This is a genomic window from Streptomyces sp. NPDC098789 (assembly GCF_044759975.1).
Classification (GTDB): domain Bacteria; phylum Actinomycetota; class Actinomycetes; order Streptomycetales; family Streptomycetaceae; genus Streptomyces.
Genome location: NZ_JBIWAJ010000007.1, coordinates 222,971 through 280,641, shown reverse-complemented (window position 1 = coordinate 280,641; position 57,671 = coordinate 222,971). Strand labels below are relative to the sequence as shown.

The 57,671-nt window shown below is 72.2% G+C and carries 44 protein-coding genes, 1 tRNA gene and 1 pseudogene (1 of these 46 cut by a window edge); 19 read left to right on the top strand and 27 right to left on the bottom strand.

Annotated elements, in window-relative coordinates; genetic code table 11:
- The first annotated feature begins 109 nt into the window (after positions 1-109).
- Positions 110-1,075 carry an ABC transporter ATP-binding protein gene (locus ACIQWR_RS17655; protein ID WP_404010142.1) on the top strand — a complete coding sequence of 322 codons (966 nt, stop codon included), beginning with the start codon at positions 110-112 and terminating at the stop codon, positions 1,073-1,075.
- A gap of 114 nt (positions 1,076-1,189) precedes the next feature.
- Here ACIQWR_RS17655 and ACIQWR_RS17650 read toward each other — a convergent pair whose 3' ends face one another.
- Positions 1,190-2,299 carry an alpha/beta hydrolase gene (locus ACIQWR_RS17650; protein ID WP_404009984.1) on the bottom strand — a complete coding sequence of 370 codons (1,110 nt, stop codon included), beginning with the start codon at positions 2,297-2,299 and terminating at the stop codon, positions 1,190-1,192.
- A gap of 151 nt (positions 2,300-2,450) precedes the next feature.
- Here ACIQWR_RS17650 and ACIQWR_RS17645 point away from each other — a divergent pair, with 151 nt between their 5' ends.
- The 6 genes from ACIQWR_RS17645 to ACIQWR_RS17620 all read left to right on the top strand — a co-directional run bounded on the left by ACIQWR_RS17645 (position 2,451) and on the right by ACIQWR_RS17620 (position 7,377).
- Positions 2,451-4,301: a phosphatidylglycerol lysyltransferase domain-containing protein gene (locus ACIQWR_RS17645; RefSeq protein WP_404009982.1), complete on the top strand. Its 1,851-nt coding sequence runs from the start codon at positions 2,451-2,453 to the stop codon at positions 4,299-4,301.
- A gap of 92 nt (positions 4,302-4,393) precedes the next feature.
- Complete coding sequence (gene folP, locus ACIQWR_RS17640) at positions 4,394-5,263, top strand: dihydropteroate synthase (protein ID WP_404009979.1); 870 nt, start codon at positions 4,394-4,396, stop codon at positions 5,261-5,263.
- 49 nt (positions 5,264-5,312) lie between these two features.
- Positions 5,313-5,756 (top strand): nuclear transport factor 2 family protein, encoded by a 444-nt coding sequence (locus ACIQWR_RS17635; RefSeq protein WP_404009977.1) that lies wholly within the window; start codon positions 5,313-5,315, stop codon positions 5,754-5,756.
- Positions 5,757-5,884: 128 nt separating this feature from the next.
- The gene (folB, locus tag ACIQWR_RS17630) at positions 5,885-6,244 is read left to right on the top strand and encodes a dihydroneopterin aldolase (protein WP_354380610.1); all 360 of its coding nucleotides are present in this window, start codon (positions 5,885-5,887) and stop codon (positions 6,242-6,244) included.
- Entirely contained in the window at positions 6,241-6,849 is a 609-nt protein-coding gene (folK, locus tag ACIQWR_RS17625; RefSeq protein WP_404009974.1) for a 2-amino-4-hydroxy-6-hydroxymethyldihydropteridine diphosphokinase, read from the top strand. The genes folB and folK overlap by 4 nt, the downstream gene beginning before the upstream one ends.
- Before the next feature lie 48 nt (positions 6,850-6,897).
- Positions 6,898-7,377, top strand: a complete 480-nt coding sequence (locus ACIQWR_RS17620) for a DUF3180 domain-containing protein (protein ID WP_399264959.1) — start codon at positions 6,898-6,900, stop codon at positions 7,375-7,377.
- A 96-nt stretch (positions 7,378-7,473) separates the two neighbouring features.
- On the opposite strand, the gene folE is transcribed toward ACIQWR_RS17620, so the two are convergent.
- The 6 genes from folE to dacB form a co-directional block, all read right to left on the bottom strand.
- On the bottom strand, positions 7,474-8,085 hold the full coding sequence (folE, locus tag ACIQWR_RS17615) for a GTP cyclohydrolase I FolE (protein WP_399264960.1): 612 nt from the start codon (positions 8,083-8,085) through the stop codon (positions 7,474-7,476).
- A gap of 116 nt (positions 8,086-8,201) precedes the next feature.
- On the bottom strand, positions 8,202-10,235 hold the full coding sequence (gene ftsH, locus ACIQWR_RS17610) for an ATP-dependent zinc metalloprotease FtsH (RefSeq protein ID WP_404009969.1): 2,034 nt from the start codon (positions 10,233-10,235) through the stop codon (positions 8,202-8,204).
- 192 nt (positions 10,236-10,427) lie between these two features.
- Entirely contained in the window at positions 10,428-10,988 is a 561-nt protein-coding gene (gene hpt, locus ACIQWR_RS17605) for a hypoxanthine phosphoribosyltransferase (RefSeq protein ID WP_356406650.1), read from the bottom strand.
- 77 nt (positions 10,989-11,065) lie between these two features.
- Positions 11,066-12,151, bottom strand: coding sequence for a tRNA lysidine(34) synthetase TilS (tilS, locus tag ACIQWR_RS17600; protein ID WP_404009966.1), 1,086 nt, complete (start codon positions 12,149-12,151; stop codon positions 11,066-11,068).
- Positions 12,152-12,406: 255 nt separating this feature from the next.
- Positions 12,407-13,534 carry a zinc-dependent metalloprotease gene (locus ACIQWR_RS17595; RefSeq protein ID WP_399264966.1) on the bottom strand — a complete coding sequence of 376 codons (1,128 nt, stop codon included), beginning with the start codon at positions 13,532-13,534 and terminating at the stop codon, positions 12,407-12,409.
- A gap of 221 nt (positions 13,535-13,755) precedes the next feature.
- Positions 13,756-15,180: a D-alanyl-D-alanine carboxypeptidase/D-alanyl-D-alanine-endopeptidase gene (gene dacB, locus ACIQWR_RS17590; protein WP_404009962.1), complete on the bottom strand. Its 1,425-nt coding sequence runs from the start codon at positions 15,178-15,180 to the stop codon at positions 13,756-13,758.
- 157 nt (positions 15,181-15,337) lie between these two features.
- Here dacB and ACIQWR_RS17585 point away from each other — a divergent pair, with 157 nt between their 5' ends.
- Complete coding sequence (locus tag ACIQWR_RS17585) at positions 15,338-15,832, top strand: inorganic diphosphatase (protein WP_330335078.1); 495 nt, start codon at positions 15,338-15,340, stop codon at positions 15,830-15,832.
- Between the two features lie 113 nt (positions 15,833-15,945).
- Positions 15,946-17,598 carry a threonine/serine exporter ThrE family protein gene (locus ACIQWR_RS17580; protein ID WP_404009959.1) on the top strand — a complete coding sequence of 551 codons (1,653 nt, stop codon included), beginning with the start codon at positions 15,946-15,948 and terminating at the stop codon, positions 17,596-17,598.
- A 232-nt stretch (positions 17,599-17,830) separates the two neighbouring features.
- On the opposite strand, the pseudogene ACIQWR_RS17575 reads toward ACIQWR_RS17580, so the two are convergent.
- From ACIQWR_RS17575 to ACIQWR_RS17560, 4 genes and pseudogenes are all read right to left on the bottom strand, one after another.
- Positions 17,831-18,410 (bottom strand): annotated as a pseudogene (locus ACIQWR_RS17575) (VTT domain-containing protein); the annotation flags it as partial.
- A gap of 143 nt (positions 18,411-18,553) precedes the next feature.
- Positions 18,554-19,312 (bottom strand): MerR family transcriptional regulator, encoded by a 759-nt coding sequence (locus ACIQWR_RS17570; RefSeq protein ID WP_404009956.1) that lies wholly within the window; start codon positions 19,310-19,312, stop codon positions 18,554-18,556.
- Between the two features lie 94 nt (positions 19,313-19,406).
- A complete protein-coding gene (locus tag ACIQWR_RS17565; RefSeq protein WP_404009954.1) occupies positions 19,407-20,129 on the bottom strand; it encodes a flavodoxin family protein in 723 nt (240 codons plus the stop codon).
- Positions 20,130-20,184: 55 nt separating this feature from the next.
- Positions 20,185-21,192, bottom strand: a complete 1,008-nt coding sequence (locus ACIQWR_RS17560) for a DUF5937 family protein (RefSeq protein ID WP_404009951.1) — start codon at positions 21,190-21,192, stop codon at positions 20,185-20,187.
- Between the two features lie 122 nt (positions 21,193-21,314).
- Here ACIQWR_RS17560 and ACIQWR_RS17555 point away from each other — a divergent pair, with 122 nt between their 5' ends.
- Complete coding sequence (locus ACIQWR_RS17555) at positions 21,315-22,505, top strand: MFS transporter (RefSeq protein ID WP_404009948.1); 1,191 nt, start codon at positions 21,315-21,317, stop codon at positions 22,503-22,505.
- 7 nt (positions 22,506-22,512) lie between these two features.
- On the opposite strand, the gene ACIQWR_RS17550 is transcribed toward ACIQWR_RS17555, so the two are convergent.
- The 3 genes from ACIQWR_RS17550 to ACIQWR_RS17540 all read right to left on the bottom strand — a co-directional run bounded on the left by ACIQWR_RS17550 (position 22,513) and on the right by ACIQWR_RS17540 (position 25,565).
- Positions 22,513-23,049, bottom strand: a complete 537-nt coding sequence (locus ACIQWR_RS17550) for a DinB family protein (RefSeq protein WP_404009945.1) — start codon at positions 23,047-23,049, stop codon at positions 22,513-22,515.
- A 75-nt stretch (positions 23,050-23,124) separates the two neighbouring features.
- The gene (locus ACIQWR_RS17545) at positions 23,125-24,582 is read right to left on the bottom strand and encodes an aldehyde dehydrogenase family protein (protein ID WP_404009942.1); all 1,458 of its coding nucleotides are present in this window, start codon (positions 24,580-24,582) and stop codon (positions 23,125-23,127) included.
- Positions 24,583-24,653: 71 nt separating this feature from the next.
- Positions 24,654-25,565 carry a helix-turn-helix domain-containing protein gene (locus ACIQWR_RS17540; RefSeq protein WP_399265211.1) on the bottom strand — a complete coding sequence of 304 codons (912 nt, stop codon included), beginning with the start codon at positions 25,563-25,565 and terminating at the stop codon, positions 24,654-24,656.
- Between the two features lie 286 nt (positions 25,566-25,851).
- Here ACIQWR_RS17540 and ACIQWR_RS17535 point away from each other — a divergent pair, with 286 nt between their 5' ends.
- A complete protein-coding gene (locus ACIQWR_RS17535) occupies positions 25,852-26,370 on the top strand; it encodes an ATP-binding protein (RefSeq protein WP_404009939.1) in 519 nt (172 codons plus the stop codon).
- Positions 26,371-26,535: 165 nt separating this feature from the next.
- Here ACIQWR_RS17535 and ACIQWR_RS17530 read toward each other — a convergent pair whose 3' ends face one another.
- Both ACIQWR_RS17530 and ACIQWR_RS17525 read right to left on the bottom strand, forming a co-directional pair.
- Entirely contained in the window at positions 26,536-26,772 is a 237-nt protein-coding gene (locus ACIQWR_RS17530; RefSeq protein ID WP_283461268.1) for a DUF397 domain-containing protein, read from the bottom strand.
- A 103-nt stretch (positions 26,773-26,875) separates the two neighbouring features.
- Positions 26,876-28,939: an FUSC family protein gene (locus tag ACIQWR_RS17525; protein WP_404009936.1), complete on the bottom strand. Its 2,064-nt coding sequence runs from the start codon at positions 28,937-28,939 to the stop codon at positions 26,876-26,878.
- Positions 28,940-29,063: 124 nt separating this feature from the next.
- Here ACIQWR_RS17525 and tatA point away from each other — a divergent pair, with 124 nt between their 5' ends.
- A complete protein-coding gene (gene tatA / locus ACIQWR_RS17520; RefSeq protein ID WP_404009933.1) occupies positions 29,064-29,279 on the top strand; it encodes a Sec-independent protein translocase subunit TatA in 216 nt (71 codons plus the stop codon).
- Between the two features lie 183 nt (positions 29,280-29,462).
- Here tatA and ACIQWR_RS17515 read toward each other — a convergent pair whose 3' ends face one another.
- The gene (locus tag ACIQWR_RS17515) at positions 29,463-30,638 is read right to left on the bottom strand and encodes a DUF2786 domain-containing protein (RefSeq protein WP_404009931.1); all 1,176 of its coding nucleotides are present in this window, start codon (positions 30,636-30,638) and stop codon (positions 29,463-29,465) included.
- Between the two features lie 143 nt (positions 30,639-30,781).
- Here ACIQWR_RS17515 and ACIQWR_RS17510 point away from each other — a divergent pair, with 143 nt between their 5' ends.
- The 6 genes from ACIQWR_RS17510 to ACIQWR_RS17485 all read left to right on the top strand — a co-directional run bounded on the left by ACIQWR_RS17510 (position 30,782) and on the right by ACIQWR_RS17485 (position 38,792).
- Complete coding sequence (locus tag ACIQWR_RS17510) at positions 30,782-31,939, top strand: RNA-guided endonuclease InsQ/TnpB family protein (RefSeq protein WP_404009929.1); 1,158 nt, start codon at positions 30,782-30,784, stop codon at positions 31,937-31,939.
- A 139-nt stretch (positions 31,940-32,078) separates the two neighbouring features.
- Positions 32,079-33,800, top strand: coding sequence for a bifunctional 3'-5' exonuclease/DNA polymerase (locus tag ACIQWR_RS17505; protein WP_404009926.1), 1,722 nt, complete (start codon positions 32,079-32,081; stop codon positions 33,798-33,800).
- A 169-nt stretch (positions 33,801-33,969) separates the two neighbouring features.
- On the top strand, positions 33,970-35,424 hold the full coding sequence (locus ACIQWR_RS17500) for a protein kinase (protein ID WP_404009923.1): 1,455 nt from the start codon (positions 33,970-33,972) through the stop codon (positions 35,422-35,424).
- 87 nt (positions 35,425-35,511) lie between these two features.
- Positions 35,512-36,066, top strand: a complete 555-nt coding sequence (locus ACIQWR_RS17495) for a hypothetical protein (RefSeq protein ID WP_404009921.1) — start codon at positions 35,512-35,514, stop codon at positions 36,064-36,066.
- 11 nt (positions 36,067-36,077) lie between these two features.
- Positions 36,078-38,117 (top strand): ThiF family adenylyltransferase, encoded by a 2,040-nt coding sequence (locus ACIQWR_RS17490; RefSeq protein ID WP_404009918.1) that lies wholly within the window; start codon positions 36,078-36,080, stop codon positions 38,115-38,117.
- 21 nt (positions 38,118-38,138) lie between these two features.
- Positions 38,139-38,792 carry a hypothetical protein gene (locus ACIQWR_RS17485; protein ID WP_404009916.1) on the top strand — a complete coding sequence of 218 codons (654 nt, stop codon included), beginning with the start codon at positions 38,139-38,141 and terminating at the stop codon, positions 38,790-38,792.
- 95 nt (positions 38,793-38,887) lie between these two features.
- Here ACIQWR_RS17485 and ACIQWR_RS17480 read toward each other — a convergent pair whose 3' ends face one another.
- Positions 38,888-39,358: a GNAT family N-acetyltransferase gene (locus ACIQWR_RS17480; protein ID WP_404009913.1), complete on the bottom strand. Its 471-nt coding sequence runs from the start codon at positions 39,356-39,358 to the stop codon at positions 38,888-38,890.
- A gap of 155 nt (positions 39,359-39,513) precedes the next feature.
- Between ACIQWR_RS17480 and ACIQWR_RS17475 the strand changes: the two genes are divergently transcribed.
- Positions 39,514-44,355 (top strand): hypothetical protein, encoded by a 4,842-nt coding sequence (locus ACIQWR_RS17475; RefSeq protein ID WP_404009911.1) that lies wholly within the window; start codon positions 39,514-39,516, stop codon positions 44,353-44,355.
- 59 nt (positions 44,356-44,414) lie between these two features.
- Here ACIQWR_RS17475 and ACIQWR_RS17470 read toward each other — a convergent pair.
- The 9 genes from ACIQWR_RS17470 to ACIQWR_RS17430 form a co-directional block, all read right to left on the bottom strand.
- Positions 44,415-44,488 (bottom strand) — tRNA-Thr (locus ACIQWR_RS17470).
- 126 nt (positions 44,489-44,614) lie between these two features.
- Entirely contained in the window at positions 44,615-46,225 is a 1,611-nt protein-coding gene (locus tag ACIQWR_RS17465; RefSeq protein ID WP_404009909.1) for an alpha/beta hydrolase, read from the bottom strand.
- Positions 46,226-46,416: 191 nt separating this feature from the next.
- On the bottom strand, positions 46,417-47,628 hold the full coding sequence (locus ACIQWR_RS17460; RefSeq protein ID WP_404009906.1) for a DNA polymerase III subunit delta': 1,212 nt from the start codon (positions 47,626-47,628) through the stop codon (positions 46,417-46,419).
- A gap of 130 nt (positions 47,629-47,758) precedes the next feature.
- Positions 47,759-51,058 carry a dTMP kinase gene (tmk, locus tag ACIQWR_RS17455; RefSeq protein WP_404009903.1) on the bottom strand — a complete coding sequence of 1,100 codons (3,300 nt, stop codon included), beginning with the start codon at positions 51,056-51,058 and terminating at the stop codon, positions 47,759-47,761.
- A gap of 423 nt (positions 51,059-51,481) precedes the next feature.
- Positions 51,482-54,271, bottom strand: a complete 2,790-nt coding sequence (topA, locus tag ACIQWR_RS17450) for a type I DNA topoisomerase (RefSeq protein WP_404009900.1) — start codon at positions 54,269-54,271, stop codon at positions 51,482-51,484.
- A 312-nt stretch (positions 54,272-54,583) separates the two neighbouring features.
- On the bottom strand, positions 54,584-54,781 hold the full coding sequence (locus ACIQWR_RS17445) for a hypothetical protein (protein WP_404009897.1): 198 nt from the start codon (positions 54,779-54,781) through the stop codon (positions 54,584-54,586).
- Positions 54,782-54,883: 102 nt separating this feature from the next.
- Entirely contained in the window at positions 54,884-56,410 is a 1,527-nt protein-coding gene (locus ACIQWR_RS17440; protein WP_404009894.1) for a methyltransferase, read from the bottom strand.
- 165 nt (positions 56,411-56,575) lie between these two features.
- A complete protein-coding gene (locus ACIQWR_RS17435; RefSeq protein WP_399265016.1) occupies positions 56,576-57,142 on the bottom strand; it encodes a small secreted protein in 567 nt (188 codons plus the stop codon).
- A gap of 150 nt (positions 57,143-57,292) precedes the next feature.
- Positions 57,293-57,671 carry the final stretch of a sodium-translocating pyrophosphatase gene (locus ACIQWR_RS17430; RefSeq protein ID WP_399265018.1) on the bottom strand. The gene runs 2,024 nt beyond the window's last position, so only the last 379 of its 2,403 coding nucleotides appear in the window; its start codon lies off the right edge, out of view — the gene reads right to left on this strand; the stop codon is at positions 57,293-57,295.

Below are 57,671 nucleotides of genomic sequence, written 5' to 3'. Positions count from 1 at the left end.
ACACGTGTACAGCGACCATAACCCCAGCCACCGACAACGGCCGGAATCATTCGCAACGGGGCAACACTCCCTTTACAAAACCCCACCCTGCTTAAGGAAAGATGGCGTGGTGATCCGATTCGAGCATGTGACCAAGCGTTACCCCGACGGAACGACCGCGGTGGAGGACCTGTCCTTCGAGGTGGCCGAGGGCGAGCTGGTCACCCTCGTCGGCCCGTCCGGCTGCGGCAAGACGACCACGATGAAGATGGTCAACCGGCTGATCGAGCCGACCGGCGGCAGGATCCTGCTCAAGGGCGAGGACATCGCGGCCGCCGACCCCGTCGAACTGCGCCGCCGGATCGGCTACGTCATCCAGCAGGTCGGCCTCTTCCCGCACAAGACGGTGCTGGAGAACACCGCGACCGTCCCCCAGCTCGTGGGCACGCCGAAGGCGAAGGCCCGCGCCCGGGCGGCCGAGCTGCTCGAACTGGTGGGACTGGATCCGGCCACCTACGGGGGCCGCTACCCCCAGCAGCTGTCGGGCGGTCAGCGCCAGCGCGTGGGCGTGGCCCGGGCGCTCGCCGCCGACCCGCCCGTCCTGCTGATGGACGAGCCGTTCGGCGCGGTGGACCCGGTGGTCCGCGAGCGGCTGCAGAACGACCTGCTGGCCCTGCAGAAGTCCGTGCACAAGACGATCCTGCTGGTCACGCACGACCTGGAGGAGGCGATCCGGCTCGGCGACCGCATCGCCGTCTACGGCCAGGGCACCATCGAGCAGTTCGCGAGCCCGGCCGCCGTGCTGGGCGCGCCCGCCACGGAGTACGTCGCCCACTTCGTGGGCAGCGACCGGGGGCTCAAGCGGCTCGCGGTGACCGCGGTGGCGGCGGCCGACCTGGCCCCGTCGGACGGGCACGGCGCGCCCGCCGCGTCGGTGGCGCTGGGGGCGACGCTGCGCGAGGCGCTGGCGGCGCTGCTCCAGGAGGACTCGGGCCGGATCGGGGTCACGGATCCGGCGTCCGGCGCGCTGGTCGGCGTACTCACTCCGGAGGGCGTGCACCGGGCACTGCGCCGGGCGGAGTTCCAGGGGGCCTGAGCCCGGCGGGCCGCGGTACGGGCCCGCCCACCCCGCGCCCGGCCCCGCACAGACGTGTGACCGGCCACGTCGGGCCGGTCACGGGTCTGCGCACTGCTGGGGGTGTCCGGTGGCTCAGGCCTGGACCCGCTTGCTCAGCCACTCCATCATCGGGGGGATCTCGCGGCGCCAGGTGTTGAAGTTGTGGCCGCCGCTGTCGAGGATGATCGAGGAGACCCGGTCCGGGCCCTTGACGCCCTTGATGAACTTGCGGGTGTCGCCGAGGTTCGGCTCGCCCTTCTCACTGCTGGTGACCAGGAACGACGTGCCCGTCGGGGGCTTGGCCGCCAGGCTCTTCAGCACGTCGGCGCGGTCCTTGAGCTTGGCGTCGCCGTGGAAGAGGTCACCGGTGGTCGGGTCGTTCGGGGCCTCGTAGTAGGCGGACAGGCCCACGGCCGTACCGAAGGTCTTCGGGTGGTGCGCGGCGATCTTCAGGGCGCAGTAGCCGCCCGTCGAGTTGCCGATGAAGGCCATGTTCTCGGCCTTCTTGCCGACCCGGAAGGTCGACTGGATCGCCTTCGGCAGGTCCTGCGCGAAGAAGGTCTCGGTCTGCGGACCGCCCGGGACGTCCACGCACTCGGTGTCGCGCGGCGGGGCGACGGTCGGGCGGAGCATGACCAGGATCATCGGCTTCATCTTGCCCGCCTTGGCCTGCTTGTAGGCCGTCATCGGGTAGTTCAGCCCTTTGATCAGGTTCTCCGCCGTGCCCGGGTAGCCGGTCAGGACGATCCCGGCCGGAAAGTTGGCCTTCGCGTGCTGCGGCTGGAAGTACTCCGGCGGCAGCCAGACGTAGCCCGGGCTCTCTATCTTCGACTTCTCACCCGCTATCGAGACCTTCAGGATCTGTCCGCCGACGGCCGGGCGGGCGCCCCCGGGGACGTCGAGCTTCTGCTTGTCGACGACCTTGATGTCCTTGCTGCTCATCGAGTGGTCGACGACCTTGCCCATCGTGGTCTCCTGGCCGAAGAGGTCGGCCCAGGATCCGTAGAAGAGGAAGGACTTGTTGGCCGCGAGGCCGACTGCGGAGAACAGCGCCAGCTGCGTCGCGAGCAGGAGCGCGATGCGACCGGTGTACGCACGGAACGTGCGGCCCGAGAGCCGCGGCCAGAACCAGACCGTTGCCGCGAACAGCAGCACACCGGCGATGATGGCCAACGCCAGAACCAGATTGCTGGTGAGACCCATGAGCAGTAAGCCGTCTTTCTGAGTGGCAGGACGAGTTTTTCCGAAGAAGGAGTGAACCCGCTCCCCCTTCGCGTCGTCCTACTGGACGCACCACACTCCGAAGGCTGTCAGGGCCTTCGGTCAATGATCTCTCGCGGAGCAACGGGAAGCGATGTCTAGCAGGATAGATGGCGATAAGTCGGGACAGGTTCCGAGTCGGGTCCGCCGAATCCTTCGCGGGCCACGACCGGAGGCCGTACCCGGGCTGGTAGGCACGGCCGTCATGATCGTCGGATTCCTCGACATCATCGCCGGTGTCTTCCCGCGCTTTCGGCACAGCAGGATCCACGCCTTCACCGAGGTGATCCCCGGATCGCTCGGCCCCTTCGCCGCCGCCCTCGCCATCAGCGCGGGCGTGCTGCTCCTTCTGCTCGCGCACGGCCTCAAGCGCCGCAAGCGCCGGGCCTGGCGGGCGGCGGTCGTCCTGCTGCCCGCGGGCGCGGTGGCGCAGTTCACCTACCGGCACTCGATCGTCGGCGTGCTGCTGGCCGCGGCGCTCCTCGCGCTGCTGCTGCGCCATCAGGGTGAATTCAAGGCGCTGCCGGATCCGCGCAGCCGCTGGAAGGCCCTGGCCAACTTCGTCCTGATGAGCGCGGGCTCGATCGGCCTCGGTCTGGTCATCGTGAACTCGCACCCGGGCAAGGTCGTCGGCGACCCGAGCCTGTACGAGCAGATCACCCACGTCGTCTACGGCATCTTCGGCTTCGAGGGTCCCGTCGACTACGCCGGCCGGGTGTCCTGGACCGTCGGCTACTCCCTCGGCGCGCTCGGCATGCTGACCGCGCTGACCACCATGTACCTCGCCTTCCGCCCCGAGCACCCGGCCGCGCGGCTCACCGAGGACGACGAGACCAAGCTGCGCGAGCTGCTCACCAAGCACGGCGGCCGCGACTCGCTCGGCCACTTCGCGCTCCGTCGCGACAAGGCCGTCGTCTTCTCCCCCAGCGGCAAGGCCGCCGTCACCTACCGCGTCGTCTCCAGCGTGATGCTCGCCTCCGGCGACCCCATAGGAGACGTCGAGGCCTGGCCCGGCGCGATCGAGCGCTTCATGGAGGAGGCCAAGGCCCACTCCTGGACCCCGGCCGTCGTCGGCTGCTCCGAGACCGGCGGCGAGGTGTGGACCCGCGAGACCGGTCTGGACGCCCTGGAGCTGGGCGACGAGGCGATCGTCGACGTCAAAGACTTCTCCCTCTCCGGGCGCGCGATGCGCAACGTCCGCCAGATGGTCAAGCGCATCGAGCGCAACGGCTACACGACCAAGGTCCGGCGCGTCAGCGAGCTGACCGAGGGCGAGCTGGAGCAGGTGCGCGGCGCCGCGGAGGCCTGGCGCGGCACCGACACCGAGCGCGGCTTCTCCATGGCCCTGGGCCGGGTCGGCGACCCGGGTGACGGTGACTGCTTCATCGCCACCGCCCACCGCGTCCAGGAGGGCGACACCAGCCCGTACGGCGACCTGAAGGCTGTCCTCCACTTCGTCCCGTGGGGCAAGGACGGCATGTCGCTGGAGATGATGCGCCGCGACCGCGCCGCCGACCCCGGCATGAACGAGCTGCTGATCGTGGCCTCCCTGGAGGCCTCGCCCGGGCTGGGCATCGAGAAGGTCTCGCTGAACTTCGCGATGTTCCGCGCGGCGCTCGCCCGCGGCGAGAAGATCGGCGCCGGCCCGGTCCTGCGCATGTGGCGCGGACTGCTGGTCTTCCTCTCGCGCTGGTTCCAGATCGAGTCGCTGTACAAGTTCAACGAGAAGTTCCGGCCCCGCTGGGAGCCGCGCTTCATGGTCTACCGCAGCAGCCGCGACCTGCCCCGCATCGGTTTCGCCGTGATGCAGGCGGAGGGCTTCGTGACCGTCGCCCTGCCGCGCCTCTTCGCCGCCCGCCGGCGCCCGAAGCCGGTCCGCACCTGCGCGCACGACCACGACGCCACCGTGCCGTCCCAGGCCGACCGCAAGGTCCAGGCGGCGTAACCGCGGTGCGCACCCGCGTACGAACACCAGGGCCCCGGCAGCCGACAGGCACCGGGGCCCTGTCATCCGCAGGGCAGCTCTACCCTGGACCTATGAACAACAAGCGCGGGGCCGCCGCCCGGGGCTCGGTCACGGGTCTGCCCGAGTGGGACCGCTGCGGGGTCATGGGCGTCGTCAACGTCACCCCCGACTCCTTCTCCGACGGCGGACGCTGGTTCGACACCACCGCGGCCGTCAAGCGCGGGCTGGACCTGGTGGCCCAGGGCGCCGACCTCGTGGACGTCGGCGGCGAGTCCACCCGGCCCGGTGCGAGCCGGGTCGACGAGGAGGAGGAGCTGCGCCGGGTCGTCCCCGTGGTGCGCGGCCTGGCCTCCGAGGGCGTCGCCGTCTCCGTCGACACCATGCGCGCCGCCGTGGCCGCGCGGGCCGTCGAGGCGGGCGCGGTGCTGGTCAACGACGTGAGCGGCGGCTTGGCCGACCCCGGCATGATCGCGGCCGTCGCGGCCGCCGAGGTGCCCTTCGTGGTCATGCACTGGCGCGGCTTCAGCGACGGCATGAACGGCCTCGCCGTCTACGACGACGTCGTCGCCGAGGTCACCGCCGAGCTGCGGGTGCGGCTCGACGCCGTCATCGAGGGCGGGATCGCCCCCGAGCGGCTCCTCGTGGACCCCGGTCTGGGCTTCGCCAAGAACGCCGAGCACGACCTGGCGCTCGTCGCGCACCTGCCCGCGCTGCGCGCGCTGGGCTTCCCGCTACTGGTCGCGGCCTCCCGCAAGCGGTTCCTCGGCCGGGTGCTGGCGGGTGCGCGGTCCGCTCCCCCGCCCGCCCGCGAGCGGGACGCGGCCACCGCGGCCGTCTCCGCTATCGCGGCGCACGAGGGCGCCTGGGCGGTCCGGGTCCACGAGGTACGGGCGACGGCGGACGCGGTTCGGGTGGCCCGCGCCGTGGAAGGGGCACTGTGATCCGCACAGTGATCAGCACCGCGGGCGCACCCGCAGGGGAAGGGGCACGGTGAGCCGTACCGACATCGAAGCGGTCGAAGAGGTCAACACGGCCTTCTACGAGGCGATGGAGCAGGGGGACTTCGACGCGCTCTCGGCCCTCTGGCTGGAGGACGAGATCTCCTGCGTCCACCCGGGCTGGCCGGTGCTGGCGGGCCGCGGCGAGGTCCTGCGCTCGTACGCCCTGATCATGAGCCACACCGAGTACATCCAGTTCTTCCTGACCGACACCAAAGTGGCTGTGATAGCCGATACGGCCGTGGTCACCTGCACCGAGAACATCCTCAGCGGCGGGCCCGCCGAGGACGGCGGCGAGCTGGGCCCCCTCGTGGGACAGCTGGTCGTCGCGACGAATGTGTTCCGTCGCACATCGGAGGGCTGGCGGCTGTGGTCCCACCACGGTTCTCCGGTGCTCACGGACTCCGACGAGGACGAGGGCGAGGACCCTTCCTGACCCCGTCGGCACGGTTTGCCGTTTATCGCAGGTAAATTCGAAGACGGACGACGCCGACCGCACTCGGCTCAGGCCCATGCCCCGGGGAGTCCCGGACGGCAGCACCTACGAAAGCAGGAGTGATTCGCGTGGATCGCATCGCGCTGCGCGGCCTCAAGGCTCGCGGACACCACGGCGTCTTCCCCCGGGAACGCGAGGAAGGCCAGACCTTCATCGTCGACCTGGTGCTCCACATCGACACCCGGCCGGCCGCCTCGGACGACGACCTGGCCAAGACCGTGCACTACGGCGTGGTGGCCGAGGAGGTCGTGGAGGTGGTCCAGGGCGAGCCGGTCGACCTGATCGAGACCCTCGCCGAGCGGATCGCCCAGCGCTGCCTCAAGCACGACGCCGTCGCGCAGGTGGAGGTCGTCGTGCACAAACCCGACGCGCCGATCACCGTCCCCTTCGACGACGTGACCATCACGATCACCCGGAGCCGCGCATGAACAACGGACTGAACGCACAGAGCGACCCGACCGTACAGCCGGTCCCCGCCTCCGTCGTCGAGACGGTGGACGCGGCGGACGTCACGCTCTCCAACCCCCGCTGGGCCGTCATCGCGCTCGGCGCGAACCTCGGCAACCGCCTGGAGACCCTCCAGGGCGCCATCGACGCCCTCGGCGACACCCCGGGCCTTCGGGTCAAGGGCGTCTCCACCGTGTACGAGACGGAGCCCTGGGGCGTCGAGCCCGGCTCCCAGCCGTCCTACTTCAACGCCGTGGTCCGGGTGAAGACCACGCTGCCGCCGTCCTCCCTGCTCGAACGCGGACACGCCATCGAGGAGGCCTTCGACCGCGTCCGCGAGGAGCGCTGGGGGCCCCGCACCATCGACGTCGACATCGTCGCGTACGCCGACGTGGTCTCCGACGACCCGACGCTCACCCTCCCCCACCCGCGGGCGCACCTGCGGGCCTTCGTGCTGGCCCCCTGGCAGGACGTCGACCCCGAGGCCCAGATCGCCGGCCGCGGTCCGGTCGCCGGGCTGCTGGCGGGAATCGGTCTGGACGGCGTCACGGCGCGCCCCGACCTGGAACTCCACCTGCCGGAGTAGTCGTTAGCCTGTTCACTGCTGTTGGCTGAGAAAGCGGGGAACAGGCACGTGAAGCAATTGAGGCCGGCCGTCCTGGCGGGCATCTTCGCCGTCGCCGGGGTGCTGTCCTGGGCCGGCGCCCGGCTGTGGAACGCCTACGGGACCCTGCCGGGGGTGCCACTGGCCGCCCCGGTCGTGCTCGCGGTGATCGCCGCCGTGCTGTGCGCCACGGCCCTCTCGCTGCGCGGCCGCCTCAAGGCCCAGCGCGAGCGCCGACCGGGCGCCAAGGGCGTGGATCCCCTGATGGCGGCCCGCGCGGTCGTCTTCGGGCAGGCCAGCGCGCTGGTGGCGGCCCTCGTGGCGGGCATGTACGGCGGTGTGGGGGTCTTCCTGCTGGCGAACGGCCTGGACGTGCCCGCCCGCCGCGAGCAGGCCTACTACGCGGGCTTCTCGGTCCTGGCCGGCGTCGCGGTGGTCGCCGCGGCCCTCTTCCTGGAGCGCGTCCTGCGCCTCCCGGACGACGAGGACGACGCGACCGCCCGCGCCTGACCCCCGCCGCACGTACGAAAGGACGGCCGTCGCGCGTGCGACGGCCGTCCTTCTCGTGTCCGGCGGCGACGGGGCCGCCCGTCCCTCCCGGGACCCTCAGCGGGCCACGATGAGGCTCATGGCCTCGCTGCGGGTCGCGGGGTCGCGGAGCTGGCCGCGGACCGCCGAGGTGAGGGTCTTGGCGCCCGGCTTGCGGATGCCGCGGACCGACATGCACATGTGCTCGGCCTCGATGACGACGATCGCTCCGCGGGCTTCCAGGATGCGCATCAGCGAGTCGGCTATCTGGGTGGTGAGTCGTTCCTGCACCTGCGGGCGGCGGGCGTAGACCTCGACCAGCCGGGCCAGCTTCGACAGACCGGTGATCTTGCCGGACTCGGCCGGTATGTAGCCGACGTGGGCCACGCCGTGGAAGGGCAGCAGGTGGTGCTCGCAGAGGCTGACGATCTCGATGTCCTTCACCAGGACCATCTCGTCGTGCCCGAGGTCGAAGGTCGTGGTGAGCACGTCCTCCGGCTCCTGCCACAGGCCCGCCAGGATCTCCCGGTAGGCCCGGGCCACCCGCGCCGGGGTCTCCAGGAGACCCTCGCGGTCCGGGTTCTCGCCGACCGCGAGGAGGAGCTCGCGCACCGCCGCTTCGGCGCGCTTCTCGTCGAACTCGCGGGCCGCCGTGCCCTCGCCATCCACCAGGGTCACCGGATCGGTCATCTCTTCCTCGTTCCTGCCAGTGCAGTGCTGGGCAGCAGTGCTGGACATGTAAAAGTGCCGCGGTCCCCAGGCTAGGACCTGGGGACCGCGGCATCCATTCCGGAGTGCTCGCCCTGTCAGCTCTCGGGACGGTCCTCCGGGACCGCCTCGGGGCTCTTCTCCGTGGAGACCGGAGTCGTGACGGGGGCCGAGCTGCCGTTCGCCGCGTTCGTCAGGGACAGCTCCCGGGGGGAGAGCACCGGCGGACGGGTCGACGGGGTACGGCGGGAGGATCCGGTCCACGCGGGGCGGGCCGGACGCTTCACGATCGTCGAGAAGACCTCGGCGATCTGCTCCTTGTTCAGCGTTTCCTTCTCCAGCAGCGCGAGGACGAGGTTGTCGAGCACGTCGCGGTTCTCGACCAGGATTTCCCAGGCCTCGTTGTGCGCCGTCTCGATGAGCTTCTTGACCTCTTCGTCGACCAGCGCGGCGACCTCTTCCGAGTAGTCGCGCTGGTGCGTCATGTCGCGGCCCAGGAACGGTTCGGTGTTGTCGCCACCGAACTTGATCGCGCCCAGGCGCTCCGTCATGCCGTACTGGGTGACCATCGCGCGGGCCGTGGCGGTGGCCTTCTCGATGTCGTTCGCGGCGCCCGTGGTCGGGTCGTGGAAGACCAGTTCCTCGGCCGCGCGACCGCCCAGCATGTACGCGAGCTGGTCGAGCATTTCATTGCGCGTGGTGGAGTACTTGTCCTCGTCCGGCAGCACCATGGTGTAACCCAGGGCACGGCCACGGGACAGGATCGTGATCTTGTGGACCGGGTCGGAGTTCGGGGAAGCCGCCGCGACCAGGGCGTGGCCGCCCTCGTGGTACGCGGTGATCTTCTTTTCCCGGTCCGACATGATCCGGGTCCGCTTCTGCGGGCCCGCCACGACGCGGTCGATCGCCTCGTCCAGGGCGTGGTTGTCGATCAGCTTCCGGTCCCCGCGCGCGGTGAGCAGCGCGGCTTCGTTCAGCACGTTCGCCAGGTCCGCACCGGTGAAGCCGGGCGTACGACGGGCAACAGCGCCCAGGTCGACGTCCGGGGCGACCGGCTTGCCCTTCTGGTGGACCTTGAGGATCTCCAGCCGGCCCTGCATGTCCGGACGGTCCACCGCGATCTGGCGGTCGAAACGGCCGGGGCGCAGGAGCGCCGGGTCGAGGATGTCCGGACGGTTCGTGGCGGCGATCAGGATGACGCCGCCCTTCACGTCGAAGCCGTCCATCTCGACCAGCAGCTGGTTGAGGGTCTGCTCGCGCTCGTCGTGACCGCCACCGAGACCCGCACCACGGTGCCGGCCGACGGCGTCGATCTCGTCGACGAAGACGATCGCCGGAGCGTTGGCCTTGGCCTGTTCGAACAGGTCACGGACACGCGAGGCACCGACACCGACGAACATCTCGACGAAGTCGGAACCGGAGATCGAGTAGAAGGGAACACCGGCTTCGCCCGCGACAGCGCGCGCGAGCAGGGTCTTGCCGGTGCCGGGCGGGCCGTAGAGCAGCACGCCCTTGGGGATCTTCGCGCCGACGGCCTGGAACTTGGCCGGCTCCTGCAGGAACTCCTTGATCTCGTGGAGCTCCTCCACCGCCTCGTCCGAGCCCGCCACGTCGGCGAACGTCGTCTTCGGGGTGTCCTTGGTGATCAGCTTGGCCTTGGACTTCCCGAAGTTCATGACTCGGGAGCCGCCGCCCTGCATCTGATTCATCAGGAACAGGAAGACCACGACGATCAGGACGAAGGGCAGCAGGCTCAGCAGGACGCTGAGGAACGGGCTGGTCTTGTCCGGCGAGACGGTGTACCCGTCCGCGATCTTGCCCGCGTCGTACTTGGTCTGGAGGTCCTTGGCGAGCGCGACGCCCTGGTCCCCGATGTAGTTGGCCTGGAACTTGGTGCCGTCGTTCTTACCGAGCTTCTCGCCACTCTTCAGCTCGATCTTGATCATCTGGCTGTCACCGGTGGTGAGCTTGGCGCTCGACACCTGGTCCTGGTTGATCGCCTTGATGACCTCGCTGGTCTCCACCGACTTGTAGCCGCCGCCGGAGCCGACGACGTTCATCAACACGACCACGGCGAGGACGGCCAGCACGATCCACATGACCGGCCCACGGAAGTATCGCTTCACGTCCATCCATACGGGGCGCAGAGCACCCCGTCCCTCCTGCCCGTAGGTAAATGCTGCTGTGAGTAAAGACTGTTCTTCGGAATGTACCCCTGAATTGTCACCCGCGGCCTCGTGGGACGGCTGACAGACCCGCCTTCGCATGCTCCAACGGCGGGAATCGCCCCCAGGTTCCCCGAGGGGGACCCGGGGGCGGTGGGATCAGCCGCCGTAGACGTGCGGGGCGAGCGTGCCCACGAACGGCAGGTTGCGGTACTTCTCCGCGTAGTCGAGGCCGTAACCGACGACGAACTCGTTGGGGATGTCGAAGCCCACCCAGCGGACGTCGATGGCGACCTTCGCGGCGTCGGGCTTGCGCAGCAGCGTGCAGACCTCCAGGGAGGCCGGCTCGCGGGAGCCCAGGTTCGACAGCAGCCAGGACAGCGTCAGACCGGAGTCGATGATGTCCTCGACGATCAGGACGTGCTTGCCCTTGATGTCGGTGTCCAGGTCCTTGAGGATGCGGACCACGCCGGAGGACTGGGTCCCGGCGCCGTAGGAGGACACCGCCATCCAGTCCATGGTGAGGGGGGTGGACAAGGCGCGTGCCAGGTCCGCCATCACCATCACCGCGCCCTTGAGGACGCCGACGATGAGCAGGTCCTTGCCCGCGTACTGCTCGTCGATCTTCGCGGCCAGCTCGGCCAGCTTCGCGTCGATCTCTTCCTTGGTGATGAGCACCGACTGGAGGTCGTCGCCCATGTCCTTCTCGTCCACCCGCATCACTTTCGTAGTCCGCCGTGGCTCCGGGGGTTCCCCGGAGGACTCAGCCGCCCGGGGCGACGGCTCAGTCATCGCCGTCAGCCCTGCCGGATGACCAGTCTGCCACCCTGGCGCTGGGCCTCGACCCGGCCGGGCAGGTTGATGGCGCCCTGACCGCGCCAACCCGTGATCAGGCGGTCCACTTCCTCGATGTGGCGGGCGAACAGCGAACCGGCGGGGGAACCGGCCGACAGGACGGCCCTGCGCAGCACGCGGCGGCGAACGGCCGGGGGCAGGGCGAAGAGCTTGGCGCACTCCAGCTGGCCGAGCTCGTCCCGTACGGCGGACTCCGCGTCGGCGGCCCAGGCGTCGAGGGCGTCGGCGTCGTCCCGGGAGAGCTGGGCGGTCCGGGCGAGGGCCTCGACCACTCCCTTGCCGAGCGCCTTCTCCAGGGCGGGCAGCCCCTCGTGGCGCAGCCGGGAGCGGGTGTATGCGGGGTCGATGTTGTGCGGGTCGTCCCAGACGGCCAGGGACTGGACCATGCAGGCCTTGCGGGCGGTCTGCCGGTCGATGTGCAGGAAGGGGCGGCGGTAGCGTCCGGTGCGGCCGGGACCGCCGGAGATCTCGGCCATCCCGGACAGGGACCGGATGCCGGAACCGCGGGCCAGCCCCAGCAGGACGGTCTCCGCCTGGTCGTCGCGGGTGTGGCCGAGCAGCACGGTGGCGGCGCCGAGCCGGTCGGCGGCCTCGTCGAGGGCGGCGTAGCGGGCGTCGCGGGCGGCGGCCTCGGGTCCGCCGTCGCGGCCGACGCGCACGGCGATGGCTTCCGCCGGTTCCAGGTGGAGTGCGGTCATCCGGCTGACGACCTCGGCGGCGCGCAGGTCGGAGCCGTCCTGGAGGCCGTGGTCGACGGTGATGCCGCCGGCCCGGATGCCGAGTTTGGGGGCCTCGAAGGCGAGGGCGGAGGCGAGCGCCATGGAGTCGGCGCCACCGGAGCATGCGACGAGCACGAGCGGCTGCGGGCCGCCGGCGCGGTCGGTGCGGGCCCTGCTGTCGGCGCGGTCGGCGCGGCGGGCAGCGGGGGCGGTGCGGCGTTCGGTGGGGTCGGTCAGGTCGGTGAGGACGTCGTGGAGTACGCGGCGGACCGCCAGGCGTATCGCCGCGACCGCAGGATGGGGACCCATGTCCGGTGCCCTTCGGTGGAGTTCGGATGCCTCGGAGGCGTTGGGGTGGTGCGCGCTCGGGGTGCTGCTCGGCTGCGCCCGCCGGCCCCGCGGAAGGTTCCACGAGAGGACGGACTGTCACTCAGAGTGCGTCGATGGTGACAGAACCGAGCCGTTCCCTGAGCATCGCACGCCCTTCATCGGCCCACGGTCCCTCGGACGGGTGATGCTGCTTCCCCCAACGAGACAGCTTTACGCCCCCTCGTTCACCCCTTTTCACTCCCCCCGCCGGTGGACGCGGGCCACCCAGTCCGCGGGCTTGGCGATCTCCGCTTTGGTCGGCAATGTGTTCGGTGAGGTCCATACCCGATTGAAACCGTCCATTCCGACCTGCCCGACGACCGCGCGGACGAAGCGCTCGCCGTCCCGGTACTGACGCAGCTTCGCGTCCAGGCCCAGCAGCTTGCGCAGGGCCGCGTCGAGCCGTCCGGCGCCACTGGCCCGGCGGGTCTGGAACTTCTCCCGGATCTCCGCGACCGAGGGCACCACCTCGGGGCCGACCCCGTCCATGACGAAGTCCGCGTGGCCCTCCAGCAGGGACATCACCGCCGTCAGCCGCCCCAGCACCTCCCGCTGCTCGGGGGTCTGGACGAGCTCCACCAAGGAGCGCCCCTCTTCCCCGCGCTCGCCGTCCGGACGTGCCCCGACCAGGGACTGCGCGGCTTCGCGCAGCCGCTCCAGCACGGTCATCGGGTCCATCTCGGTGGCGCCGAGGAACGTCTGGATTTCGCCCTCCAGGTGCTCCCGGAGCCACGGGACGGCGGTGAACTGGGTACGGTGCGTCTCCTCGTGCAGGCACACCCACAGGCGGAAGTCGTGCGGGTTGACCTCCAGCTCGCGCTCCACATGCACGATGTTGGGCGCCACCAGCAGCAGCCGCCCGCCCCCCGTCGCGGAACCCGGCAGGTCCCGGGAGACCGGCGCGAAGGTCTCGTACTGACCGAGCACGCGCGAGGACAGGAAGCTCAGCAGCATCCCCAGCTCGACCCCGGTCACCTTGCCGCCGACCGCGCCGAGGACGGCCCCGCCGGGCGTGCTGCCGCGCCGCTCCTGCATCTTGCCGAGCAGGGGCCCCAGCAGCTCCCGGAACCCCGCCACATTGGCCTTGACCCATCCGGCCCTGTCGACGACCAGGACCGGCGTGTCCTCGACGACCGACCCCTCGGGCATCATCCTCGTGAACTCGCGCACGTGCCGTTCCGAGGTCCTGGCGTGCTCGCGCAGTTCCGCCACCACGGCCCGCGCCTCGTCCCGGGTGATCTCCGGGCCGGGCCGTACGAGCCGGGTCGCGGTCGTCACCGCGAGATTCCAGTCGACCATCTCCACACCACCGATGCTCGTCATGCGTCAACGGTACGTGGACGGGCCGCCGGGCGGATCCCCCCGGACGGGGCTAGGGCCTGTCGTCAAAGTCGGGTCGTCGCCCGGAGGGCGGCCCCGCGGCGTCTGGTGCGTGCTCTCGGTCCGCCGGGCGGGAGCCTGCGTACTGGAACTCGGGCTTTCGCCCGGTGGAGCGAGAGTGCGTGCCAGGCGTCGCGGGGCAGACTCGACTTTGAAGACAGGCCCTAGGGCGTGGTGGCGATGATGGCCGCGAGCTTGTCCAGGGCCTTCTCGGCGGCGTCCGGGGCCGGGGTGTTCGCCGTCAGGAACGCGAAGACGAGCAGCCGCCCGGAGGGGTCGACGACCGTACCGGCCAGCGAGTTCACCCCGGTGAGCGTGCCGGTCTTGGCCCGCAGCAGCCCCGCCGCCGGTGAGGCGCCGGCGTTGCGGGCCCGCAGGGTGCCGCTGAACCCGGCCACCGGCAGTCCGGTGAGGACGGGCCGCAGCGCGGGGCGGGCCGGGTCGGCGGCCTTGGTCAGCAGGGCGGTGAGCAGCCCGGCGCTGACCTTGTCGGCCCGGTTCAGCCCGCTGCCGTCGGCGAAGCGGGCACCGCTCAGGTCGACCCCGAGGCCGGCGAGCCGCTCGGTGACGGCCTGCTCGCCGCCCTCGAAGCTCGCGGGCTTCGAGGCCGCGAGCGCGGTCTGGCGGGCCAGCGCCTCGGCGATGTCGTTGTCGCTGTTGGTCAGCATCCGCTCGACGAGAGCGCCCAGCGGGGTGGAGAGGGTGACGGCCAGCGGCGCGGCGCCCGCCGGGGCCTTGGCCGGGGCGGGCTCGCCGGTGACCTTGATCCCGCGCTCGCGCAGCAGGTCGGCGAAGGCGCCGGCGGCGTCCTTGGCGGGGTCGTCGGTGCGCCCCACCGGGCCGGAGAAGGATTCGTCGGAGCGGCCCTCGTCGGCCATCAGGGCGCTGACGGGCGCGATGTTGTCGTTGGCGCCGATCGGGTGACGGGCGGGGCCGCTGAAGAGCGTGGCGTCGTACCCGAGGGTGACCGTGTCGGTGTTGGCGGAGCGCAGCGCCTGGGCGGTGTCGGCGGCGAGGGCGACGAGGCTGCCGCCGGGGCCCGCCGGGTTCTTCTTGCGGGCGCTGAGCGAGGGGTCGCCGCCGCCGACGAGGACGATCCGGCCGCCCTGGTCGGGGACGACGGTGGTGCGGATGCGGTGCTCGGGTCCGAGGGCGGCGAGCGCGGCCGTGGCGGTGGCGATCTTGATCGTGGAGGCGGGGGTCATCGCCTCGCGCGCGCCGCTGTCGAAGAGCACCCGGCCGGTGGCCGCCTCGACGACCGAGGCGCCGCGGACGGTGCCGAGCGCGGAATCGGCCAGCAGCGGCCGCAGCGCGGCGGCGAGGGCGTCGCTGTTCCCGGCCGGGGCGACCGGGGCGGATCGGGGGGCGTTCAAGGGCGCGAGGACGCCCGGAGCGCTCGGCGCGGCGAGCGGAGTGACATATTCCTCGTGATCTCCGCCACCCGTACGGCCCCAAGAGGCGGCTGCGACCCGCTCGGCCTTACGCTGGCCGGAGTCCCACGGACCGGCCGCGACCACCGCACCGGCCGACAGGGCCAGGCCCGCGAGGGCCGAACCGGCGATGAGCTGCCATGTCTTGATCAATGGCACCTCGACCAGCCCCTTTCGCGATCACACGTATGCGTGAGGGACACTTAACCACTGAGTCTTGCCGCGAGCATGGCACCCCACCCGCAGGGCTGGGCCGGACGCGCACGCGGATCACAGCAGTCTCGAAGCAATGCAGCTGATCATGGAGGAGCAGGACGTGGAGTTCGACGTCACCATCGAGATCCCCAAGGGTTCGCGGAACAAGTACGAAGTGGACCACGAGACCGGCCGGATCCGCCTGGACCGTCGCCTCTTCACGTCCACCAGCTACCCGGCCGACTACGGCTTCGTCGAGAACACCCTCGGCGAGGACGGCGACCCGCTGGACGCGCTCGTCATCCTCGACGAGCCGACCTTCCCGGGCTGCCTGATCAAGTGCCGCGCGATCGGCATGTTCAACATGACGGACGAGGCGGGTGGCGACGCCAAGCTGCTGTGCGTCCCGGCGTCGGACCCGCGCGTGGAGCACCTGCGCGACATCCACCACGTCTCCGAGTTCGACCGCCTGGAGATCCAGCACTTCTTCGAGGTCTACAAGGACCTGGAGCCCGGCAAGTCCGTCGAGGGCGCGAACTGGGTCGGCCGCACCGAGGCCGAGGCCGAGATCGAGGCCTCGTACAAGCGCCTGCAGGCGCAGGGCGACCACCACTGAGTGGATCCCCGCTGATCTCCGCCCGTCGGCGTATCCCGGGCCGCCACGGACGAAACGATTCCGCATAATTGGATCACCGGTTGGGGATCCGGCCCAGGGACACAGGAGCGCGCGTGGCGGCAGAGGCCGATTCAGAGGACCGCGACCGGCGCAAGCCCGCCTCGGACGAGGCGCGCAGCGCCTTCAGCCAGCCCCCCGGGGTCGAATCCGGCGTGTTCGAGGACGAGCAGCCCACCTCCGAGTTCGCCGCCCCCGAGGGCACCGCCGCCGTACCGGCCGAACCCGAGGGCTCGGCCTTCGCCCTGCCCGCCACCTACAGCGGCCGGCACTCCCCGCCCGCCTACACCCCCGGTCAGGGGTATCCGGTCTCCCGGATGAAGGAGTCCCCCTGGCAGGACCGGATGCGCACGATGCTGCGCATGCCCGTGGGCGACCGCCCGGTCCCCGAGGCCGTACAGCGCCTGAGCGAGGACTCCGGGCCCGCCGTCGGCCGCGTGCTCGACCTCACCCTGCGCATCGGCGAGCTGCTGCTCGCGGGCGGCGAGGGCGCCGAGGACGTCGAGGCCGCGATGTTCGCCGTGGCCCGTGCCTACGGGCTCGACCGCTGCGAGCCCACCGTCACCTTCACCATGCTCTCGATCACGCACCAGCCCTCGCTGGTGGACGATCCCGTCTCGGCGAGCCGGACCGTACGCCGCCGGGGCACCGACTACACCCGGCTCGCGGCCGTCTTCCGGCTCGTCGACGACATCAGCGCGCACGAGGTCGAGGTCTCCCTGGAGGAGGCCTACCGGCGCCTCGCCGAGATCCGGCGCAACCGCCACCCGTACCCCGGCTGGGTGCTCACCCTGGCCGCCGGGCTGCTCGCCGGGGCCGCCTCCACGCTCGTCGGCGGTGGCGTGGTGGTCTTCTTCGCGGCCGCGATCGGGGCCGTGCTCGGCGACCGGCTGGCCTGGCTGTGCGCCGGGCGCGGGCTGCCGGAGTTCTACCAGTTCGTGGTGGCCGGGATGCCGCCCGCCGCGCTCGGGGTGGCCCTCAAGCTGGCCGAGATCGACGTGCGCGCCTCCGCGGTCATCACCGGCGGGCTCTTCGCGCTGCTGCCCGGGCGGGCCCTGGTGGCGGCCGTGCAGGACGGCCTGACCGGCTACTACATCACCGCCTCGGCCCGCCTGTTGGAGGTCATGTACCTCTTCATCGGGATCATCATGGGCGTGCTGGTGGTGATCTACCTCGGCCTCCAGTGGGGCGCCAAGCCCAACCCGGAGGAGGCCCTCCAGATCAGCCAGCGGCCGGTCATCCAGATCATCGCCTCGATGGTGCTGGTCTTCACCTTCGCGATCCTGCTCCAGCAGGAACGCTCCACCGTGCTGATCGTGACCCTGAACGGCGGGGTCGCCTGGGTGACCTACGGCGCCCTGCACTACGCGGGCGGCCTGCCCCCCGTCCCCTCCACCGCGATCGCGGCCGGCCTGGTGGGCCTGTTCGGGCAGCTCTTCTCCCGCTACCGCTTCGCCTCCGCCCTGCCCTTCGTGACCGCGGCCATCGGGCCGCTGCTGCCGGGTTCGGCGACGTACTACGGGCTGCTCCTGATCGCCGAGAACCGGCTCAGCATGGGCTTCGCCTCGCTGACCAACGCCGCCGCGATCGCCTTCGCCATCGCCATCGGGGTCAACCTGGGCTCGGAGGCCTCGCGGCTCTTCATGCGGATCCCGGGCTCCGCGAGCGCCGCCAAGCGCCGCGCGGCCAAGCGCACCCGCGGATTCTGACCCCGCCGACCGTCGTACGCGCACCCGCCCGGTCCGCCGACGCCCCGGGTACGCCGACGCCCCGGGGCACGAGGTGCTCCCGGGGCGTCGGTCTCCGCGCGGGGCCGTCAGCGCTTGGCGTGCCGCCCGCGCTGCCCCGGTGCGGGCGGGAAGCCGTCCTGGCCACCGGTGCCCTCCTCGGCGGCGGCGGGGTTCGCCTTCCTCTCCTTGCGGGACTTCATGACCTCGAAGATCACCGGGATGACGGAGATCAGGACGATGCCGATGAAGATCGGCTCGACGTTGTTCTTGATGAACTCGAACTGGCCGAGCTGGTAGCCCAGGATCGTGACGCCCGCGCCCCACAGCACGCCACCGATGACGTTGAACATCAGGAAGGTGCGGTACTTCATCGCGGTCGCGCCCGCGACCATCGGCGCGAAGGTGCGGATGATCGGCACGAAGCGGGCGAGCACGATGGCCTTGGGGCCGTGCTTGACCATGAAGTCCTGCGCCGAGTCGAGGTTCTCGCGCTTGAAGAGCCTCGAATTGGGCTTGTTGAAGAGCTTCGGCCCGAAGACCTTGCCGATCATGTAGCCGACCTGGTCACCGAGGATCGCGGCGGCCACGATCAGCGTGCAGACGAGCCACAGCGGCTCCTCGATCGTGCCGGCCGCGACGAACAGGCCGGCCGTGAAGAGCAGCGAGTCGCCGGGCAGGAACGCGAAGAGACCCGATTCCGCGAAGACGATGACCAAGATGCCGATCAGGCCGAATTGCCCGATCAGGTACTCCGGAGAGATCCACTCAGGGCCGAGTGCGAGCATGTTCACGAGTTCCGGAGTCTCCTGGATCGGGGGGATGCGGGCAGGACCTGCGCCGGGTGGAAACACATGGCGGTGGTTTCAAGTATGAACGCACACGGCCCCCACCGGGTTCCAGGCCCCGGCGGGGGCTCACGGGTGCGTTCGGCCACCTACGCCCGGCGCACCGCGTTCGCCATGATCGCGTCGCGCAGGTACACCGCCAGGCCCGGGCGGACCCTGTCGTAGTACGCGGTGAACCGCTCGTCCGCGACGTACATCTCGCCCAGCGAGGTGTGCATCTCGTACGAGCAGGCGTAGCAGTGCCCGTCGATCCAGGCGTGGTGCTCCTCGGCCAGGTCCATGGCGCCGATCGACTCCGCGGACGCGCCCGTGTCCATCAGCGCGGCCAGGCGCCGGTTGATGTCGTCGGACTCGCCCATGATCCGCTGCCAGTCCTCCTTCGTGGCCGCCGCGGCCCTGCGCCGCGACTCGGCGTAGGCGTCGGTGGCGCCCCAGCGCCGCTCGGCCTCCGCGGCGTACCGGTCGGGATCGTGGTCCCCGAAGACCTCGAACTTCTCCTCGGGGGTCAAGTTGATGCTCATCGTGCGTGCCTCCATCGCGCGCTCCACGGCCGCCGCCATCCGCTGGAGGGCCCCGATCCGGTCCGCCAGGAGCGCGTGCTGCCTGCGCAGGTGCTCCTGGGGATCGGTCCGCGGGTCGTCCAGCAGCACGGCCACCTCGTCGAGCGGAAAGCCGAGCTTCCGGTAGAACAGGATCCGCTGCAACCGGTCGAGGTCGCCGTCGTCGTAGCGCCGGTGCCCCGCACCGCTGCGGCCGCTCGGGGAGAGCAGCCCGATCTCGTCGTAGTGGTGCAGCGTCCGCACCGTGGTCCTCGCGAAACCGGCGACCTGTCCCACGGAGTAGCCCATCGCCTCCGCCCCTCCTCTTCTCGGGTACGCGCCCCACTGTGCTGCCTCACGTCGCGTGAGGTGCAAGCGCGGGCCGCGGGGGCGGCGGGGGTGGTCAGCGGTGCTCGGGGTTGGGGAAGTCGAAGCGGCAGCCCGCGTCCCACCGCGAGCGCTGGTTGCCGTGCGCCGGGATCCCGCCGGAGCGCCGGAGCAGGGCGGCCAGGTGCATCAGGTTCCAGGACATGAAGGCGGTGTTGCGGTTGGTGAAGTCGTTCTCGGGGCCGCCGGAGCCCGGGTCCATGTACGAGGGCCCGGGACCGGCCTCGCCGATCCAGCCCGCGTCCGCCTGCGGCGGGACCGTGTAACCCAGGTGCTGGAGGCTGTAGAGGACGTTCATCGCGCAGTGCTTGACCCCGTCCTCGTTCCCGGTGATCAGGCAGCCCCCGACCCGCCCGTAGTAGGCGTACTGGCCCTCCTCGTTCAGGACCGAGGAGCAGGCGTAGAGCCGCTCGATGACCCGCTTCATCACGGAGCTGTTGTCGCCGAGCCAGATCGGGCCCGCCAGGACGAGGATGTCCGCCGCCATGATCTGCGAGTAGAGGACCGGCCAGTCGTCGCTCTCCCAGCCGTGCTCGGTCATGTCGGGCCAGACCCCGGTGGCGATGTCCCGGTCGACCGCGCGGATCAGCTCGGTGGTGACGCCGTTGGCCTCCATCACGGCCCGGCTCTTGTCGATCAGCCCGTCGGTGTTGCTGGGCTCGGGCGAGCGTTTGAGCGTGCAGTTGACGTAGACGGCACGCAGGTTCAGGTCGCGGTAATCGTGATCGTTCGTCGGCACGCGTCCAGCCTGACCGCGCGCTCCCGCCCGCGCGAGCGCGGTGGCCCGTCCGGGCTCAGGCCGCCCCCACCGGTGCGAGCAGCGCGTCCGCGACCGCGGTACGGGCGTACAGCACCGACCGGCCGGCCCGGTGGGCGGTGACCAGCCCGGCCCCCCGCAGGGCCGTCAGGTGCTGCGAGACCGCGGGCGCGGACAGCCCGCACCGGGCGGCCAGGTCGGTCGTGGAGGCCGGGGTGTCGAGTTCGGCGAGCAGCAGCGCCCGGGAGCGGCCCAGCACCGCGGCGACCGCCTCCCCGGCGGCCCCCGGGGTACGCGGCTCCCACAGCGTGCCGATCCCGCGCGCCGGGTAGGCCAGTTGGGGCGGCTCCGGCACCACCGAGCGGGTCAGCACCCGCGGCCAGGCGAAGGCCGAGGGCACCAGCAGCATCCCCGCGCCCGCGTGGTCCCGGGTCACCGAGCAGTGCCTGCGCACCAGGCGCAGCGTGCCCTCGTCCCACCGCACCGACTCGTGCAGCTCGTTCAGCACGTACGCGGAGCCGTACTCGGCCACCTGGCGCGCCCGGTGGAAGACGTCGGCCTCCAGCAGCTGCCGGATCCTGGCCCAGTAGGGCGCGATCGCCAGCTCCCAGTAGGTCTCGATCTCGGCCGCGACCTTCTCCAGCGCGGCCCCGGGCGCCTCCTCCAGGAGCCGCAGCCGGGCCGGCCCCGCGCCCGCGGGACCGGGGCGCTCGGCCCGCAGCCGGGCGAGGTCCGCCCGTACCCGCTCGGGGGCGGTGTCCCGGATCATCGCCAGCTCCGCGGCCAGCTCCGGGAAGGGACCGGCCGGGGTCGGGTTGAGGAAGTCCGCGAGGTAGCCACGGGCCGGGACCAGCTCGGCCAGCCAACCGCGGTCCAGGCCCGCGCACTCCAGCCGGGGGCGCACCTGCTCGGCCCAGCGGCGGTGCGGCGCGGGATCGGCCGCACCGGCCAGCAGCCGGAAGCTGGTGACGACCTCCCACATCGGGGAGACCGCGAAGCGGGTCTGCGCCAGGTCCGCCGTCGAGAAGCTCAGTTCCGAGTCCACCGCCCCGCCTCCGTGTCCACGGCCGTCCCGAGTCGTCCGGGGCCACCGGGCCGCGCGCCCGGTGGATTCGGCCTGAGCTTAATCAATACGGCGGGCGGGGGGCAGGGGCGCACGCTCCTGCCATGCCCTCCACCTTCCGCGGACTCCCGCCCACCGTCTGGACCGTCTTCGCCGGAACGATCGTCAACCGGCTCGGTCACCTGGTCACGCCCTTCCTCGTGTTCCTGCTGGCCGACCGCGGGGTGACGGGGTCCGGGACGGCCTACGTCCTCGGCGCGCTCGGCGCAGGCAACCTGCTCGGTCCGGTCCTCGGCGGCTTCCTCGCCGACCGGATCGGCCGCCGGCCCACCATGCTGATCGGGCTGCTCGGCGCCGCGGCCGCGCAGGGCGCGCTGTTCCTGGCCCCGGGCGCCCCGACGATGGCCGCGGCGGCCCTGCTGCTGAGCGCCGCCTCGGCGACCGTCGGTCCGGCCGCCTACGCGCTGCTGGCCGACACCGTGGACGCGGAGCACCGACAGCGGGCGTACGCCCTCTTCGGCTGGGGGGTCAACATCGGCACCGCCGTCGCGGGGGTGCTGGGCGGGTTCCTCGCCGCCCACGGCTACTGGCTGCTCTTCGCGGTCGACGCCGGGACCCTGCTGATCTACGCCGCCGTGGTGGCGACCCGGCTGCGCGAGCCGCGGCGCGAACCGAAGGCCGCGGACGCCGGGGCGGGACTCGGCTACGGGGTGGTGCTGCGCGACCGGCTGCTGCTCGCCCTGCTCCCGCTCTTCGGGGTCCAGCTCTTCGTGTACTCGCTGACCGAGGTGGCGCTGCCGCTGGCCATGCGCGACAGCGGGCTCTCCCCCGCCGCCTACGGGGCGACGGCGGCCGTCAACGCGGTCCTGGTGGTCGCCCTGCAGCCCGTCGCCTCCGGCCTGCTCTCCCGGCTGCCCCGGCTGCCCGTGCAGGCGGCGGGCAGCGCGCTGATCGCCGTGGGCGTGGCGCTGACCGGGCTCGCCGACGGCATCGTCGGCTACACGGTGTCGGTGTCCGTCTGGTCGCTGGGCGAGGTGGTCGTGGCCGGGATCGCGGCCTCCGTCGTCGCCGACCTCGCCCCGGCGGACGCCCGCGGCCGCTACCAGGGCGCCTTCGGCTGGACCTGGGGCGTCGCCCGCTTCGCCGCCCTCACCCTGGGTGTCACCCTCTACGACGGCGCCGGGCCGGCCGCGCTGTGGCTGCTCGCCCTCACGGCCGGGCTGCTCACCGCGGCGACCACCCTGGCCCTGCACCGCCGCGTCACGGCCCGGCTGTCCCACGACCTGGCGGCGTAGGGATCCCCTACCCCCGGGCCTGGGCCACCAGCTCGAAGGCGGTCCTGCCGTCGAGGGACTCGCGGATGACGTCGGCGTGCCCCGCGTGCCGGGCGTGCTCCTCGATCAGGTGCAGGAGCAGCCAGCGCATCGAGACCCGGCCCTCCTTGGGGAACCAGGGCTGGTCGGGCAGCGGGAAGGTGTCGTCCAGGCTCGGCAGGTCGCGGACGAACTTCTCCAGCTCGACCACCACCGCGTCCCAGAACTCCAGGACGGCGGCCACCGATTCGTCGCCGACCAGGCGGAAGCTGTCCGACCAGGTCTCCTGGGTGCGCTGCTTCTCGTTCGGCTGCTGCTGGGCCATCCGCAGCCAGCCCAGCTCGGTCTCGGACACGTGCTTGAGCAGCCCGGACAGGGAGAGCTCGCTCGCGCTGGGGCGGCTCGCGGCCTGCTCGTCCGTGAGTCCGAGGACCGATCGCCGCAGCCCGCCGCGCTGGGCCTCGATGAAGGACAGGAGCGCGCCGCGCTCGTCGCCGTGCGCTTCCGCGGGAACGTGGGTGACCATGCTGAACGACCGCCTCTTGTCTGTGGGGCTCTCCGACAAGGAACAATCTAGGGACCGACTAGGTCAGTTGCTGTCCTAGAAGGGGAAGTGGGTCCGCCCGTGTTGGACCGAGATCCACTTCTGCGTGGTGAAGGCCTCCACCGTCGCCTCGCCGTTCAGCCGGCCCAGGCCCGAGGCCTTCTCGCCGCCGAAGGCGGCCAGCGGCTCGTCCCCGATGGTGGAGTCGTTCACGTGGATCATGCCCGTCTCGATCCGCTGGGCGAAGCGCACGCCGCGCTCGACGTCCCGCGTGTGGACCGCGCCGCTGAGGCCGTAGGGGGTCGCGTTGGCCAGCCGTACGCCCTCCTCCTCGCCGTCGAAGACGACCAGCAGGGCCACCGGACCGAAGATCTCCTGGGCCAGCAGCGGGGAGTCCTCGGGCAGGTCCGCCAGGACGGTGGGTTCGACCAGGTTGCCGCGCGTAGAACCGCGCACCAGCGCCCGCGCCCCCGAAGCGATGGCCCGGTCCACGAGCGCGGTGAGCGCGTCGGCCTGGAAGGAGTTGATCAGGGGACCGATGTGGGTCTCGGGGTCGTGCGGGTCGCCCGTGTTCAGGGAGCGCACCTTCGCGACGAACTTCTCGGTGAACTCGGGGGCGACCGAGCGGTCCACGAGGATCCGGTTCGCGGCCATGCAGACCTGGCCCTGGTAGACGAAGCGGCTGAAGACGGCCGCGTCCACCGCGTAGTCGAGGTCGGCGTCGTCGAGGACGACCAGCGCGCTGTTGCCGCTCAGCTCCAGGACGGTCCGCTTGAAGTGGCGGGCGGCGACGGCGCCGACGTGCCGGCCGACCCGGTCGGAGCCCGCGAAGGAGATCACCTTGGGCACCGGGTGGGTGAGGATCGCGTCCCCTATTTCGGCGATGTCGGTGACGAGGACGTTCAGCAGCCCGGCGGGGAGTCCCGCCTCCTCGAAGATCTTCGCGATCACACCGCCGCCGACGACCGGGGCGTTCTGGTTCGGCTTGATCACCACGGCGTTGCCGAGCGCCAGCGCGGGCGCGACCGACTTCATGGTGACCAGGAAGGGGAAGTTGAAGGGGCTGATGACGGCTATCACGCCGACGGGCAGCCGCTGGACCCTGTTCTCCTTGCCCGGCACCGGCGAGGGCAGGATGCGGCCCTCGGGGCGGACGGAGAGCTGGATGGCCTCGCGGATGAACTCCATGGCCAGGTGGATCTCGTACTCGGCCTTGGGCCGGGTGCCACCCAGCTCGTCGATCATCGCCTCGACGATCTCCGGCTCGCGCTCCTCGGTGATCCGCAGGGCGCGTTCCAGCACGGCCCGTCTGGAGTACGGGCTGGTCGCGGCCCATTCGGCCTGCGCGCGCTCGGCCGCCCGGTAGGCGCGGTCGACCTGTTCGACGGTGGCCACGGTGATGGCCGCGAGCTTCTCCCCGTTGTAGGGGTTCACGTCGATGATGTCCCACGAGCCCATACCGGCCAGCCACTCGCCGTCGATGTACTGATGGGCCAAGTCGCTGAATATGGACATGCCATCCCTTACTGCGAGCGCGCACCCTTGCGCTGCACCGGAGACTGATCAGTCGTCATAGTACGTGCGAATCAAGACAGTTGAAGCAGGCCTCGAAGAAGATCCCGGGTCTGGCGCGGGTCCGGGCAGTCACCCTGGAGCCGTTCCATGGCCCGACTGTACTGACCCACTTCCTCTTCCTTGTCCAGGTAGAGGGCGCTGGTGAGCTGTTCCAGATAGACGATGTCCTGGAGATCGGACTCCGGGAAGCGCAGCAGCGTGAACGCGCCGCTCTCGCCCGCGTGCCCACCGAAGGAGAAGGGCATGACCTGGAGCTGCACGTTCGGGCGCTGGGAGATCTCGATGAGGTGCTCCAGCTGACCCCGCATCACGTCCCGGTCGCCGTACGGACGGCGCAGGGCCGCCTCGTCGAGGACCGCGTGGAAGACGGGGGCGTTCTCGGAGACCAGGACCTTCTGCCGCTCCAGGCGCAGCGCGACCCGCCGGTCGATCTCGGCCGCGGTGGCCGTGGGCATGCCGCGGCTGACGACGGCGTGGGCGTACGCCTCGGTCTGGAGCAGGCCGTGGACGAACTGGACCTCGTAGATGCGGATGAGGGAAGCGGCGCCCTCCAGACCGACGTAGGTCTGGAACCACCCGGGCAGGACGTCGCCGTAACTGTGCCACCAGCCGGCCGCGTTGGCCTCGCGGACGAGCCCGAGGAGCGACTCCCGCTCGGTGCCGTCCATGACTCCGTAGAGCGTGAGGAGGTCCTCGACGTCTCTTGCCTTGAAGCTCACCCTTCCCAACTCCAAGCGGCTGATCTTCGACTCGGACGCGCGGATCGAGTAGCCGGCCGCCTCACGGGTGATCCCACGGGATTCACGGAGCCGCCTGAGCTGCGAGCCCAGGAGAATACGGCGCACCACAGAACCGCTTGCTTCTGCGGTCACTAGTCCTGCCCTCCCCTTCGCCTTGGCCTGCGCGGGGCCCCCGTACCCCAGGGGCCGCAGTCTGCCACCAAAACGCATCCGCCCGTACTCGTTCTGTAACGGAATCCTGCGTCCCGGAAAAGAAGTCCGTAAGTATGCGTAGGAAGAAATGAGCAAGAACCATGACGGGACCGGACAGGTCCGGCGCGTGCACGTGCATCTGCCCTTGCATCTGACATCCGCATTCGGAAGCATGGTCCCCGCGCACCTGCGTGCTCTTCGCGCCGGCGCGAGACCCACCCCGCAGTTCTTTCTGGTCAGGGCCACCGCCCGGCCGCGAATCCCGGGAGTGCCTCGCATGGGGACGAATGGATCGACCGTGCTAGAGCCGTTACGGCAGGGGCTTCCCCCGGTCGACCCCACGGCTGTCTCCGGGTCCGCCTCCTGCGCTCTCCCCGCCCGGTACGAGGCGGTGCGCGGCGCCCGTTCGTTCACCCGCTCGACGCTGGCGGGGTGGGGACTGGACGACCGCTTCGACGACGTCTCCCTGGTCGTCTCCGAACTCGTCACCAACGCGCTGCGGCACGCGCTTCCCGAGGATTCCCACGGCTGTACGGGGTCGCGCGGGGAGCAGGACCCGCCGGTCCGGCTGCACTTGATGCGGTGGAGCACCCGGCTGGTGTGCGCGGTGCGCGATCCGAGCGAGGACCGGCCCGGGGGCTGCTTCTCACCGGAGCGGACGGAGGAGAACTTCGACCTCGAGTCGGGGCGCGGGCTCTTCCTCGTGGACTCCTACAGCGACAGCTGGGGCTGGCACCCGCTCGCGGGACGGCTCACCGGCAAGGTGGTCTGGGCCCTGTTCATGCTTCAGGACTGACGCGGCGACAGGGCTGCGGCGCCACCTCACCGGTGGGCGCGCACCCGTCGCCGACCAGCCGATCCACACGACACTGGCCGGGAACGATCATTGCGATCGTTCCCGGCCAGTGCACGTGCATGGCTTGATCGGTTGCCCTGTGCCTGTTGCCCGCGGCCCGTGCCGTCAGGCGATGAGGTGGTCGAATTCCCCGTCCTTGACGCCCAGCAACAGCGCCTCTATCTCGGCCGGCGTGTAGACCAGCGCCGGTCCGTCCGGGTGACGCGAGTTCCGTACCGCCACGTTGCCTCCCGGCAGCTTGGCGAACTCCACGCAAGACCCCTGCGAGTTGCTGTGCCTGCTCTTCTGCCACATCACCCCGACGAGTGCCGCGGCCGCCATCCCGTTGTACGCGTGGTCCACAGGAAGCCCCCGATAGTGCAGATGTCAACTGCACCGGATCATAGCTGTGTTCAGAAACGGCTGCATGGGCAGATGCACGTGCACGCGGAGCGTGGTCCTTTGATCACAGCCGGACGGCCGGTTTCGCCCCGAGCGCCGCCGAGACCTCCTCCAGCGACTCCCACAGCAGCTCGGCGGCGTTGCGCAGCACCCCGGGCGGCGGTCCGTCCGGCCCGTCCAGGACGCCCCGGACCCCCTCCCACTCCGGGACCCGCCGCTCGCGCACCGCCCGGGCGCCCTCCTCGGTCGCCGTCCGCAGGGCCCGCGCGAGCGCCGCCGCACCCGGTACCGGGTCCCGGTCGCGGTCGGGGAGGTGCGCCTCCAGGAGCATCGCGCGCCGCCCCAGCGCCGCCAGCGCCTCGGCCGCGTCGTCGGCGGCCGACCGGGAGATCCCCCGGTGCCGCACCGGCTCCCCGGCGGCCCGCGAGAGGGCCTCCTGCCAGGCGATCCGGGCGTCCCGGGCGGCCAGCACCGCCTCGCGCACGTCCGCCCGCCGGGCGCCGGCCGGGTCGGCGTACTGCCCGAGCACGGCCGCCGCGTACCGCCCGCTGGCCGCGACCCAGTCGGCGAGCCGGGTGCGCAGCCGCGGGGTCTCCCACGCCGGGTAGAGCGCGTAGGCCACCATCGCGAGGAGCCCGCCGACGAGGGTGAGGGCGACCCGGTCGGGGACCGTCTGGTCCCAGCGCACCCCGCCCATGCCGAGCAGGAAGACGACGTACGCCGACACGAAGACCTGGGAGACGGCGTACCCCGTGCGCATCAGGACGTACATCAGGCAGGCGCTGACCACCGCCAGCAGCCCGGAGAGGTACATCCCGGGATGGGCGAGCTGGACGATGCCGGTGGCTACCGCGACCCCGACGAGGGTGCCGCCGAAGCGGGCGACGGCGCGCGAGTAGGTCTGGCTGAAGTCGGGCCGCATGATCATGACGGAGGCCATCGGGGCCCAGTAGGCGTGCCCGAAGGGCAGCGCGTGCCCGATCAGGTAGCCCGCCGAGGCGACCGCGGTGACGCGCAGCGCGTGGCGCAGGACCGGCGATCCGGGCCGCAGCTCCGCCCGTACGGCCTTGGCCACCAGCGGGACCAGCCCCGGCAGGGTGGGGCGCAGCATCGATTCCGCGGGGTCCGCCGTCCGCCCGGACCCCGGCTCGGCGGTCTCCAGTACGTCCGCCAGCAGGGCCGCGAGCCGGCGGGCGGCCCGCAGCGCCGCCCCGTCGAGCAGATCGGGCGTGTCGGGCGAGTTGAGGACGGCCAGGTCGGGCGCGGGCAGCCGGACGGGCTCCCCCTGCCGGATGGCGCGCGCGGCGGCGTCCAGTACGGACCCGGCGGCGGCCAGCAGTTCCCGCACCCGGTCCCGGGCGGGCCCCTCGGCCGGAGCCCCCACCGCGGGGTCGGCGAGCGAGGCCAGCACCGGCCGGATCCGCTCGGCGAGCCCCCGCGCCCCGTGCAGCTCGGCGGGGCGGCTGCGGGCCTGGCGCCGGGTGACGATGGCGGCGGACCGGGCCGTCATCAGCGGTTCGGGGTCGAAGGGCGCGGCCGGGTCCTGGCGCAGCCGCCGCGCGTAGTCCCCCTCGGCGGCGAGCGCGTCCGCGAGGGCGTCGCGCTGCGCCCCCCAGCGGCGCACCGGGAACAGCACGATCAGCAGCGCCTGCACCACCCCGCCCGCGGCGATCAGCGCGGCGTGGCCGGCGGCCTGGGCCACCGAGGTCGGCAGGGTGACCGTCACCAGCATGATCGCCACGTTCCCGGAGGCGATCACCCCGGCGGTCGGCCCGGCCGCCCAGAGCATCCCGGAGGCGAAGGTCCACACCGCCAACAGGGCGAGGAAGGCCAGGGTGTGGGAGGAGCCGACGAGGTAGCCGACGAAGGTGCTGACGGCGAGCGTCAGCCCGGAGGCGAGCGCGAGCACCGGACGCGGGCGCCAGCTGCGCTGGAAGGAGGCGACGGCGGCCATGAAGGCGCCGAAGGCGGAACTCGCGGCCGAACCGGGCCCCAGGAAGGCCAGGCTCAGCCCGACGACGAGGGCCAGCCCGACGCCGGCACGGACGGCGATGAGCGGCTCCAACCGGGTCCGCTCGACCGTCAGTCCCGCTCGCGCGGTGTCCTTCAGGGCCCGGAGCCAGCTCATCCACCGAGCGTAGCTTCTTTCAGGACTTCTTCAGATTTGTACGGACCCGATCGATGACGCTTCCATGAGGCGGTCCACGGCCGCGCACCACCGGTCACCGTACGTCCGAAAGATGGGTACCCACATGCTCAGGAACGCCATGGAACCCTGGCACCTGGTCGTCCTCCTGGTCGTCTGTCTCCTCGTGTTCGGTTCGAAGAAGCTCCCCGACATGGCCCGCTCGCTGGGCAAGTCCGCCCGCATCCTCAAGAGCGAGGCCAAGGCCATGCGCGCCGAGGACCAGGTCACCCCGGGAGCGCCGACCCACCCGGTCGCCCCGGGCGAGGTCACGCCCCGCTGACGGCCGCCGACCGGCAGGCCGGCTAGGGGGTGTCTGACGGATGTCCGTGGCGTCGCGGCGCCCGGCACGTACTCTCGGCGCACCGACCGAAAGCCCGAGTACGTCCAGTACGCGGGCTCCCCGTCGCCGCGCCGAGAGCACGCACCGGACACCGCGACCCGGCAAACCTTCCCGGCCACAGCACTAGCGCCGCAGCGCCTGCCGGTCCGGTCGCCCCGCGTTCCCCACGTGGGCGCGGTCGGCCGCCTCGGTGCCGTCGGTCCACCCGGCGAGGTCGGTGGCCCCGCGCAGCCGGGTCGTCGTCGTCTTCGGGAACATCTCCTCGGCCCGGGAGCTGACGGCCACGTCACGGGCCACCAGGGCGGGCAGGTTGTCCGGCACCTCGGCCGCCGTGTGCTCGGCGGTCTCCGCGAGCCGCTGGCCCAACCTGCTCGCGTAGGCCAACAGGAACGACTGCCGGAATGTCTTGGTCCGCTTGCGCCCGCCGGCCCGCTGGCCGGCCTCGGCGCGCGTCATCGCCGCCGTCCCCTGCACGAGCAGCGAGGTGTGGAGGAGCTCCACCGACTCCAGATCGCCCTCGAACCCCACCACCGTCGAGAACTCGAAGGACGCGTTCCACACGGCCTGGCAGCGGTTGGCCCGCGCGACCGCGTCCAACAGCACCGCCTTGGCCTCCTCGTACGGCGGCTCCACCCCGATCCGGCAGGCCCCGGGCAGCTGCCCGGACCCGCCGCCGCGCACGGCCAGCAACGCCTCGTCGACGGTGTGCCGGGCCATCAGCTCCTGCGCCTTCGCGCTCAGCGCCTCCGCCTCCTCGGGGAAGGTCGTGGCCTCGGCCTTCGCCAACAGCGCCCGGATCCGCCCGAGCATCCGCGGCTCTATGTGCCCGGCCGCCTCCAGCTCCCCGGCGGGATCCCCGGGCAGCGGCCCGACCGGCTCGATCGACGGCAGCCGGACCAGCACCCGGAGCACCTCCAGCACCGCGGTGGCCAGCGAGAACCGGTCGCACTTCTCCCGCACGACCACCCGCTCCGCGTACCCGGAGTCCGCGCCCCACCACGCCTCGGCGGCGCCCCACCGCGCGGGCAGCCGGGCGTAGCGCCGCGCCTCCCCGGCGATCAGGTCCTCGACGAGCCGCACGTGCCGCTCGTCCAGGTCCCGGCGCACCAGCCGCACCACGTCGGCGGGCTGCCAACCGCGCTCCCAGGCCTGGCGCACGAAGCCCTCGCCGCGCACCAGCAACTCCTGCCCCACCTCGCCCCACACACCGGCGGCGAGCAACGACGCACCGGTGTCGAGCCCGGTGTCGTCCTGGGCGTAGAGGGCGGCGGCAAAGGCACGGTCGACAACATGTTTCACCGCGCCCCTCCAAGGAAGCCAAGTGCTTTGGTCCTGCGAGGAATTGGCCCCTTGGGGCGGAGCCGCGCACCGGCGGAGTTCTCCTCGTCTCGTCTGGACACTGGGCTTGGTCTCCGATCGCTCGCCGTACTAGGGTGCTTTGCGTGAAGATCGTAGTGCAGGTGAAATTGTTGCCTGCGTCCGCTCATGATGCGGACGCACTGGCAGCGACCCTGCGCGCCTGTAACCGGGCCGCGAACCGGGCGTCCGAGGTGGCGCACGCCAAGAACCTCAAGCGGCGCAATGTGTTGCAGGACGCCGTCTACCACCAGATCAAGGCTGACTTTGATCTCGGCGCACAGTCCGCTGTGCGGGTGGTGAAGAAGGTGTGCGACGCGTACGCCACGTTGAAGGGCAACATCAAGGCCGGGAACCTCGGCCCGGAAGGGTCCAAGCGGCGTACCCGTGCGGAGTCGAAGCCGGTCGTGTTCCGTGAGGACGCAGCGCAGCCATATGACGACCGCATCCTGACCTGGAACCTCGACCGGAAATCCGTCAGCATCTGGACGTTGGCCGGTCGGATCAAGGGCATCCCGTTCGTCTGCTCACCCGAGGCGATGAAGCTCCTGGCCTCTCGTAAGGGAGAGTCGGACCTCGTGATGCGGGACGGCATGTTCTTCCTCATCGCCACCATCGAGCTGCCTGAGCCCGAGGCGTATGAGCCAGCCGGGTTCCTCGGCGTGGACCTCGGCATCGTCAACATCGCCACCACCAGCGACGGCCGGATCATGGCCGGCCGTGGGCTCAACCGGTACCGGCAGCGACAGCGCGACCTGCGCGGCAAGTTGCAGAAGAAGCGCACCAAGTCCGCCGAGCGGGTCTTGAAGCGTGTCCGGCGCCGCGAGGCACGGCACGCTGCGAACACCAACCACATCATCGCCAAACAGCTCGTGAACACCGCTGAACGCACCTCGCGCGGGATCGCCCTGGAAGACCTTTCGGGTATCCGGCAGAGGGTTACGGCCAGGAAAGACCAGCGGGCACGACTGCACTCTTGGGCCTTCGCCCAGCTCGGCACATTTGTTGAGTACAAGGCGCGACGGGCCGGTGTCCCGGTGGTCCACGTGGACCCACGGAACACCTCCCGCCAGTGCTCGGCGTGCTGGCACACCCACCGGTCCAACCGGGTGGATCAAGCACGGTTCGTATGCCGGTCCTGCGGGATCGTGTTGCACGCGGACCACAACGGCTCCCGCAACATCGCCCACCGAGGCAATGCTGTGTGGCAGCGGGGCGCAGTCAACCGCCCCAGTACAGCCTGACGCTGTACCGGACGCAGGGGACCAACGCGGCAGCCAGCCACGCTCCACTTGCAAGCTGGCCGTTAAAGGGCCGAGTAGTTGACACCAACAGCTTGGCGCCGCGGAGCCCGATGTCAGACCCCGGTGGAACACTCGAACGATGAGCGACCACCGCGCCCGGTGGGCGTTGACCGAAACCCCGGACGGGCACTGGCAGGCCACCCAAGCCGACGGCCAGGGCCCCCGCACCACCACACCCACCCCCGCGGAAGCGATCCGCTCCGCCCCACCCGGCACCCGCTGGATCTGGCGCAACACCCAGGCCGTCTACCCCCGCCTCCTCGCCGAGGGCGTCACCGTGGAGCGCTGCTACGACGTCGAGGACGCCGAACTGCTGCTCCTCGGCCACGAGGGCCGCCTCGGCGAACCCCGCTCCGCCGCCGCCGCATGGGCCCGCCTCACGAACTCCCCCGTCCCGCCCGACCCCCCGCAGCGCGCCGCCGAGCCCGGCACCCAGTCGTCCCTCTTCGACCCCCGCCCGGCCCCGCTCCCCCTCGACGCCCTGCTCGCGGTCTACGCCGACCAGATGCGCCGCCACGGCGCCACCGCCCACCCCGACCGCATGCACCTGCTCACCACCGCCGAGTCCGCCGGTTTCCTCGTCGCCGCCGAGATGAACCGGGCCGGCCTGCCCTGGCGGGCGGACGTGCACCGCGCGCTCCTCACCGACCTCCTCGGCGAGCGCTACGGCGGCGGCGGGTCCCCGCGCCGCCTCGCCGAGCTGGCCGAGCAGATCTCCGCCGCCTTCGGCCACCCGGTCCGCCCCGACCTGCCCGCCGAGGTCATCAAGGCCTTCGCCCGCGCCGGGATCAAGCTGAAGTCCACCCGCCGCTGGGAGATCCAGGAGATCGACCACCCCGCCATCGCCCCGCTGCTGGAGTACAAGAAGCTGTACCGCATCTACACCGCCCACGGCTGGGGCTGGCTCCAGGACTGGGTGCACGACGGCCGCTTCCACCCCGAGTACGTCCCCGGCGGCACCGTCACCGGCCGCTGGGTCACCAACGGCGGCGGCGCCCTGCAGATCCCCAAGGTGATCCGCCGCGCGGTCGTCGCCGACCCCGGCTGGCGGCTCGTCGTGGCGGACGCCGACCAGATGGAGCCCCGCGTGCTGGCCGCGATCTCCCGCGACCCGGGCCTGATGGAGGTGGCCGGCCGCCCCGAGGACCTCTACACCTCGATCTCCCGCCAGGGCTTCTCCGGCGACCGCGACATGGCCAAGATCGCCGTCCTGGGCGCGGTGTACGGCCAGACCTCCGGCGACGGCCTCAAGAACCTCGCCGCGCTGCGCCGCCGCTTCCCCCGCGCCGTGGCGTACGTCGACGACGCCGCCCGAGCCGGCGAGGAGGGCCGCCTGGTCCGCACCTGGCTGGGCCGCACCTGCCCGCCCGCGGCGGGGGCCGGCGCCCAGGAGGAGGCGGGCCTGCCCCAGGAGGGCGCGGACGCGGGGAACCCGTACGCCACGGCGGACGAGGCGACGGAACCCCACGGCAACACCACCGGCTTCACCCCCGGCTACGCCTCGTCCGACTCCCGGGCCCGCGGCCGCTTCACGCGCAACTTCGTGGTCCAGGGCAGCGCCGCCGACTGGGCCCTGCTGATGCTGGCCGCGCTGCGCCAGGCCACCGCCCACCTCCGCGCCGAGCTGGTGTTCTTCCAGCACGACGAGGTGATCGTGCACTGCCCGGCCGAGGAGGCCGAGACCGTGGCCGAGGCGATCCGCGCGGCGGGCGACCGGGCCGGCCGGATCGCCTTCGGCGAGACTCCGGTTCGCTTCCCTTTCACCACAGCCGTGGTGGAGTGTTATGCCGATGCAAAGTAGCGACGCAAAAGAGCCACACGAGGTTCAGAGATGTTTCAGAAATACGCTGAACCGATGACCGGGTGAGTGCCACCCTTGTCCCATGTCGGGTATTCGGGGGGCGGGCCCATCGCCCGTGCGGCGCCTTGTGCTGGACCGGTACGCACTGCTTGAGCGTTTCCAAGGAGGCATGGCAGAAGTCTGGAAAGCGCACGACCAACGGCTCGACCGAACGGTCGTGGCCAAATTCCTCCGGGTCAACGACCGGGGCACCCATCCGGCCCTCCGCTTCCTGCGCGAGGCGAAGATCCTCGCGGCCATCGACGACCCCCGGATCGTCCGGGTGCACGACGTGGACGAGGCCCGGATCAACGGTTTCTGGCACCTCTACCTGATCACCCAGTACATCGAGGGGCAGACCCTGCGCGTCGCCCTCCCCAAGGGCCGCCGGCTCGCGGTGGACCACGCCCTGCGCTGGGCGGCCGAACTGTGCGAGGCACTCGTCCCGGTGCACGCGCGGGACCTGGTCCACCGGGACATCAAGCCGACCAACGTCATGGTCCGCGGAGCCCGGGCGGCCGGTCCGGGCGCCTCGGGCAGCCTGGTCCTGCTGGACTTCGGCATCGCCCGCACCTACACGGCCTACGGCGCCCTCGGTTACGCGGCCGGGGTCACCGGTGACGCCCAACTCATCGGCACACCCGAGTACATGGCCCCCGAGTGCTTCGTCCAGGACCCCATCGGCCCGGCCACCGACCTCTACGCCGTCGGCTGCGTCCTCTTCGAGATGCTCACCGGCCGCCAGCCCTACTCCGCCCCCGAGGACTACGGCGCGCTGGTCAACCTCCACTGCCGGGCCCCGATCCCCTCCGTCCGCTCCCTGCGCCCGGAGGTGCCGCCCGCCGTGGACCACCTGGTCACCCGGCTGCTCACCAAGAACCCCGGCGAGCGCCCCGCCGACGCCCGCGAGGTCGCCGGGCTGTTGCGCGGGCTCAGTCTGGCGGTCGTACCGCACCCCACCCTCGTCGTCACCCCGTCCACCCCGCCGCCGCCCGGCCCGCCGCCCGCGCCGCCGACCGACCCCGCCCGGGAGGTCGAGGCCCGCTGCAACGCCGTGCTGGAGGCCACCGAGCGGGATCCGGAGGGCGCGGTGGGCGAGCGGGTGCGGCTGCTGGGCGACGTACTGGACTTCGCGCACGCCACGCTCCCCGCCGACCACCGGGGCACCTGGCTGGTCGTCCTGCACCTCGCCCAGGCCCTGGCCCGGGCCGGGCGCCCCGCGGCCGCCGCCGAGCTGCTCGCGCCGGTGGCCGCGCGGGCCCGCCAGGTGCTGGGCGCCGACGACCAGTTGGCCGTCGTGTGCGCGCTCAACCTCGCCCGCTACATCGGCGAATCCGGCCATCCGCGCCCGGCCGCCCAGCACCTGCTCGAACTGCGCACCGCCGTCTCCGGGGTCCTGTCCGCCACCGACCCCAAGCTCTCGGAGATCCGCTACGACCAGGCCCACTGGCTGGCCGCCGCCGGCGAGACCCGGCGCGCGGCGGCCGAGTTCGAGGCCCTGTACGCCGACCACTGGACGGCGTACGGCCCGGACCACCCGCAGACCGTCCGGCTGCGCGAGCTGATAGCCCGCACCCGGGCCTGACCCGTGGACCGTGCCGCGCGAGGACCCGCGCGGCACACCACATCACGCATCACGCACCACCGAATCATCAGGGAGGGGATGGGGACCATGGCAGACATGTACGACCTGAACGCGATCCGTGACAGCTTCTTCGCCAGCCAGTCCAAGCAGGGCGCGGCCCAGCAGGAGGTGTACGTCGACCGTGAGGGCAAAGTCCGCCTCGGCACCGGCGGCCAGGACGACGCGCCGCTCTCCAGAGTCCCGCAGAGCACCTTCGCCGCCAACGCCAACGCGGCCCGCCTGGAGCGCGAACGCCGGGTGGTGGCCACCAAGATGCCCGCCAACACCTACTACGAGGACGCCCCCGGCGCCGAGGGCTGGGTCTACGAGATCAGCACGATGTTCGAGCACCGCTACGTGATGTGCGCGCGCTTCGACGGCGTCGAGTACCAGGTCCGCCTGATCGAACCGGAGTTGGAGTCGCTGCCCAGCCACGACCAGCACGGCTTCCACCTCTACCACAGCGGGCTGATCTGCCTGTCCGAGCGCTCCGGCTCGGGCCAGCCCACCCTGGAGGAGGCGTACGCCCGCTCGGCGACCTGGGCGCTCGGCGTCGACTTCGTCCGCATGGGACGCCCGTTCCCGTTCAACCGCAAGCAGTAGGGACCGATGCCGTGCTGCCCGTACATGTCTTCGACTATGTGATCGACCAGGTGGGGCGGGACATCGGGCGGACCCGGCCCGAGCAGGGCGGCGCCCTGCTCGGGCTGCGCGGGCGCGACGTGCTCACCGCCTTCGTGCACGACGCGCGCGCCCAGGTGACCCGCGTGGAGTACAGCAACACCGCGTGGCTGCTGGACGAGATAGGGCGGATGGAGGAGGCCGGCCCGATCCGGTTCAAGGGCATCATCCACTCGCACCCGGCGCGCATGCCCCGACCCTCCCAGCAGGACCACCGGGAGTACGGGCGCACCCTGGAGGCCGTGCCCGACCTCGGGCGCTACATCGCGCCGATCGTCACCCACGACATCACCACCCCGGGCGAGCGGCACGAGCTGTTCACCGACACCGCCCGGATCTCGTTCTTCGGTGCGATGTGGACCGAGCGCGGGGTCCGGCTGGAGCCGATGCGTCCGGTGGTCGTGCCGCTGGCCGCCGCGCTCCGCCACGCCGGGCTGTCCTGGTCCGATTCCCTCCCGCTCACCACCCGGGTGGGCTCGGTGCCCGGGGTACGGGTCCCCCTGCCCCCGGGCCGCTCCGGTGCCCGGCGCTACCTCTTCGCCACCGCCGACTTCCCGGTGGCCCCACCGCTGCTGCTGGAGGAGGCCGGGGCGGACGGGCCGCACCCCGAGCTGATCGTGCGGGAGCTGGGCTGGGACCCGCGGATCCCGGAGCAGGACCGACTGCGCGAGGCCCTGGAGGCCCGTACGTCCGCGCCCGGACACCGCGGCAACGGCGCCGGGCAGCCCGTACGACACGCGTCCGCGCCCGGGCCCGGGCACGAACCACTGTCCGCCACCCGGGAGCTCCCCGTGCCGGACACCCGCACCCCGGACTCCCGCACGCCCGACACCCGGACCCAGGACACCCGGACCCAGGACACCCGGATCCAAGGCGCCCCCACCGCGGACTCCCCCGCACCCGGGCCGCTCGCCCCGCACGCCCCGGACGCGCCCCTGACCCCCTCCGCACCGCCGCCGGGCAGGCTGCGGCGACTCGTCTACCGGGTCGGGATCGGCCGGCGGCGGGCCGCGCGCGCCGGGCTCTTCGCCCGCACCCAGGGCCTGCTCTCCCCCGAGCTCAAGGACGCCCACGTGCTGCTGGTCGGGGTCGGTTCGGTCGGCAGCTACCTCGCCGAGGTGCTGGTCCGCTCCGGGGTCGGCCGCCTCACCCTGGTCGACCCCGACCGGGTCGAACCGGCCAACCTGGGCCGCTCCTTGTTCGGAGTGCGCGACATCGGCCGCAACAAGGCCAAGGCCACCGCCCGGCGGCTGCGCAAGGTGAACCCGAAGCTCAAGGTCACCGTGCTCAAGCGCGACGTCGCCGCCCTCGACTACCACCAGTGGTACCAACGGATCTCCGACGCCCGGCTCGTCGTCGCCGCCACCGACGACAACCACGCGCAGCAACGCCTCAACCACCTCTCCTACTACCTGCGCCGCCCGGCCGTCTTCATCGGCCTCTACGACGGCGCCGCGGGCGGCGAGATCGTCTTCACCACCCCCGGTTCGCCCTGCTGGTCGTGCGCGACCGGCGGGGTCCGCGAGTCCCTGGGCGAGCTGGGCCACCAGCCGCGCACGGACTACGGCACCGGCCGCATGTACGCCGTACCCGGGCTGCTCACCGACATCCACCACCTGACCGCGGCCGCCGCGAAGGTCGTACTGGCCCTGCTGCACCCGAGCGGCGGACCGGACCGGGTCGGCGGGTTCCTGACGGCCCCGCTCCGGAAAGACCTCTCCATGGCCCTGTTCGCGATGGAGCCCGACCACTGGTTCTTCCCGCGCGTGCTCGGCGAGGCGCCCGGCCAGCACGCCTTCCAGAGCATCTGGCTGCGCACCGGCCGGCGGCCCGACTGCCCGGTCTGCGGCGAACCCTCGCTGCGCAGCGACCCCGGCGAGTACACCGGCCGGACGAAGGACGACGCGGAACTCACCCGCGTCCAGAAGCGGGCCTACCAGGAACGCAGACGCCAGCAGCAGCACCGGCACTGACAGAGGAGGGAGGCAACACCCATGGTGGACGAGACCACCAAGCGGATGCGCGAAGCCCGCGAGGCCCGCCGCAAGTTCGCCGACGGCACCCAGCCGACCCCGCAGCCGACCCCGCAGCCGAAGCCGACACCCCAGCCGGAGCCCTCGCGACCCACCCCGCCGCCACCGAGGCCGACGCCCACCCCCACGCCCACCCCGCGGCCCCGGCCACTGGCCGTCCAGCGGCGCCCGGTCGCGGGCCTGGGCCCCTACGCGGCCTTCGGCCAGGGCGCGGCGTTCGTCCTGGCCTTGTGGCAGCTGCTGGTCCTCAGCGACTGGACGGCGCCGCTGAGGCTGTCGGCGCAGTACGCCCCGCGCTGGACCGAACCGCACGAGCTGGCGCTGAAGGAGGTCGGCGCCGACTGGTACCCCGACCTGCGCGAGCTGGTGCTCTTCCAGGGGCCCGGGCGGGAGTACCCGTGGCTCTTCCCGGCCTGCGCGGTGGTCCTCTACCTGCTGGTCCGGGTGGGCCGCCTGCCGGAGGGCCTCCAGGCCCTGCTGGGCACGCTGGTCGGTGCCTACGGCCTGACGGCCCTCCTCGCGAGCGCCCCGCCCCTGCTCGTCCAGTGGCCCCTGGGCCTGGTCCTCGCGGCCGTCGCCTGGGTCGTGATGTACCGCCTCCACATCAGGGAGTGAGCCCCACCGGGTCCCGGCCGGGACCCGACAGGACCCGGCCAGGACCCGGCCAGGACCAGGACCCGGGCCGACCCGCGGGCGCGTGCCGCTCCGGGTCAGCCCAGGTCGTGGACGTAGACGTGGAACTCGTCGCGCACGAAGCCCTCGGCCTCGTAGAGCCCCTGGGCGACGTGGTTGTCGTACGCCGTCTCCAACTGCACCCCCGACACCCCGGCCTCGCGCGCCCGCCGCAGGACCTCCCGCAGCAGGGCCCGGCCAGCCCCGGTCCGCCGCCCGTCCGGGGCGACGTACAGGTCGCTCAGCACCCAGGCGGGGCGCAGTGCCAGGGACGAGAAGGTCCGGTACACCTGCGCGAGCCCCACGGTCACCACCCCGCCGGCATCCGCGGCGACGTCCGCGAGCAGCACGAGCGACTCCCCCTTGCCGATCCGCTCCGCGAGGAACTCCCGCGGCGCCCGCGGGTCCTCGACCTCCACCCGGTAGAAGTCGAGGTACAACCGGAACAGTCCGGCGGCCACCTCGACGTCGCCGTCGCCGGCCTCCCGCACCACTACCCGCTGGTCCATGTGCACTCCTTCTCGTCCGCCCCTCGTGCCACCCCCATTATCGCGTTCCCCACACGCCACACCGCTTCGCCGTCAGCCGGAAGAACCCCACGGATTCGGCCGCCAATCTCCGCACTTCCGGCCATCACCGGCACCCCGATCGGTAGCCTGCTGGGATGAACCGCGACTCGGCGAAGAGCGACGGTGAACCCGGCCGCGACCTGTTGGAATCCGGCTTGAGCCTGCTGCGCAGCCAGCTGCCGCGCGCCAGCAGCGTGCAGTACGTGAAGTCCCTCGCGGGCGGCTATACGGACGCCCGCGTCGTCCTGTGCGACATCGGCCGGACCCCCGGCCGTCCCGCGGACGGCGCCCTGAACGGCCAGTACGTGCTGAAGGCCGGCTTCTCCAGCGGACGCCCGCAGTCCGTGGCCCACCACGCCTTCATCGAGGGCCTCCCGCACTTCGGCGAGAAGCACGTCCCGCGGCTGCTGCACGCGTCCCAGGACTCGGGCACCAGCGTCGACCTCTACGACCTCGCCGGATACAGCCTCGACCGGGTCCGCTCGGCCGAACACGTCGACGCCGAGGACCGCCAGGACGTGCTCGCGCGCGCCTCCCGGGACCTGCTCGCCGCGCAGCTCGCCGCCGCGGGTCCACCGGACTACCGGGGCACGGTGGGCTCCGTGATCCGCTCCTGGTTGGGGAGCAGCTTCCCGGAGGACCAGCGCGGCGCCCGCGTCCGCGAGGTGACGGCCCAGCTGCGCGGCACCGGCAGCGGGCGGGCGTTACGCCACGAGGGCGAGCTGCTCCCGGACCCGCTCGTCCTGCTCGACCACGAACTCGGCCTGGTCGACGGGGAGCTGCCGCACTTCCACGGCCCGACCCACGGCGACCTCCACCTGCGCAACGTCCTGGTGCGCGGCTCGCTGCCCACCCGGGACCTCGCGTACTGGCTGATCGACGTCAACTGGGGCGTGTCCCGACCCCTCCTGTACGACCACGCCTACCTCGAACTCTCGGCGCTCCTCTTCGGCCTCGGCCGCTCCACGAGCGGCCGGGTGCTGCCCCTGCTCGCCCGGCTCGACGAGGAGCAGCTGACGGTCCCCGTCGAGCTGGACATCAATGACGCCGGGCTCGTCAACCTGCTCCGCGGCATCCGCACCGAGGTGCGGGACGTCCTCATGGACGCCGAGTCCAACCGCGTCGACGTCTGGCAGCGGCAGCTGCTCTTCGCCCGGATCGCCGCCGGCCTCAACTGGGCCGCGAAGCCGCTCGACGACATCTCCCTGCGCCGCGCGGCCCTGGTCAGCGCGGGCTGGGCGGCCCGGCTGCTGCTGCGCGAACACCACCCGAAGGTCTGGGTCGACGTCGCGGCGCAGGACCGGATCGGCACGACCGGCATCGCCACGAGCACGAGCGCCACCCCGGTCACGGCGCAGGAGGCGCTGCGCCGCTGGCAGCCCTTCCAACGGGTGGGCGGCGGGATGGACCTGTTCCTCGTCGCCGACGAGGTGTCCGCGCGGCCCGAGTTGGCCGCGCTCGCGCACTGCGGCTGGGCGACCGTCATCGACCTCGACCCCGCGAGCGACCAGGGCGGGCTGTCCAGCGTCGTCGTCCCCGAGCTCGAAGAGCACCGGCACGTCAGCGTCTTCGGCAGCAACCGCACCCCCGTCCCGCCCACCGGCGCGACGAGCTGGCTGATGGCGAACGGCTGGAGCTCCCACGACGAACCGTCGGCCGCGACCGCCGCCGAATGGCGCCGGCGGGGCTACCTCCAGCGGGTGCGACAGCTGATCGACGAGACGCACGAGGGCACCCCGCACCAGGCGGCGGCGGTGCTGTGCCTGCGCTCCGGACGGCGCGGCCGCGAGATCGACGACGTCATCGACTACATCGACGAGAAGTACGACGGGATCACCGAGAGCCTCGACCTCGCCCAGGCCCCGGCCGTCGACGGCATAGACATCGACGCCTTCCTCACCGTGGTGGCCGAGTCGCTGCCCCCGGCGGGCAGCAAGGCCGCACCCGCGCTGCCCGGTCTGGACGGTCGCCCCTGGGAGCTGAAGCGGGCCGACCTGCACCGGCTCTCGGTCGACCTGGAGGTGCTGCACTCCGAGATCCTCTCCAACGGCCAGTCCGCGCCCCAGCCGACGACGGACGCCTTCTGGCGCGGCCGCCCGCCCACCTGGCAGGAGCTGGAGGCGTGGGTCGACGTACAGCGCGACGCCTGCCCGGACCTCATGAAGGAGGTCCAACAGCGCCTCGGCGACCACAAGCTCGACATGGTCCGCCTCGACCACTCGCCCGGCGCCGGGGGCACCACGCTCGCCCGCCGCGTCGCGTGGAACATGCACCGCACCTATCCGACCGTGCTCCTGCGCCACTTCTCGGACAAGACGGCCGACCGCATCGACGAGATCTACCAGCAGACCGGCCACCCCGCCCTGGTCGTCTGCGAATCCGCGATCCTCCCGGAGTACGACCGCGACGAACTGATCCACTCCCTCGCCCAGCGCAACACCCGGGCCGTCCTGCTGTGGGTGAACCGCACCAACGTCAAACGCCCCCGGATCAAGCACAAGCTGGTCGACCCGCTCCAGGACGGCGAGCGCGACCGGTTCCTCGCCGAGTACCGCAACCGCGCGGGGACCCCCCGCGCCCACCGGCTCCTGGACGCCCTGGCCGAGGGCGTCACCGACGTGGTGGCCGCGCAGAAGCCCTCCCCCTTCTTCTTCGGCCTGTGCGTCTACGAGGAGCAGTTCGAGGGGGTCGCCTCGTACGTGCGCAACCACCTCGCCGGGCTGAGCCGCAGCCAGAAGGAACTGGCCCGCCACCTCGCCCTCATCACCCGCTACGGCCAGGAACTCGGGCTCCCGGTCAACATGGTCGAATCCTGGATGGGCCGCGAGCGCACCCGCGCCAGCGCCCTGAGCGACAGCGACCTGAGCGAGCTGCTCGGCCCGGACCTGCGCCACCTGGTGGTGGCCGAGCGGGGCGCGCTGCGGCTGCTGCACCCGCTGATCGCGGAACACGTCCTGAAGGGCGAGGCCGACGGCGAGCAGTACGGACTCGCGCAGATCTCGGTCGAGTTCATCAAGAAGACCACCGAGTACCTCGGCCCCGAGAACAGCACCACCGCCCGCCTCCTCAACGAGCTGTTCATCCGGCGCACCAGCTGGTCCCCGAACGGGCAGAAGCCGGACAACTTCGCGGAACTCATCGAGAGCATGCCGGTCGAGGCCGGCGCCCGCGTCTTCGAGCAACTCACCGTCCGCTGCCCGGACAACGCGCACTTCTGGAACCACCGCGGCCGCTACGACATCTACAAGGTGAAGGCGGACTTCCGCCAGGCCGAGTCCTTCGTGCTCAAGGCCGTGGAAAAGTCCCACGGCCACGACGCGACGCACCTGCACACCCTCGGCCTGGTCCGTCGCTTCTGGATCGAGAACGAGCTGGCCAGCCTGACCCGGGGCGGCGAGGAACACACCCCTGAACAACTCCTCGCCGCGATCCAGGAACTGTTCGACGGCGCGATGGAGGCGTTCACCAACGCCGGGAAGTACACGAACACCGACTACACCTGGTCCACCCCGATCCAACTCATCGCCACCGTGGTGGAACGCCTGTGGAAGGCCTCCGGGGTCGGCAGCCTCGTCGAGTTCATGGAGGGCAACGACCCGTCCGCGATGTGGGTGACCGAGCAGATCGGCCGCGCCGAGGAACTCCTCGACAACCTCCGCAACCTCAATGCCGAGGGCACGTACTACCAGAAGCTCAACAACCGGCTCACCGGCCTGTACGGCGACGTCGAGCGGCTGGTCGAGCAGTGGCAGGAACTGCGCCGCCGCGGCAACGACAACCCGGAGGTGAACCTCGCGATCGCCCGCACCCTGTACGCCAAGGCCGGGCGGGACTGGTCGAGCCTGTCCGAGGACAACGCGCGCCTCATAGCCGAGATGGCCGAGGGATCGGTCAACAGCGGCCGGGCCACCGACGCCGACCTGCGCCTGTGGTTCCAGTCCTACCGCCGGCTCCCCGAGTACACCGAGACCAACGCCCTGGAGCGACTGGCCTGGTTCGCCTCGGAGAAGAACAGCCTGGACGCGAACTACTACCTCTACATCCTGCACTTCCTGATCTGGTACCGGGGGGACGCCCGCGACCAGGACCGCACCCGCTACTACCTGGAGGAGACCAGGCGCCTGAGCCGTCAGCACCGGCGGCAGTGGAGCTTCGAGTGGCTGGGCCACGGGCCGCGCCCGCACCCCCTGGTGCACTTCAGCGAGATGGGTCGGCAGCGCTACGGCCCGGCCGGCTTCTGGAGCCGGCCGCAGCAGCTGAAGCGCGTGAGCGGGATCATCGAGGAGATCAAGAGCCCCCAGTCGGGCCGCCTGCGGATCACGAACGGCCAGATGCCGGCCTTCTTCACCCCGCGCAACCAGTTCTGGCAGACCCGCGACGTCAACGCCTCCGTCGAGTTCTACCTCGGCTTCAGCTACGAGGGCCTGCGCGCCTGGGAGCCCACCTACCCGGGCGTGACCCCCGACGCCCTGGCCTACGCGGAACCGCTCCAGCCGATCGCCCTCCCGACGCCCTTCCCGACCCCCCGGACGGCCCCGCAGCCCCCCGACCCCGCACCGGAACCGGAGCCGGAACCGCAGGCCGCCGTCCCGGTCCCCGCGACCCCGCAGCCCTACCGGGTCGAACCGGCGGTGATCCAAGCCCTCTCCGCCCGCCTACGGGCCACCGCCCCCCGCACCGCGCCCGGCACCCCGGCCCACCCCGACAGCCCGGAGGCCTTCACCCAAGCCGTCCTCACCCTGCTCCAACAGGCCCGCGCCGCCGACCGCCAACTGACCTCCCTGGAACTCGGCGGCGCCCTCCAGAAGCTCTTCGGCATGGAGCCCTACCGCACGTTCCGCAAGAACCACGGCCAGGGCAAACTCCGCCCGGCCGTGGAGTCCCTGGGCTTCAAAACCACCCCGACCCCCCAGGGCTTCGACATCGACCTGCCGTAACCCCCCGAAAAACAGCAAAACCCCCAGGTCACGGCGAGTGAGTCCTGGGGGTTCTACAGAGCCGCCTTCGGGATTCGAACCCGAGACCTACGCATTACGAGTGCGTTGCTCTGGCCAACTGAGCTAAGGCGGCACCGCTGGGATGACGAGAATTTCCCTGGTGGGAGGCTCTCATCAGCAGCGGCGCCAAGTCTACAGGGTTAAACCGGGTGCCCCGCACCAGGTCGGCGGGGGGCTGCCGGGAGGGGGGCTCGGGGGGCTAGCACTTCTTGCCGGCCTGCGGAGGGGTGCCCTCCAGGAGGTACTGGTTGATCGCCGTGTCGATGCAGTCGCTGCCGCGGCCGTAGGCCGTGTGACCGTCGCCGTCGTAGGTGAGCAGGACGCCGGAGTCGAGCTGGTCCGCGAGGGCCTGGGCCCACTTGTACGGGGTCGCCGGGTCCCGGACGGTGCCGACGACCACGATCGGGGCCGCGCCCTTGGCTTCCGCGCGGTGTGCCGTGCCGGTCGCCTTGACCGGCCAGTACGCGCAGTTCAGCGAGGCCCAGGCGAGGCCCGCGCCGAAGACCGGGGAGGCCTTCTCGAAGGACGGCAGGGCCTTGGCCACGTCCTCCGGAGTGGTGAAGGCGGCGGGCTGGTCCAGGCAGTTCACCGCGGCGTTGGCGAACATCAGATTGGCGTACTTGCCCTTGGCGTCCCGCTCGTAATAGCTGTCCGCGAGCCCGAGCAGCCCCTGCCCCTCGCCGTTCTTGGCGTCCTTGAGCGCCTCGCGCAGCTGGGGCCAGGCCGCCTGGTCGTACAGCGCCGCGATCACCCCGGTCGTCGCGAGCGACTCGCCCAGCGGGCGCGCCGCGTCCCCGCTGGGCACCGGCTGGGCGTCGACCTTGCGGAAGAACTCCTTCAGCTGCGCCGCCACCTCCTCCGGACTGCCCTGGCCGAGCGGGCAGTCGGGCTGCTTCGCGCAGTCCTGGGCGAAGGAACGGAACGCCGTCTCGAAGCCCTCCGTCTGATCCCGGTTCAGCTCCAGCGCCGGGCGAGCGGGGTCCATCGCGCCGTCCAGGACCAGCCGGCCCACCCGGCTCGGGAAGAGGTCCGCGTACGTCGCCCCGAGGAAGGTCCCGTACGAGGCACCGACGTACGTCAGCTTCTCGTCCCCGAGGACCGCGCGCAGCATGTCCATGTCCTTCGCCGCCTCGACCGTGGAGACGTGCGGCAGCATCCGGCTGGACTTCTCGGCGCAGCCCGCGGCGAACTCCTTGAAGGCCGTCACCAGCTTGGCCCGCTCGGCCGGGTCGTCGGGGGTCTGGTCCACCTGGGTGAAGGCGTCCATCCGGGGGCCGCTCAGACAGTCCACCGGGGCGCTGCGGGCCACGCCGCGCGGGTCGAAGGACACCATGTCGTACTGGGCGCGCACGGGCGCCGGATAGCCGATGCCCGCGTACGCCTGGAGGTACCCGATGCCGGAGCCGCCCGGGCCGCCCGGGTTGACCAGCAGCGAGCCGAGCCGCTTGCCGGGACCGGTGGCCACCTTGCGGGAGACGGCGATGTCGATGTCCTGGCCGTTGCCGGGGTGCGCGTAGTCCAGCGGGGCCTTCATGGTCGAGCACTGGAAGCCCGGCGCACCGCAGTCGCGCCACGTGAGCTTCTGGGCGTAGTACGGGGCCAGGGCGGCCGGGATCGCCGTGGGCTCGGGTGCCTGCGCGCTCGCGCCCTTGCTCGCCCCGGCGCTCGCCCCGGTCCCGGACGGGGAGGCGGCCCCGGAGGACGACGCGGACGCCCGCGGGGCCGAGCTGCCCGACGTGCACCCGGAGAGCAGGAGCCCGGCGGCGGCGATCACGGTTCCGGTGGTGCGCAGCAGGCGACTCGTGTCCATCTCCGGAGCGTACGGCCTGCCCGACGCCCCCGAGGTGGAGGCCGCGCCCGGGCCGCGGGGTGACAAGGCGGGACACGGGGGAGACGCGCGGCGCACCGGGGCCCGCCGCGGCCGGGCCGCGCCTTGCCCGTACGGGTGAGCCGGTCAACCGGCGTCCCCGCCACCCGCACCCGGGAGGCCCGCCCGGCCCCTCAGCCGGCGCGCAGGGCCATCGTCATCGCCTCCACCGCGAGGAGCGGGGACACGTTGCGGTCCAGGGCCTCGCGGCAGGCGATGATCCCCTCGATGCGGCGCAGGGTCCGCTCCGGACCCGAGGCGCGGGCGACCCGGTCGAGGTCCGGACGTACTTCCTCGTTGGCGATGGCCAGTCCGGAGCCGAGCTGGAGCGCCAGCACGTCCCGGTAGAAGCCGATCAGGTCGGTGAGCGCCAGGTCGAGGGTGTCGCGCTGGGTCCTGGTGCGGCGGCGCTTCTGCCGGTCCTCCAGGTCCTTCATCACCCCCGCGGTACCGCGGGGCATCCGGCCGCCGGTCCCCGCGCCGGCGCCCATCGCGGCGCGCAGCTCCTCGGTCTCCTTGACGTCCACCTCCTCGGCCACCTGCTTGGCGTCCTCGGCGGCGGCGTCCACCAGCTCCTGGGCGGCCTTCAGGCACGCCCCGACGTCGTCCACCCGGAGCGGCAGCTTCAGCACGGCGGCCCGGCGGCTACGGGCCCGCTCGTCCGTGGCGAGGCGGCGGGCCCGGTCGATGTGCCCCTGGGTGGCCCGGGCGGCCGCGGCGGCGGCCCCGGGCTCGATGCCGTCCCGCCGGACCAGTAGGTCCGCGACGGCGGCGACCGACGGGGTGCGCAGCGTCAGGTGGCGGCAGCGGGAGCGGATGGTGGGCAGCACGTCCTCCAGCGAGGGCGCGCACAGCAGCCACACCGTGCGCGGGGCGGGCTCCTCGACGGCCTTCAGCAGGACGTTCCCCGCGCCTTCGGTGAGCCGGTCGGCGTCCTCCAGGACGATGACCTGCCAGCGGCCCACGGCCGGGGAGAGCTGGGCCCTGCGGACCAGGGCCCGGGTGTCCTTCACACCGATGGACAGAAGGTCGGTGCGGACGATCTCGACGTCGGCGTGGGTGCCGACCACGGTCGTGTGGCAGCCGTCGCAGAACCCGCAGCCCGGCTCACCGCCGAGCGCCCGGTCCGGGCTCGTGCACTGCAGGGCCGCGGCGAAGGCGCGGGCCGCGGTGGACCGGCCGGATCCGGGCGGGCCCGTGAAGAGCCAGGCGTGGGTCATCTTCGACGCGGTCGCCGATTCGGTGCCCTCGGCATCGGCCGTGACCATCGCGTCGGCGTCGCGGGCGGCGGCGGCCAGCTGTGCCTGTACGCGCTCCTGGCCCACCAGGTCGTCCCATACGGGCATGCCGCCCACCACCTTTCTCTCTACGTACGTCTCTACGTGTGTCGCTACGTGCGTTCACCGAGTGGGCCCACCCGGTCACCCCGCGCCCACCAGTGTGGCGGGGCGCACTGACAGTCCCGGCCGGGCGCGGTCAGCGGCGGCGCGGCCGGCCCCCGGCGCCGTTGCCGCCGTTGCCGTGGTCGTCGTCGTTGCCGTCCTGGTCGTCGTGGCGCCCGCGCGGGCCGAGCAGCTCGTCCGCGAGGGTCGGCTGGTCGTCCATCGGGGTCTCCTCCGCCCAGGCGGGCCGGTGGCGCGGGCGCCCCGACTCGTCGAGGACCGGCAGCTCCCGGGTGACGTCGTTGCCGTTGCCACCGCCGTCCTGGCCGGGCGCCGAATCCCGGAAGATCCGCTGCGGCACCCGGGCCGTCGGGTCGGAGGCGCGGACCGGCGGCAGCACGGCCGTCTCCTCGTTCGGGGAGACGGGCGGCGCGGAGACCGGCGGCGAGAACTTCGGGACCGGGACCGTCTGGGTGACGTCGTCCGGCTTCACGACCGGCGTGACCACCGTGATCGCGTCCGCCGGATGGGCACCCTCCGCCGACTTCGCGGCCGGGGTCCGGGCCGGGGTCCGGTCCGGCAGCGGCTCCTTGGCCATGTCGACCCGCGGCACGGGCGCCGTGACCGCCGTGGCCGCCTGGGCCGCCTTCGCCGCGGACTCCGCGGCAGCGGTCGCGGCCGCCTCGGCCGAAGCCTTCGCCGCGGCGTCGGTCGCGGCCTTGGCAGCGGCTTCGGCCGACGCCTTGGCGGCAGCCTCCGCGGCGGCCTTGGCCGCCGCGGCCTTCGCGGTCTCGGCGGCGACGGCCGCGGCCGAGGCCTCGGCCAGCCGCCGCGCCTCCTCCGCCTTCAGCAGGGCCTCCTCGGCACGCCGCTGCTTCTCCAGGCGCCGTTCCTCGGCCTCGGCCCGCAGCCGGGCCTCCTCCTGCGCCTGCTTGCGCAACCGCTCCTGCTCCAGCGCGCGGGCCTTCTCCTCGGCCTCCGCGCGCAGCCGCTCGGCCTCGGCCCGGGCCCGGGCCGCCTCCTCGGCGCGCAGCCGCTCCTCCTGCGCCTTGCGGGCGGCCTCCGCCTCGGCTTCGAGCCGGGCCGCCTCCGCCTCGCGGGCCTTGCGCGCCTCTTCCTCGGCCCGCAGCCGGGCCTCCTCCGCCTTGCGCGCGGCCTCCGCCTCGGCGGCCCGCCGCGCCTCCTCCTGCGCCAGCCGGCGCGCCTCGATCTGCGCCGCCACCTCGGCTTCGGACAGCGGGAGCATCCGGTCCATCCGGTGCCGGACGACCGTGGCCACCGACTCCGGGTCCTGGCCGGCGTCCACCACCAGGTAGCGGCCGGGGTCGGCCGCGGCCAGCGTCAGGAACCCGGACCGCACCCGCTGGTGGAACTCCTGGGGCTCCGACTCCAGCCGGTCCGGCGCCTCCGTGAAGCGCTCCCGGGCCGTCTCCGGGGAGACGTCCAGCAGGATCGTCAGGTTCGGGACCAGCCCGTCGGTGGCCCAGCGCGAGATCCGGGCGATCTCGGTCGGCGACAGGTCGCGTCCCGCACCCTGGTAGGCGACGGAGGAGTCGATGTACCGGTCGGAGATCACGACCGCGCCGCGCTCCAGCGCCGGCCGGACCACGGTGTCCACGTGCTCCGCCCGGTCGGCGGCGTACAGCAGTGCCTCGGCACGGTTGGAGAGCCCGGCCGAGGAGACGTCCAGCAGGATCGAGCGCAGTCGCTTGCCGACCGGGGTCGCCCCCGGCTCGCGCGTGACGACGACCTCGTGGCCCTTGCTCCGTATCCAGTCGGCGAGCGTCTGCACCTGGGTGGACTTCCCGGCGCCGTCGCCGCCCTCCAGGGCGATGAAGAACCCGGTACCGGAAGCGGCCTGCACCGGCTCGCCGCCGCGCAGCGCCTCGCGCAGGTCACGGCGGAGCGGAACGCCCCGGCGGTCGTCCGCCTTGATCAGCACGACGACGGCCACCGGCAGCAGCAGCGCGCCGACCAGCATGAGGACGAAGGCCGCGCCGCCGTGCTCGAAGACGACCCGACCCGCCACCAGCCGGTGCGCACCGATCAGGGCGGCCAGCGCCGGGGCGCCGACGGCGCCGAGGCCGACCGCGACCCGGACGGCCGCGTGCAGGTGCTCGGTGACCCGGACCCGGCGGAACTCCTCGGTCTCCTGGTCCAGCAGGGTGTGCCCGGTGTTGGCCGCGACGCCCGCGCCGGTCCCGGCGAGCAGGGTCAGGAAGAGCACGGTCGCGGTGTCCGCGACCAGGCCGGTCAGCAGCAGCGCGAGGCCCGTGACGGCGATCGCCAGGGCCAGCAGGCGGCGCCGCGAGAGCGCGGGCAGCATCTTGCCCGCCTGGGTGAGCCGGATCCCGGCCGCGGTGCCACCGGCCAGCGCGAGCACCAGCAGCGCGAAGGTGGCGGGGCCGCCGGCCAGGTCGTACGCGTGCAGCGCGGCCACGCCGACGGCGCAGGCCACGGCTCCGGCGACCGCCGCGCAGGCGAGCACGAGCAGCCGGATGGCGCCCGTACGCCCCTGCTCCGGACGGTCACCGGCCTTCGGGGCGCGCAGCCCCTCCAGCGGGGAGCGCGGGCGCGGGGTCTTCGACTCGGGGAGCACCAGCGGGAACAGGAGCGACAACGAGGCGGCGAAGAGCCCGGCGGCGACGTACGAGCCGAGCGCGGCCTGGTTCTGCGCGAACCAGTCCACGCCGAGGCCGATCGCGCGGCCGACCAGGGTGGCCGCGAGCAGCGCGGTGGCGGCGAGCGGCAGCGCGGCGAACGCCGTGCGCAGGGTCAGGCGCCGCAGGGTGTCGAGGTGGTCCGGCAGCGGGCGTACGGTCGCGCCCTCCGGCGGCGGCCCGGGCAACAGGGCCGGGGCGGCGCTCTCCTTGGAGAGCGTCCACAGGCGCTCGGCCGCGCCGGAGACGAAGACGGTCGCGAGCAGCACGGTCAGCGCGTGCTCCGGGATCCAGTCGAGCCAGAGCGGGGCCACGACGAACAGCGCGATGCGCACGCCGTCGGCGCCGAGCATGGTCCAGCGGCGGTCGAGCTTGCCGCCCGCCGCCGTGAGCTTGGTCAGCGGGCCGAGCAGCACCGCGCCGCACAGCACGGTGGCCAGGACGCGCACGCCGAGGACGGCCGCGACGGCGAGCGCGGGGCCGCGCGGGCCGCCGCCGAACGAGCCCTCCGAGACCGCGGCCTGGAGCGCCAGCAGTACCAGGACCAGCAGCGCGAGCATGTCGCCGATGCCGCTCACCAGCTGGGCGCTCCACAGGCGGCGCAGCCTGGGGGTGCGCAGCAGGGCGCGCACCGCGCGTTCGCGGGAGTCCGCGGCGAGGGCTTCGTCGTAGGTGGGGGCGGAAGGGGAGGTCTCGGGGGCCGTGACGACCGTCGGCTGCTCGGCTCGCGTCATCCGCCCAGCCTATCCGCTGCGCTTGGCGGGTGCGGAGGGCTGTGGACGCGCTCGGGCTGTGAGCCCGGACCCAGTTCCGCGTGCCCGGGGGCGGAGGACCACGCGGGGGGCCTCACGCGGGGGCGGGCCTCACGCGGAGGCGGGACACCGCGGGGTGAGCACCGCGGGCCGGGCACCGCGGGCCGGGCACCGCGGGGTGGGGCCGGGCAGGAGGGTCTCCTCGGCTCGCGAGCCCTGGCGGGTCGGAGTGGTGGGGCGGGGGTGGCTCGCTCGGCCTGCGGGGACCCTCCTGCCCGGCCCCACCCCGGGCCCGTCGGAGTCCATCGGCACCCGGCTCCGGAGGAACGACGCCCCGGCCCTCGGGGGACGGCCGAAGGGCCCCGCGGGGTGTGCGGGGCCCTTCGGGCGTCGGGGTGGGGCTGCTTACTCGTCCGTCGACGGGGTGGCGGCGGCGGTCTTCTTGGCCGTCGTCGTCTTCGCCGTCGTCTTCTTGGCGGCCGTCTTCTTGGCCGTCGTCGTCTTCTTCGCCGCGGTCGCCTTCTTGGCCGGGGCCTTCTTGGCCACCTTCTTCGCCGGGCCCTTCGCGCGCTTCTCCGCGAGCAGTTCGTAGCCCCGCTCCGGCGTGATCGTCTCGACGTCGTCGTCCCGCCGCAGCGTCGCGTTCGTCTCGCCGTCCGTCACGTACGGACCGAAGCGGCCGTCCTTGACCACCACCGGCTTCTCGCTGACCGGGTCGGTGCCCAGCTCCTTCAGCGGCGGCTTGGCCGCGGCCCGGCCGCGCTGCTTGGGCTGGGCGTAGATCGCCAGCGCCGCTTCCAGCGTGATCGAGAAGAGCTGGTCCTCGGTCTCCAGGGAGCGCGAGTCCGTCCCCTTCTTGAGGTACGGGCCGTACCGGCCGTTCTGCGCGGTGATCTCGACGCCTTCGGCGTCCACGCCGACGACGCGCGGCAGCGACATCAGCTTGAGCGCTTCCTCCAGCGTCACCGTGTCGAGGCTCATCGACTGGAAGAGCGAGGCCGTCCGCGGCTTGACCGCGTTCTTGCCCGTCTTCGGCGTGCCCTCGGGAAGGATCTCCGTCACGTACGGCCCGTAGCGACCGTCCTTCGCGACGATCTCGTTCCCGCTGATCGGGTCCTTGCCCAGGGCGAACTCACCGCTCGGCTTCGCGAAGAGCTCCTCCGCGTACTCCGTGGTCAGCTCGTCCGGAGCCATGTCGTCCGGTACGTCGGCCCGCTGGTGGCCCTCGGAGTCCTTCTCGCCGCGCTCGACGTAGGGACCGTAGCGGCCCACGCGCAGCACGATGCCCTCGCCGACCGGGAAGGAGGAGATCTCCCGGGCGTCGATCGCGCCCAGGTCCGTGACCAGTTCCTTCAGGCCGCCCAGGTGGTCGCCGTTGGCCGGGACCACCTCGGAGGCGTCCTCGGAGCCGAAGTAGAACCGCTTGAGCCACGGCACGGACTGGGCCTCGCCCCGCGCGATGCGGTCGAGGTCGTCCTCCATCTTGGCGGTGAAGTCGTAGTCGACGAGCCGCCCGAAGTGCGTCTCCAGCAGGTTCACCACGGCGAAGGACAGGAAGGACGGCACGAGGGCCGTGCCCTTCTTGAAGACGTAGCCGCGGTCGAGGATCGTGCCGATGATCGACGCGTAGGTCGACGGACGGCCGATCTCGCGCTCTTCCAGCTCCTTGACCAGCGAGGCCTCGGTGTAGCGGGCCGGGGGCTTGGTCGAGTGGCCGTCGGCCGTGATGTCCTCGCCGCTCAGCGCGTCGCCCTCGGCGACCTGCGGCAGCCGCTTCTCGCGGTCGTCCAGCTCGGCGTTCGGGTCGTCGGCGCCTTCGACGTAGGCCTTCATGAAGCCGTGGAAGGTGATCGTCTTGCCGGAGGCGGAGAACTCGGCGTCGCGGCCGTCGCTCGCCCGGCCGCCGATCTTGACGGTGACCGAGTTGCCGACCGCGTCCTTCATCTGGGAGGCGACGGTCCGCTTCCAGATCAGCTCGTACAGGCGGAACTGGTCGCCGGTCAGACCCGTCTCGGCGGGCGTGCGGAAACGATCACCCGAAGGACGGATCGCCTCGTGCGCCTCCTGCGCGTTCTTGACCTTGCCCGCGTAGACGCGGGGCTTCTCCGGCAGGTACTCGGCCCCGTAGAGCTGCGTGACCTGCGCCCGGGCCGCCGTGATGGCGGTCTCGGACAGCGTCGTGGAGTCCGTACGCATGTAGGTGATGAAGCCGTTCTCGTACAGCTTCTGCGCCACCTGCATGGTCGCCTTCGCACCGAAGCCGAGCTTGCGCGAGGCCTCCTGCTGGAGCGTGGTCGTGCGGAAGGGCGCGTACGGGGAACGGCGGTAGGGCTTCGACTCGACCGAGCGGACCGCGAAGGGCGTCTCGGCGAGGGCGGCGGCCAGCGAGCGCGCGTTCGCCTCGTCGAGGTGCAGCACCTCGCTCTTGAGCTGCCCGGTGGAACCGAAGTCGCGGCCCTGGGCCACGCGCTTGCCGTCGACCGTGTGCAGCCGGGCGACCAGCGAGGACGGGTCGGAGGCGTCACCGGCGCGGCCGGTGGAGAAGGTTCCGGTCAGGTCCCAGTACTCGGCCGAGCGGAAGGCGATGCGCTCGCGCTCCTTCTCGACGACCATGCGGGTGGCCACCGACTGGACGCGGCCCGCCGACAGCTTCGGCATGACCTTCTTCCACAGGACCGGCGAGACCTCGTAGCCGTAGAGGCGGTCGAGGATGCGGCGGGTCTCCTGGGCGTCGACCATGCGCTGGTTGAGCTCGCGCGGGTTGGCGACGGCGTCGCGGATCGCGTCCTTGGTGATCTCGTGGAAGACCATCCGGTGGACGGGGACCTTGGGCTTGAGGACTTCCTGCAGGTGCCACGCGATGGCCTCGCCCTCGCGGTCCTCATCGGTGGCGAGGAAAAGTTCGTCGGACTCGGCCAGCAGCTCCTTGAGCTTCCTGACCTGCGCCTTCTTGTCCGCGTTGACGACGTAGATCGGCGCGAAGTCGTGCTCGACGTCCACACCGAGACGACGGACCTCGCCCGTGTACTTGTCGGGAACCTCGGCCGCGCCGCTGGGGAGGTCGCGGATGTGCCCGACGCTCGCCTCGACGACGTATCCCGGGCCGAGGTAGCCCTTGATCGTCTTCGCCTTGGCAGGAGACTCGACGATGACGAGTCGGCGGCCGCCCTTTGCGGTCTCGCTAGTCGGGGACAACTTGGCTCTTCTCTCCGGTCGGCACTCGGTCGCAGTACGGCGACGCTGCGGAGTGTGACGGTACAACCCGCCCCCGTGTCAAACGGCACAAGCCCGCAACGGCCACTCGAACGGTAACCCGACAAGTGCCACTTCTGCCGCCCGGATGCCGCGGCGGACCCTTCCTGATCACCGTGCGGGGGGTCCTGGGGGCCGTCTGGCCCCGCCCTCGGAGCCTCCCCGAAGCCCGCTGCGAACGGGCTCGCGAACGGGCTCGCGGACACCGCTCCGCCCGTACCGCGGGCCCTGCGGCGCCCCGCCCCGGCGCCGGCGTCAGACCTGACCGAGGCACCACGCGCCGAGCGCGAGCGAGACCGCGCCGGCCAGGACGGCGACCGGTACGGCCACGGCGTGGCGCACGCCCTCGGCGACCGGCGCGCGGCGCCATGCGCGCGCCCCCGTCCAGGTCAGCAGGGCCGCGCCGAAGAGCAGGAACACGGTCGCCGCGAAGATCGCCGGACCACTTTCCACGCCGATTCCCCCGCCCCGAGCGCCGCTGCCTGAGTCCCCCCGGACTCCCCCGGTGCGGACCCTTCCAGCCCCGGGCGTACGGCGCGCGAACCCGGGGTTAACTCACGGCTGCGAGGGCTCCGCGGGCACCGCCGGCTCCAGGAACCCCTGCTCCACCAGCAGCCGGATCGCCTCCGGCGTGCGGTCCCGCAGCACCACCGGATCCTCCTCGACCAGGTGGGCGATCGCGTCGAGGATGCGCCCGGCGCTCAGTGAGCCGTCGCACACTCCGGCGAAGCCCGCGCCGACCGTGTCCACCTTGGTGGCGCGCCGCATCCCGCGGTTCTGGCGGAGCACGACGTGCTCCGGATCCTCCGCGCCGGGCGCGCCGACCTGCTCCTGCACGACTTCCTCGACCAGCCGGAAGTAGCCCTCCAGCAGCGCCGCGTCGTCGTGCTCGCGCAGGTAGTCCTGGCGGGCGAAATGGGCCCGGACGGTGTCGCCTAGGGGCTGTTCCACCGAGTGCGGCCATTCCTCGACCACGATCGACGCGACCGCCGCGTCCGTCCGGCGCAGGGTGATCCAGCCGAAGCCGATCGACTTGGTCTTGCGCGCCTCGAACTCGTCCAGCCAGGCCTCGTAGCGCCGGGCGTACGCCTCGGGGTCCTCGCGGTGGTCGCCCGCGTCCCGCAGCCACAGCTCCGCGTACTGCGTCACGTCCTGCACGTCACGCTGCACGATCCACGCGTCGCAGCCCTCCGGCACCCAGGAGCGCAGCCGGTCGTGCCAGTCCTCGCCCTCGACGTGCTGCCAGTTGGCCAAGAACTGCGCATATCCGCCCGGATTCAATCGGTCGCCGGCCTGTCGGACCAGCGCGCGGCACAGGTCGTCCCCGCCCATCCCGCCGTCCCGGTAGGTCAACCGGGCCCCGGGCGAGATCACGAAGGGCGGGTTGGAGACGATCAGGTCGTAGGTCGCGTCGCCGACCGGCTCGAAGAGCGAACCGGTGAGCAGTTCGGCCTCCGGGGCCCCCGACAGCGCGAGCGTCAGACGGGTGAAGTCCAGGGCGCGCGGGTTGACGTCCGTGGCCGTGACCCGGGTCGCGTGCTGCGCCGCGTGCAGGGCCTGGATGCCGGATCCGGTGCCGACGTCGAGGGCCGAGCCGACCGGGGTGCGCACGGTGATCCCGGCCAGGGTGGTGGAGGCCCCGCCGACGCCCAGGACCACGCCCTCCTCCCGGCTGCCGATCCCGCCGGCCCCGCCGACCGCGCAGCCCAGGTCCGAGACGATGAACCAGTCCTCGCCGTCCGGGCCGCCGTAGGGCCGCACGTCCACCACGGCGTGTACGTCGTCCCCCGCGCGGCGCAGCCAGCCGTCGGCCAGCGCCTCCTCGACGGGCAGCGCGAGAGCGGCCCGGTCGTACGGCACGGGCCGCTGGAGCAGGAAGAGCCGCACCAGGCCCTCCAGCGGACCGTCGCCGCGGGTGGCGCGCAGGGCGGGGACCGTCTCGCTGCGGGCCAGCGCGGCGTAGGCGGGGGCGCCGAGCAGGTCGAGCAGGCCGTCGGCGGTGAAGCCCGCGGCGAGCAGGGCCGCGCGCAGGGCGGCGGCGCGGGCGGGCGAGGGGAGGCGGGGAAGGCTGGTGGTACTCACCCGCCCATTGTGGCCGCTGTCACCGACAATCCGTGCGACGCGGCGGCCCGGCGCGCACCCGTGCCACGGCCGGGAAGGTCCACCGGGTCACAGCACCAGGGCGGCCGGGTCCGTTTCCGGTCCCGGCCGCCCTGGTCGGCGTACGCCCCGTCAGCAGGCGGGCGGTCAGCTCTTGGACGGCTCCGGAGCCGCCGCGACCTGGCAGCCCTTCTGACCGTTCATGGACTTGTCGAGTCCGCCCGCCTTCAGCTTCTCCAGGGCCGCCTTGCCGCCCTGGGTCGTCTGGTCGAGGCCGCTCGCGATGGTCTTGAGGCCCTCGGCGAACTTGCCCTGGTCCTTGGGATCGAGGGCGTCCATCTTCGTCTTGAGGTCCGCATAGCCCTTGGAGGTGTCCTCGAAGCCCTTGACGGCGGCCTTCTGGGTCGCATCACCGTCCTTGACCGGAGGAACTCCCGCACCCGTCAGGGCCGTACCCATGGCCTTGTACGAGGTGGACATGGTCTGGAACGCGCCCGCGTCGGTCTTCTGCACGTCCTCGGGCTTGCTGCTCTCGGTCGCCACGCGCTTGATGTCGGCGTTGGCGGCTTCGATCTTCTTGAGCTCGGGCTGCCACTTGTCGCAGACCTTCTTGGCCCAGTCGTCGGTCTTCTTGTCGCCGTCGTCACCGCAACCGGACAGCACGAGCATCAGTACCGCGCCGCCGGACAAGGCGGCCGCAAACTTCTTGTTCACCGGATCGGTCCCTTCCAAGGCTCTCGGCCCGGAAGATACACGTCTGCATCCGGATAAGCGGAAAGACGGACAGACGGCGCGTCAGTACGCGCCGCCCGTCCGCCATTCGGTCCCGCTCCACGGCCCCCGGAAGGGCCCTTCGGCGTACCGTCAGGACACCACCGCGGGGTCGGCCGGCTGGGCCACCCGCTCGGCGGCGTCGCTGCCCGTGTCGTCGCCGACCGTGATGCCGCGCCGCTTGGACACGTACACCGCGCCGACGATCACGATGATCGCCAGGACGGCGACCACCGCGCGGACGGTCGCGCTGGCGTCCACGCCGTAGCTGAACTGCACGACAGCGGGGGCGATCAGCAGCGCGACCAGGTTCATCACCTTGAGCAGCGGGTTGATCGCGGGGCCGGCGGTGTCCTTGAACGGGTCGCCGACGGTGTCGCCGATGACGGTCGCGGCGTGCGCGTCACTGCCCTTGCCGCCGTAGTGGCCGTCCTCGACGAGCTTCTTCGCGTTGTCCCACGCGCCACCGGAG

Excerpts from the sequence above, each read along its gene's own strand:
- ACIQWR_RS17500 (WP_404009923.1), top strand. The coding sequence starts at position 33,970 with ATGGCAGAAGTCTGGAAAGCGCACGACCAACGGCTCGACCGAACGGTC.
- ACIQWR_RS17535 (WP_404009939.1), top strand. The coding sequence starts at position 25,852 with ATGGGGACGAATGGATCGACCGTGCTAGAGCCGTTACGGCAGGGGCTT.
- folP (WP_404009979.1), top strand. The coding sequence starts at position 4,394 with ATGAACAACAAGCGCGGGGCCGCCGCCCGGGGCTCGGTCACGGGTCTG.
- hpt (WP_356406650.1), bottom strand. The coding sequence starts at position 10,988 with ATGCGGGTGGACGAGAAGGACATGGGCGACGACCTCCAGTCGGTGCTC.
- ACIQWR_RS17480 (WP_404009913.1), bottom strand. The coding sequence starts at position 39,358 with ATGGACCAGCGGGTAGTGGTGCGGGAGGCCGGCGACGGCGACGTCGAG.
- ACIQWR_RS17650 (WP_404009984.1), bottom strand. The coding sequence starts at position 2,299 with ATGGGTCTCACCAGCAATCTGGTTCTGGCGTTGGCCATCATCGCCGGT.
- ACIQWR_RS17550 (WP_404009945.1), bottom strand. The coding sequence starts at position 23,049 with ATGGTCACCCACGTTCCCGCGGAAGCGCACGGCGACGAGCGCGGCGCG.
- ACIQWR_RS17570 (WP_404009956.1), bottom strand. The coding sequence starts at position 19,312 with ATGGGCTACTCCGTGGGACAGGTCGCCGGTTTCGCGAGGACCACGGTG.
- ACIQWR_RS17525 (WP_404009936.1), bottom strand. The coding sequence starts at position 28,939 with ATGAGCTGGCTCCGGGCCCTGAAGGACACCGCGCGAGCGGGACTGACG.
- ACIQWR_RS17460 (WP_404009906.1), bottom strand. The coding sequence starts at position 47,628 with ATGCCCGTATGGGACGACCTGGTGGGCCAGGAGCGCGTACAGGCACAG.
- ftsH (WP_404009969.1), bottom strand. The coding sequence starts at position 10,235 with ATGGACGTGAAGCGATACTTCCGTGGGCCGGTCATGTGGATCGTGCTG.
- folE (WP_399264960.1), bottom strand. The coding sequence starts at position 8,085 with ATGACCGATCCGGTGACCCTGGTGGATGGCGAGGGCACGGCGGCCCGC.
- ACIQWR_RS17505 (WP_404009926.1), top strand. The coding sequence starts at position 32,079 with ATGAGCGACCACCGCGCCCGGTGGGCGTTGACCGAAACCCCGGACGGG.
- tilS (WP_404009966.1), bottom strand. The coding sequence starts at position 12,151 with ATGGGTCCCCATCCTGCGGTCGCGGCGATACGCCTGGCGGTCCGCCGC.
- tatA (WP_404009933.1), top strand. The coding sequence starts at position 29,064 with ATGCTCAGGAACGCCATGGAACCCTGGCACCTGGTCGTCCTCCTGGTC.
- ACIQWR_RS17475 (WP_404009911.1), top strand. The coding sequence starts at position 39,514 with ATGAACCGCGACTCGGCGAAGAGCGACGGTGAACCCGGCCGCGACCTG.
- tmk (WP_404009903.1), bottom strand. The coding sequence starts at position 51,058 with ATGACGCGAGCCGAGCAGCCGACGGTCGTCACGGCCCCCGAGACCTCC.
- ACIQWR_RS17485 (WP_404009916.1), top strand. The coding sequence starts at position 38,139 with ATGGTGGACGAGACCACCAAGCGGATGCGCGAAGCCCGCGAGGCCCGC.
- ACIQWR_RS17555 (WP_404009948.1), top strand. The coding sequence starts at position 21,315 with ATGCCCTCCACCTTCCGCGGACTCCCGCCCACCGTCTGGACCGTCTTC.
- ACIQWR_RS17545 (WP_404009942.1), bottom strand. The coding sequence starts at position 24,582 with ATGTCCATATTCAGCGACTTGGCCCATCAGTACATCGACGGCGAGTGG.
- ACIQWR_RS17595 (WP_399264966.1), bottom strand. The coding sequence starts at position 13,534 with ATGACGAGCATCGGTGGTGTGGAGATGGTCGACTGGAATCTCGCGGTG.
- ACIQWR_RS17645 (WP_404009982.1), top strand. The coding sequence starts at position 2,451 with ATGTCTAGCAGGATAGATGGCGATAAGTCGGGACAGGTTCCGAGTCGG.
- ACIQWR_RS17495 (WP_404009921.1), top strand. The coding sequence starts at position 35,512 with ATGGCAGACATGTACGACCTGAACGCGATCCGTGACAGCTTCTTCGCC.
- folK (WP_404009974.1), top strand. The coding sequence starts at position 6,241 with ATGAACAACGGACTGAACGCACAGAGCGACCCGACCGTACAGCCGGTC.
- ACIQWR_RS17465 (WP_404009909.1), bottom strand. The coding sequence starts at position 46,225 with ATGGACACGAGTCGCCTGCTGCGCACCACCGGAACCGTGATCGCCGCC.